Genomic DNA, 57,671 nt, shown 5'->3' with positions numbered 1-57,671 from the left:
GTACGTGAATGCACGCTATGCGTAAGCATAGCATAAGCATCACGCAATCGTCTCCGTAGTTCCAATTTACCAGATTTTCGCTTGAAACGCCTTGCGGTCTTATCCTATATGTTGGCGGCGAAAAGCTCCTGCCAATCGCCGTTTTTCTCAAATGTTATGCAAAGATAGCCAAATTCAGTGAATTACGGGCTATGATTGCTTGAATTTATATTTAAGTCCATACTCTTCAAGTTTGCTGTATAGTGTTGTCCTGCCTATGCCGAGCAGTTCTGCGGCGACACTCCGGTTGCCGTTTGCCTGTTTCAACGCACGCAATATCCGCTCCTTATCCTCCGCGTCATTGCGCAAGGCGAAGCTGACAGTAGAGGTCGGTTTCGTCACGGCAAGTTCCAGATGCTCTTTCATGACAACACCTTCCTGCGCCTGCAATACAGCACCCATAACTTTCTGCCGAAGTTCCCGCACGTTGCCCGGCCATGCGTGTGTCAGCAACGCTTTACGTGCTTCGGAACTGAACCCGCTCACGCTACACTCCAGCTCTCTGTTTGCCATATCACGGAAGAACTCTGCCAGCGGCATAATGTCTTCTTGACAGTCACGCAACGGAGGAACGGTTATCCCGAAGTCGTGCAGGCGGTACAGAAGATCCTGCCGAAAACGCTTTTCATTCACCGATACCTCCAAATCTTCATTGGTAGCAGCGATGATGCGGACATTGAAATTCCGGTCTGCCTTGTCTCCGACCGGGCGATACCGCCTCTCCTGTATGGCACGGAGCAACATCTGTTGGGTTTCCAACGCGAGGTTTCCTACCTCGTCCAGAAACAACGTGCCGCCTTCCGCCTCATGGAAATATCCTTTCTTGGCATTGTCCGCACCTGTAAATGCACCTTTGACGTGTCCGAAGAAAGCCGACGGTGCAAGCTCTTTGGAGAGTGAACCGCAGTCCACCGCCACAAATGGCTTGCCTGCACGTTTGCTCTTGTCATGCAACAGGTGGGCAATATGCTCCTTGCCCGTGCCGTTCTCACCAAATATCATCACGCTCATATCGGTGGCGGCTACCAGCCTTATGCGGTGCATGATTTTCTGAAAGGCGGAACCTTCACGGGCGAATATAGGCATACGGCGTTGTCCTGCCTGACGTTCTTTCAGTATGGAACGGATCAGGGGGACAAGTTTATCCTCCACAAGCTGTTTGGGAATATAGTCTATCGAGCCGAGTTTCATGCTTTCCACGGCGGTATTAACTTCGGCGTAGTCGGTCATAATGATGAAGGGCTGCATCTTTCCCTCCTTTCGCATCCAGCACAAAAGGTCTATGCCACTGCCGTCAGGCAGACGCAGGTCGGCAACCACGATATCATTATCTGTTGCCTGTTGCAGATGTTTCTTCGCGGTTGAGAGGTGGTAAGCCTTCATATTGCGGTAGCCCTCCCGTGACAGCATATTGCAGACATATTCGCAATACACGATGTTGTCTTCCACCACAATTATTTTTGTCTTATTCATCTTCGTATTTTCTCCTTTCCTCTTCTGCCAACCGTATTATTTCCACTCCCTTATCCAGCACGGCAGTCACGGCATGGCTTAACGCTTCACCATCCGGGAGAGCATCGCCACGAAGCAATCCGTAAAGTACATTCAGCGGTTGGTCGGCACGGAGCACCTCCCACGAACTGCGCAGGTGGTGGATCAGGGAATCCAGCTTTTGCAGGTCTTTTTCTTTTGCTGCATCCCGTACCGCCTGCATTTCCTTTTCTGTTTCAGTTATCAACTTTTCCAGCATGACGGCTTCATTGCCATAGGACAATAAGGCGGAAAAGTCCGGTTTCCCGTCCGGTGTCGCTTTTATGGCACACCTGTCGGAAACCTCCATCAGTTCCGATATGGAGAACGGTTTGAACAGGCATCCGGCAAAGCCTTTTGCCAATAGTTCCCCTTTGTTACAACTGCCCGAAGCGGTTGCCACAACCACCGGGATTGTTGGTGAATTGCCCACGTTGGACGAACGCAACAGTTCCAGCAATTCGAAACCGTTTATATCGGGCATATTCAAGTCTGTCAGCAACAGGCTGTATTCTTTCTGGCGTATCATTTCCATCAGTGCCGCAGCATCGGTGCAAGTGTCGCAGTGTATTCCTTCTTGGGAATACATCTCTTTCAGCATCAGAAGTAATACCTCATCATTGTCAATGGCGACAACATCATGGAATTTATTGTTATGATAAACAGGTGTATTGCTTGTATATCCAAGCTGTTCTTCAGCTTCCTGCATAGAAATTTCAACTGTGAAACGACTGCCTTTCCCTTTCTTGCTGTCTAAACGGATTGTTCCGCCAAGCATCGACACAATATTACGCATTATGGCAAGCCCAAGCCCGAAACCCTCCTTTGCGGCGGCATTTGATAGACGTTCAAACGCACCGAACGCTTGTTTCTGTTCCTCTTCTGTCATGCCTGTACCTGTATCTTCAACGACCAGTGTCAGAACTCCATTATCATATTCAGTAATCAAAGAAACACCGCCTTCTTCTGTGAACTTGACAGCGTTTGACAGCAGGTTATTCCCGATTTGTATTATTCGCTCTTTGTCGGTCAATACAATGGCATCGTGTCCAGTCTTCACGGACAAGGACAGCCCTTTGTTCACGGCAACAGGCATGAACTCCGTTTCAAGTGTGTGCGTGATTGCTGAAATCCGGCAGGGTGACAGACGGGGCTGTTCCTTGCCGTTGTCCAGGCGGAAGAAGTCAAGCAAAGTGTTAAGCATATCCCGCATACGGTCGGAGGATTGCAGTATGTTTTGGATATACTGCCCGGACTTATCCTCACACTGTTCTTTCCGTATCAGTCCGGCATAGCCTGTTATTGCTGTCAGCGGTGTGCGCAGTTCATGGGTGATAGTATGTACCGCCTTCTTCCTTGACGTTATCAGTGCCTCGTTCCGTTGTACGGATTGTTCCAGTTGCCTTATCAAATCAGTTGTCTTGTGCTTGTATTGTTTAATGCTTTTTGCATCACGATGTATGATGATGTAGGAAATTAACAACAATAGAAGAACGAATCCCATTAAACCGCCTACTTGCATAAATGACTTTTCACGCATGGCAACTATTTCGTTTTCCCGGCTTTGCAGTTCGGTTTGTACCTTTTCTTCTATTTGGCAAATCAATTCTTGCAGTTGTCTGTTAAGTTCTGCATTACGAGCTGCAAGGCTGTCGGCTTGTTCCGACAATTGGCGATCCTGCACTTTCTGTTCGCTGATTACGTTTCTATTGACCGAATGAAGGATAGTGGTTGATACTGCTGGAGTTACTTCCTTTTTTTTGCCGAATATGCCTAAGAAACCTTTTCGTTTTGGCTTTTTGGACTGTTCCTGCACACTTTTCTGTACAATAACCGGAATTTGATTGGCTATCTTCTTGTTAATAGATTGTTGTTCATCCATTAACCGGACTATCTGGAACATCTGTCGTTCCTTATCCTCTAAAAGACTGCGCACACTATCGATGCGCTCTGCTGGATAGGTGGCCTTGAAACGGCAGAGCATACTGTCCATTGCCATACGCCGTGCATGGTAATGCTCGATATCTTTATCGTTCCATTCCAGTATTGTTTCACCCAATAGAGAAAATTTTATCATTTGAATATTGATATTGTTTATTTCTTTTCGGAGCTCGTCTATTTTTTTATTGCCAAGTTCTAATGCTTCTATCTCCTGCCATTCATAGAGGCTATTATATGCCATACATCCGATAAGAATGGAGATAAGTATATATCCCAACCGTATTGCCTTATAGAAATTTCCTGACCGCTCCATTATTTTAATGACATTGATTTTTGGAACATGAATAAAAGTTTATCTTTTTCGTTCATGCGGATATTATCAGAATAACCGTCTTTTGTTATTTGATACCCACATGGCTTAACCATAAAAATGCCTAAGCCCTTAGTGTACGAACTTACTTCTGAGGCATAGTCTTTACTTGTATTTAATGGAACTTTCCCTTTAATATGACACCACTCATTATTACAACTGATGTCTTCAATCTCAGACATCAGTTTTTGCAAATCTGTAATAGCTTTGGAACTCGCTACTTGGGGTATCTGCAACTCAAAACAGAGCATCGGTTCGAGAATGTCCACACCTGACTGTTGCAAAGCCAGCCTGAAGACATAAGGGGTCAGCTGTCTGAAATCAGCAGGTGTACTTACCGGGCTATAATACTCGGCTTGAGTAAAAGTTACTTTCAGATCTGTCACTTCCCATCCATGTAAACCAGATTGGCAAGACATACGAATCCCTTCAAAAACGGCATTTTGAAAAGAATGGTTCAGATAACCATAGGAGATGTCACTTTCGATTTGCAACCCTGCCCCTAACGGTAAGGGTTCAAGAGTCAGCCCTATTGTGGCCCAGTAAGGGTTGGGTGGTACTTCGATCTGAATAATCTTATTGACCTTTTTTATAGGTCGTTCTTTGTAGATAGTCTTGATCTCATCAAAATGGACCTTTACGGAAAATCGTTCTTCCAGCAATGTCTGTATGATTTCCTTTTGGGTCAAACCATATAACGAGATTTCCAATTCATCACTATATGAGTTTATGGAAAAGGACAAAGACGGGTCTTCAATCCACAATGTATTCAGAGCGGATATCACCTTGCTTCTCTCTTCGGGCTTATTTGGCCGGACGGAGGATTTGAGAGCGGGATGCTGATGAGATAATCCTTGAATCAAACAAGGTTTAGCACCTAAATAATCTCCGATTCGAAAATCTTCTATATCTTCTACAATCGCGATATCATTGGCACCCACTTCATCAACATTTATCTCTCTGCCCTGATAAATAGTCTTTAGATTTTTAATCTTGATGAATTTTTCCGAATCGTTGATTCTTACAACGTCTCGAAGTCTCAGACTTCCGTCAATTATTTTAAGAAAACTTCTTTTATGCCCTTTGGGGTCATGCTCTATCTTATAGAGATAAGCTGAAAGTCTGTTTGAGACTGATGCCGGAGGAAGTATAAAAGAAGAAATGGCGTCCAACAACTCATTGATACCGATATTGAACATTGCTGATCCATGTAGCACCGGATAGACTTTGGCTTTTGCCACAAGAGCGATTATCGTATTCCAATAATCAGCCGGTGAAATTTCGCTATCCGCCAAATATCGTTCTAATATATCGTCGTCATGGTTGCATACAAATTCTTTGTATTCTTCCTTTATATATGTTTGGGAGCAAACCGGATAAACCGATCCATCGACAACAGTTTGCATAAACAGGACATCTTGCGACAGATTTGTTTTTATATCCATATACAAACGCTCCAAATTCACACCGGCACGGTCAATCTTATTGATAAATATAATTGTCGGGATTTGCAGCTTTTGTAAAGTACTGAACAGCAACTTTGTCTGCGCTTGTATGCCTTCCTTTGCGGATAAGATGAGGACTGCTCCATCAAGCATTTTGAATGTCCGCTCCACTTCCGCAATAAAATCCATGTGTCCCGGAGTGTCAATGATATTGCATTTCACTCCATTCCAGATAATAGATGTCGTAGAAGCCCGGACAGTAATTCCTCTACGTTTCTCTATATCCATAGAGTCCGTTATGGTGTCACCATTATCCACACGGCCGCACTTTTCCGTTGCTCCACTGGCAAACAGCAGATTCTCGGTTACGGAAGTTTTTCCTGCATCAATGTGAGCAAGAATTCCTAAATTTATAATATTCATTTGGATTAAGCAATAATATACTACAGTAGATGCATTGTCGAAACGCACCTTTTAATACCTCCTCGTAGCATATGAGAACTACAGGATTACTAACTCGTATTAATATGTATATTATTACTGCCGCATAACGATTACAAAATTACACAAAAAAATATATCTAACAAAAGTGGGAGGATTTTTTAACTTTTTACCATAGACATTTTATTAGGGAAGCGTAGGTTCAACTGGCAAGTACAAATAAGTAGAAATGTTTGAACAACACCGTTTTAGGAAGTTGAAAAATCAAGTTTCTCTCTCGGTATAGCGTTTATTTTGGCCAATATCTTCTTTAGTTTAGCATTTGTGTATTTCCCATTCGTGTTCTATTTAGCTCCTTATTATGAGTATGTAGCAAGTTACTTATCAAATTCAGCCTCTTTGAGGGTCAAATATGGTTTTGCAAATGGTGACTGACAAGACATAAACAAGGTCAGCAGGAATTTTTTACATAAATGGACATGAATGTATATAACCTAAAATAAGAATAAATTTTAATAAGGGCTGCCCAAAAAGAAAAAAATGCAGTTGCCATCCTATAGATACTTGCAGAAAGGATAAAATTTACTTTTAGACCTTTTGGGATAGCCCTTATTAATACTTCAGATAAAATTCCTTAGGTTATATTTTCAATCCTTTGGACCGGGTTTCCTCCTTGGCATACAGTCCCGGACGCCCGATTATGACATGGTTGGCAACGATACTATCCGCCGGACTGCGTATCTGCGGCGGTGCATTTTCGGGATATTGCGCCTGCCTGTTCCTCACATCTTCCGCTTCCGGCTTGAGCTGTTGCCCTTCATTCTCCTTTTCTGCGACTTCGGGCGTGGGTGGCGCAAGCTCCAGCTGAATTTTTCGGTCAAGGGCGGCAAGTTCGGACTTCAACTGCTTCAGCTCGTCCTCCTTCTTCCACACCTTACCCGCTATCTCCTGTAACTGCGGTATCTCCATCTCCAGCACCTCGTTCTTCGCCTTGTACTGGTCGATGATGGAGGGTATCCTCTCCATCGCGTTGAGGAAGTTGCGGGCGGCGGCCAACGGGTCAGCCATCGCCAGATGCCCGTTGTTGTAGGTGTACTTGTAGTTCCCCTCGACCACGAAGCGGTTGTCGGTGAACTCCAATCCCTCTTTGAGTATCCTTTCGCTCACCACCTTTATCGGAAAACCGTAAAGTTCACCGACCTGCGTGTACAACCCTCCGGTCGTGGCATTCTTGGCTATCTCCTGCAAACGCTTTCCGATGACCTTCTCATCGGCGGAATCCACTCCGTCCACCTTTATTATATTAAGGCGGTTGCCCTCCTTGTCGGTCTGCACCACCGACAGGAAGCGGTTCCAGTCCTCCGTCATGGCATCTATGAAAGCCGTGTTGTTGCGCAACTCGCCGGTCTTTGACTCCAGCTTGAACTCCGAATCACGCTTGCCCTTGTTGAACGACTTGCGTTCCCCTTCGAGCGATGCGATCCGCTTTTCCAGTTTCGCCTTGTCCAACAGGTCGGTATTGCCGGAGAGCAACGCCATGTATTCCGAGAAATTCATGCCCGATTTTTCGTCCATTGCCCCCTCGTCGATGGTACGCGCACCCATCGCACCGCTTTTGAGCTGGCTTATGAAAGTCTGCTTGCAGTGCAGGAGGTTGAACTTGTAGCTGTCCAGTGACTTCTCCACCGCGTAGATGATTACATCCACGTTGTTCCCGGCGAAATGTTTGGCAATCTCATTACCTGCCCTAACTCCGCGTCCGTCACGCTGTTGCAAGTCGGACGGTCGCCACGGCGTATCGAGATGATGGATAGCCACACACCGTTTCTGGGCGTTCACACCCGTTCCGAGCATAGAGGTAGAGCCGAACAGCACACGCACCGTCCCGGCGTTCATGGCGTCTATCACCGCCTTCCGCGCCTTGTCGGTCTTGCACTCCTGAATGAAGCGCACCTCGCTTGGCGGTATACCGTAGTCCTCCGTCAGTTTGCGCTTGATTTCCGAATAGACGTTCCACCCGTCGCCCGGCTGGTATGTCCCCAAATCAGAGAAAACGAACTGCGTGCCTTTCTGGGCGTCGTATTTTTGATAATACTCCGCGATCATCTTGGCACAGTGACTCGCTTTGTTGTCGGGATGATCTTCGTAATTCGGGTCTATCATGCGCATGTCGAGTGCCATTTTCCGGGCATAGTCCGTGGCGATGAGCATCTTCGCCTTTTCTTCCGTTTCCGAAAGCGGCAGCCTGCCCAACAAGGTGGCATCGCCCGTCTTGGCGAACTGCATCAGTTTCTGTATGAAGTCCTCCTGTTCCGGCGTGGGCGGTATATGGTGCAGTATCTCGTTCTTGGCAGGACGGTCAACGCCCACATCCTCCGCCGTGCGGTAGTCCGTGATTTCATTATAGAAGGCGGCAAGCTCCGGCACTTTGATGAAGTAGCGGAAACGCTCCTTCTGGACCACATTGTTCGTCACGTTAAATTCAAAATCCGTCGTCTTCTTGGCAAATATCGCCGCCCAAGCGTCGAAACACCTTATGTCCTGCCGTTCCAGCTCCTTCGGGCGCAGGTACTTGAACAGCAGGTACAATTCAGTCAGTGAGTTGCTGATAGTCGTGCCGGAGAGGAAGGTCGCACCCAAGTCTTTTCCTGTGCGCTCCTGTATGGTGCGTATGGCAAAGAGCATGTTAAGTGCCTTCTGGCTTCCCTCGCTGTTTCCCAATCCCGCCACACGGTCGTGGCGCGTGTTGAAAGTCAGATTCTTGAACTGGTGGCTCTCATCTATGAAGATGTGGTCGATGCCCATCTGCTTGAAATCCACCACGTCGTCCGTGCGTGACTTTATGGCGTGTTCCACCTTCTCCAGCTTCGCTTCAAGGTTGTGCTTGCGCTTCTCCAATCCTTTCAGCATCGCCCGCGACACGTTCTTTCCCTGCTGCCGTAGCACTTCGAGGTTTTCCTCCACCGTGTCAAGCTCTGCTTGCAGGATGCGCTGCTGCAATTCCGGCGACTGCGGTATCTTGCCGAACTGGTCGTGCGACATGATGACGCAATCGTAGTCGTTGTTCTTTATATTATTGAAGAAGCGCACACGGTTGGCGGTCGAAAAGTCCTTCTCCGAAGCGTACAGAATACGTGCGTTGGGATATGCCGCCTGATAGGTGGCTGCAATCTCCGCAACGTTGGCTTTCAGCCCGATAATCATCGGCTTGTGTGCCAAATTCAGACGCTTCATCTCATGCGCGGCGATGCACATTATCAGCGTCTTACCGGTTCCCACCTCGTGGTCGCAAATTCCGCCGCCGTTCTGTTTCAACATCCAGACGCAATCCATCTGTGAGGGATAGACGCTCTTGATACCCCGGCTTGCCAGCCCTTTCAGGTTGAGGTCGGGAAAGGTCTGATGGGAGCCGTCGTAGCGCGGGCGCACGAAACAGTTGAACTTGCGGTTATACATCGTCACAAGCCGCTCCTTGAACTGCGGCGACTGCTCTTCGAGCCATTCGGAGAAGCCGTTTCGTATCTCGTCAATCTTGGCGTTGGCGAGTTGTATTCCCTCGCTGTCGCGCATCTTGATGTCGTTGCCATGCTCGTCCTTGCCGATGGACTTCATCATGTCAGGGCAGGTGTTGTGCAGGGCGTGTTTTAGGAGGTGCATACCGTCATAGTTCCGGTAATACCCCTTCACCAGAAACTCGTCCGTGATTTTCATGGTGCGGTAGCCGCACACCACCGAAAACTCGTCCATGCTTGCGGAATAGGCGATTTTCACCTCCGTGTCGAACAGCCGGCTCATGTAGGCGGCATAGACACCCGTCGGAATCCAGCGTTCCCCGAAATTGAAGTCCAGATCCTCGAAGGCGATGCGCTGCGGCTCGGCATCTTTCAGAGCCTCCAACGCCTGCTTCACCTCCGGCATACGCTCATTTTCGGGATTGTCACCCATCCATGCCTCTATGCGTTCCGCTTTCTCTATGACATTTCCGGCGATGAAACGGTCTTTGATTTCGTAACCGGTCACGAGCGGATTGTAGTAGATGCGCCCTTGCAGGGCAGTGAGCAAATCCTCCGCCGTGCTGTCGGTTATCTCCCGCATATAGTCGAGATTGACCGTACCATATTTGTTGAGCGACGCAGACAGGGCTTCTTCGGGAGAGCCTACGTTGGCATGGCTCTCCACCGCGAAGGAAACAGGATGCTCGAAGATGTCCGCCTTGACGAACTTTCCGTTTTCCATCCGTTCCAGCGAAAGGATGTCGCGCCCGCCCGCATCCATCATCACTAACTTCACGTTCTGCTTGGCGTTGAGGTTGCCGTAGCGCATGACAAACTCATCGTAACAGGTATTCAGATGCTCTCGCCACGGAACATTTGCCTCGCGCCGGAGCGATTCATAACGGTACAGACGCTCGTAGGCGTCACGCAGCGACACATACAACAACGCCTTTTCCTTCTGGTATCCTTTCAGGTCGAGCGGCTGGAATGTCGCCCCGTATGGCGTGATGTCTTTCAGGTAGCCGATGTTATGACGCCCCCGGTCAGCCACCAGCGACCCTTCGCGCAGGTGCATCTCCGGCGTGCGGTGGTAGGCACGCGGAGAAAGGTCCACGACTTCCTCCTTCGGCTTTTCCGCTTCGATGTCGGGGAAAAGGAAAGTCCCCACCGCTTCCGATGGGGTATCTGTAACGGCAGGTGCGGCGACTGCCTCCGGCTGTGTTTCCTCCTGTCGTGGCTGCTCACGGGAAGTTTCCGGCACGGCTTTCACTTCCGTCTTTTCCGCCACTTGTTTCTCGTTATGCTGCCTTGCCAGTTCCCGAAGTTCTTTCCTACGCTCCGGCGTCAAACCCATCATCATTTCATAGAAACCGTTGATGGGAGGATTGGTATCCCAGTCCAGTGTGGCATAGATGTCGTCCGGGTCGGCAGGCTTGGCGGTGTTCTCCGCTTTCACCTCCTTATTCTCCATTGCGGGTTTTGCAGTTGGAGCTGTCGGTGTAACCGTGACTTTCGGTTTGGGCGGAGTGGACTTTGCCGTAACTGCCTTTTTCACCGTCTTTTTCTTTTTGGAGGTTTTCGGTTGGCTGACCTCTTCCGTCATCCCCCAGAGGTCAAGCAGGGTGAGCTGCACGCCTGCGGAATATTGCGGGCGCGGTTCTATCTCCGGCTTTTCATCTGCGGGTTGCGGCTTTTCTGTCGGAGTTTCCACCGTCTGCGCCGAGGATACTGTTTCCAATTTTATGGCAGGACGCTCTACTTTATTTTGAACGGCAACTTTTTCTTCCGTTCCTGCCTGCCGGATTGAACCCGAATACAAGCGCATGGCAAGCCTGTAATGGAAATCCTCGTCGAGCATACGGCGCAAATCCCCGGCGATGCCTGCTGCCTTGCCCTCGTGCAGATAAACCATAGCGGGCTTCCCGTAGGGGTCTGTGTCAAGTTTCGCCATCGTATGCACGATGCGTTCCGGGTGGTGGATGAAATAGGCGTTGTCGGTCAGGGCGGTTTTCGTGTCCGTCTGTATCACGGTCATCAGCCGCTCGTCCTGCGACATTTCCTTCTTGCTGAGGTTCTTTTGCAGGACAATCAGGTCACTGCCCACCTCCGTGCCCGCGTTGTCCGTGAACAGGTTGTTGGGCAGGCGTATCGCGGATACCAGATTGGCCTGACTGAACAGCTCGTTACGCACGGAGGTCTTGGTGCTATTCAATACCCCTTGCGAGGTGATGAACGCCACGATACCGCCGTCACGCACGGCATCCAGTCCTTTGAGAAAGAAATAGTTGTGGATGGTTTTCTGGGCGGAGCGTCTGCCGAAAGAGTCGCTCCGCTGAAACTCCGCGTCGAACACGGCAATGTCACCGAACGGAATGTTGGACACCGCCAAGTCGAAATAATTGTTGAACGGTCTTTCGATTTTCTCAAAACCGCAGGTGCGCATTTTCTGGTCGGGATAGAGATGCCTCAAGATTGTACCCGTGAGCAGATCCTTCTCGAAAGCCATCACATCCGCATTGGGGCTGTGCCGCAGCATGGAATCCACGAACACGCCGACACCTGCCGACGGTTCGAGCATACGGGCGGGGCGGACGCTGTAATCTGCCAGCACGTCCGCGATGGTGTCGGTTATCTCTTTGGGGGTGTAGAAAGCGGTCAGCACGGACGCTTTCAGCGAATCCACAAACCGCTTGTACTCTGTTTCGTCCTTGCTGTTCTCACGGATAAGCCTGTGCAGCTCCACCGTCGGGGCGAACAGTTCGAGGTCGGATTTCGCCCACCGGACGGCATCCGTCAGTTCCTTTGCAGGGTTGAGGATACATTTCAGACCGCCGAAACCGCAGTACCTTTGAAGTATGGCACGCTCTTCGGTTGTCGCTGTCCTATTTTCCCTGTCAAGGATGAATGCCGTCCGTATCGCCTCGATGTTGTCCCGCAGTTTCTGTTTGCGGTTAAACGCCATATTCGTCTAAGTAAAGGACGGTTGCTCCCGTCAGCTCCGTGTAGAGCAGGTCGTAATCGGAAGACAGGGCGAAATTGTCATCCGAGAGGTCATAGACGGAGAACACGTTGCCGACAAGCGGCAGCAGTTTCAGGACAAAGGCTTCACGCTTCTCTTCCGGCACTTCATCGGCAAACTCGTTTTCCACGACTTCGCGGAGGATGGCGTAACGGGAATAATGCAGCCCGCGCAGCAGCGTGTCCATCGCCAGTTCCTGCGCACCATCGGCGGGATAGCCTTCAAGCCGTGCCCTCTCATACGTTTCGGCGGCACGGTCGGCCCGTTCCCGTATGAAAGCGGTGTCGTCAGCCTGTTCAAACTTGTTCGTGCGGAGATAGTCCAGCAGGTACAGACCGTAATAGGAAAAGTCGGTCTGACCCTCGTTTTTCTTCTTGTTGTTCATTACTTTGGATTTAGCGGATTGATAATTAACGGGATAATCGGTTGGAAAAAGGAAGAAAAAGGCACTCGGTATCCCTCCGAGTGCCACCACTAAATCCAAAGTATGAGTGTAATCCGGTATCGAAGAACAATTCATTACTCTGAACAAGTGGCAAAGTTAATACTATTTCTTCCGTCCTGAAAATTTCTTGTCCTTTTTAGCCTCCGGGAACACAAAAGTCGTGTTATATTCCCCGTCAAAGGCGACAACAGCATCGAAACTCTTGCCCTGTTTGCTCTTGAACCCTTTGAGCAGCTTGGTATGCCCTTCGGTGAGCAGGTCTTTGATTTCATCGTCGGACAGGGTGCGTCCCGCTTTCAGCCGGAACACGGGCAGTCCGCACTCCGTGTTGTCGCAGCGTACCACCTTGCCGTAGAACCGCATCCTGCCCGTGCCACACTTGGGACACGCGCAGCCGGAGTCACGGCTGCCGAAGAGCTTGTCGCACGAGATCAGTTCGGAGGTTATCTCACGTGTGTACGCCTCTATCTCCTTGCGGAAGGTGTCGTCGGACAGTTCCCCGCGCTCGATACGCGCCAGCTCCTTTTCCCATTCGCCCGTCATGGCAACATCGGCGATGCGCATCGTCTTGACGACGGAATTGAGGGCAAGTCCTTTTTCGGTGGGAACAAGCGACTTCTTGCAGCGTTCCATGTAACCGCGCTTGAAAAGCGTTTCGATGATGGAGGCGCGTGTGGCGGGAGTACCGATGCCACAGTCCTTCATCGCCTGCCGCAGTGCGTCGTCCTCAATTTCCTTGCCCGCCGTTTCCATTGCCGAGAGCAGGGTGGCTTCGGTATGCAGCGGCTTGGGTTTGGTCTTTCCTTCGGTAATGGACGAGCCTTTCGGTGTCAGCGTGTCGCCTTCCTGCCAGCCGGGGATGGTAATTTCCTCTTTTTCCTCGCCATAGACGGCACGCCATCCGGTTTGCTTCACGACGCTGCCTTTTACGGTAAACTCCACTCCGGCACATTCCGCCGTGACAGTGGTCACATCCTTGACGCATTTCTCAGAGAATGCCTCGACCATGCGCCCGGCAATCATCTGATAGATGGTATTGTCCTCTTTGGAGAGGAAGAGCGGTTTCTCACCCGTGACGAGCAGGGCATGGTGGTCTGTCACCTTGCCGTCGTCCACGCTGCGGCGTGTCGGGGCGGCTTTTGCCCGCACCTTGTCTTTCCATTCGGGCTGTGTGCCGATGAAAGCGAGCAGTTTGGGAATTTCGGCAAACACGTCTTCGGGGATGTAGCGGCTTCCCGTTCTCGGATAGGTTATCAACTTCTTTTCGTAGAGTTTCTGCGCGATTTCAAGCGTCTGTTCCGCCGTGAAGCCGTGCTTGGCGTTGGCTTCTTTCTGGAGCGTGGTCAGGTCGTAGAGCAAGGGAGTTTCCTCCGTCTTCTCCTTGCGCTCGGCTTTCGTGACAGTGGCGCAACCTGCCGCCTTTACCTTATTATATAGTTCCATCGCCGGTTCTTTCTCTTTCCATTTCTCGGAGGATGAGAATTTCACGACTTCGCCGTCGCAACCGTCCGTTGCGATATGGAGCTGCCAGAATGCTTCGGACGTAAAGCGGCGGTTCTCCCAGTAGCGTTCACATACCATAGCCAACGTTGGTGTCTGCACCCGCCCCACGGAATACGTGCCGTGTCCGGCGGCGATGGATAACGCCTGTGTGCCGTTGATGCCCACGAGCCAGTCGGATTCGCTCCGCGCTTTGGCGGCGAGGTAGAGGTTGTCGTATTTGCTGCCGTCTTCGAGTTTCCGCAGTCCCTCGCGGATAGCTTTGTCGGTGAGAGAGCTGATCCACAGGCGCACGAAAGGAGTGGTGCAACCCGTATAGTGGTAGAGGTAGCGGAAGATAAGCTCTCCCTCGCGTCCGGCATCGGTCGCCACGATGATATGTTCGCTTGTGTCGAACAGTCTTTTGATGACTTTTATCTGCGACACCACGCCGCTGTCGGGCTTGTAACCTTTCTCCGTCCTGACCTGACGGGGGACGAGCGTGAATGTGTCGGGAATAATCGGGAGGTTGTCACGGACAAATCCGCGCACGCCGTAGCCGTCGGGCATGGCAAGCTGAACGAGGTGTCCGAATGCCCATGTCACGGCATAACCGCCTCCCTCGAAATATCCTTCCTCTCTCTTTGTCGCGCCCACGATGCGGGCGATTTCACGTGCCACGGAGGGCTTTTCTGCAATGATTGTCTTCATGTCTTCTTCTTTTTTGTTGATACTTTGGATTTTATTTTGGATTCAGTGGCGGACACGGGATTACATTTTCATGCCCTTGCCCGTTTTCTTCTGCGGCTTCTCCTGCTGCTGTTGCTGGCGGGCGTCCTTCGGGTTGGTCTGACCTTTCTGCAACGGCTCTCTCAGATTCTTTGTAGCCTCGTTGGTCTTGCCATCGTTGTTCACCGCCACCTGCGTGCGGCTCTCGTTGGACGGAGCAACCTGCTGTGCATTGTCAGGGTTCGTGTCGTAGCGGTACGGGCGTCCCTTCTCCGGGTTGAACTTGATATACATCGTGGCATGGAAGCCCTGCTTGTCGGTCACGTTCTCCAGCTTCACGGCTTTACCCGCCACATAGTCGGCTTTCTGCTGGTCGGTGAAGCTCACGCCGCTCCATTTGCTGATGGGGCGGATGCTGCCGTCCTCGTTCGTCCACGTGTTGCGGCGTTGCTCCTTCTTGGTCTGTGCGGCATTTTCCCCGCCCTGCGCCTGACTTTTCGATGTGTCGCCTTTGGTTTCCTGTGTCTGTGCGGTACGGGGCGACTTGCCGGTTCCCGGCACGAACTCCACGCCGCGCTGCTCCACGTTCACTTGCAGGGTGGTGACGAACTTTCTGCCGTCGTTGCGCTCGATGAGCTTGTCGCGTACGGGCAGTCCGGCGCGGAGCATGTCCCGCTCCTGCGTGGTGATTTCCGTCTTGCCGATGCGCTCCGGGATGCGCACCCTGCTTGCCGGAATGTCCGTGATTTCATTCGTCTTGCGGTCGATGCTGATGTAGGAGGGGATGATCTCGCCCGTTTCCCTGTCCACAATGTCCACGACCCTACCGAGATTGCCCGTTTCGCGGAGGTTCTTCCGGTCATTGTCGGAGAATTTGTGTTCCTTGTACTCATCCAGCTTCTGCTCCTTGCGGATGAAGTGCGGCACGAGGCTGATGTTTCCCTCACCGTCCTTCTTGAAGGAGAGGCGGGCGTCCAGCTCGAATGATTCGCCGCCGAAGGTCGGTTTGACCTTTACCAAGTCGGACTTGCCATAGTTGAGCATCTTCGTAAGGTCGCCGGACTTTTCAAGGTTGTCCCGCTTTACGCCCCATCTGTCCTCCAGCTCCTGCCAGTTGATTTTACTCTCGTCGATGGGCTGGTAGCCACGTTTGCCCTGCATCTGTTCGGATTTGTCCTGTTGCTGTTCTTTCCGTTGTTCCATGTTCTCCTGTTTTTGAGGTTCTTGTTTCTCTGTCTGTTGTGCTGCCATCTCTTCCTGCACCTTCTTCTCATAGTCGGAGGTGTCCACCTTGTGAGGGGCGAGCAGCTCCTTGTTCGCTTCGGGGTCTTTCAGCAGTTGCTTCATCACCTCTAAGAGATTTTCAGCTTGGTCTGCCGCAATGCGGTAGAAACCGAAGCGGCTGGGTTCCTTGCACTGCCGGAAGAAGTTCTTGAAGAAGTTGTCCAGCACGTCGCCATGTCGGTCGAATTGCAGGAAACTCTGCGCGTTCTCCGCTTTTGCGGGGGTGCGCTTGGGTGTGCCGTCCGCGTTCAGCCCGGCTACCACGCTGATCTCGCCTGTCTTCTCGTCACGGACTACCAGCACGTCCTTTTCGTCTTTTTTCTTTGCCATCTGAAAAATGTTTTAATGGGTTATTTATGAAAGAAATTATGGATACGAGCCTTGTAGAAGGCTATATCTTCCTTTTTGAAGTCCTTGATATGGTTGGAAAGGAATGTCAGCACGTCCTCCTCGCTGTAATAGGTCTTCTTGCCCAGCGTCTTGTAGGGCAATGCGCCTACGCTGCGGTAGCGTTGGAGGGTGCGTTTGCTTATCTGGAGCAACATGCACAAATCCTGATTGTCGAAAAGGCGGATGCTTTCCGTGATAGTGGGCTGTTTCCCCTCAGCCTTCATCGCCAGCAGCAGTTCGTCCTGACGGTCGAGCCGTTCCATCAGCTTCTGCATCCAGCCCTCGAAGTTGTTTCGTGTGAGCAGTTCCATGACCTATGTCCTCCTTCCTTTTGGTTTGCCGCCCGTGCGCAGCGTGTGGTTGTGGAACAGGGTGTCTATTGTCCCTTCCTCGTTCCTTACTGTGTTGTCCTCCAATAGCCGCAGTATCTCGGAAAGGCGGTAGCGGCAGCTTCCGCGTACCACCACATACTCGATACGGTGGTCGGTGCGCATACGCTGCATGGTGCGCTTGCTCACGTTGAGCATCTTCGCCGCCTGTGCCGTGTCAAGCAGCTTGTCTTCGGTTTCCCGCTTCCGTTTCTTCTCGTCCCTTGCCTCGCGGATGTACCCTGCGATGTTCGCAATCTGCGCCATCATCTCCTTGTAGGCGGAACTTTCCATTGTTATCACTTTCATGTTCAGTCCTTTCTTTTTGTTTCTGCGACAAAATTCGGCAATAAACAAAAGGGGCTTTAACAACTCACTACGTGACTCACGTAAGATTTTTGCGGAAGATGGCTCCGTAACCCGGTCAAACGGCGCAACAGGCAGCCTTTCAGCGGAAAACGATACGTCTTGTATGCCGTTTCGTTACCTTTGCGGCAAACTCTAAATGACATGAATATGGAAATAGTATCTATCGAGAAAAAGACTTTCGAGATGATGGTGGCGGCATTCGGCGCACTCTCGGAGAAGGTCGCCGCCCTGAGGCGCAAAAGCGACACGGGGCGCATGGAAAGATGGCTCACGGGCGAGGAGGTCTGCGGGCAGTTGAGAATAAGCCCGCGCACGTTGCAGACGCTGCGTGACAGGCGGCTTATCGGCTACTCGCAGATAAACCGCAGGTTCTATTACAAGCCAGAGGAGGTGAAGCGGCTGATACCGCTTGTCGGCACGCTCTATCCGCACGGCAGATGATTTGATTTATTCACCCACTGAATCCGAAGTTATGATGAACGAGAACAACGATGTTTTTACGATGGAAGACGAGCCGATAGCCTCTGTGGTGCAGGATATGCGCAAAGGCTCGAAATGGCTGTCCGCATTTCTGGAAAGCTACCGTCCTCCGCTGGACGGGGAACGTTACCTGACGGACGGCGAGGTGTCGGAACTGCTCCGTGTGAGCCGGCGCACCTTGCAGGAATACCGCAACAACCGCGTGTTGCCCTTCATACTTTTGGGAGGGAAGGTGCTTTACCCGGAAACGGGGCTGCGCGGGGTACTGGAAGCGAACTACCGCAAGCCGCTGGAGTGAGGCGGTTTCATGAAAAAGTAAACGGGTGACACCTTTTGTGGTGCTACCCGTTTACTTGTCTTATGGGGTATGTGCAATCAGCAATACCCGGCTTTTCCGTTCTGTATGAACATCACGTATGTCTGCCGTTTCTCTTGTGAGAGTGCCTTTCCCACCAGCCATGTGCGGAACAGGTGGGTGTTGTAGGTATTCACCCTGAAAGCGACCGGGATGATGATTTCAAGGGCGTACACGTCCGCGTGCAGCCCGTTTTCAAGCTGCATGTAGCGGCACACCTCGTAGTCGTTCAGCACGTCCGACTTGCGGACGGCTCTGATGGCGGCGTTCACTGCCGGGACGGTCGTATGGAACAATCCGGCTATTTCGGTGGCGGTCATCCACACGTCGTTACCGGTTACGCTGACTGCCTTGTCCTCGATGATGATTGTGTCACGTTTCATGGCTTTTCTTTTTAGATGGTGCAACCTGCAAATTCCTCGACGCCGTTCAATCTTGCGGCAAGGTTCTCCATGTCCTGATTGAGCTTCTCTTTGGTTATCTTTGCGTAAATCTGCGTCGTCTTTATGCTCTTGTGTCCGAGCATGGAGCTGACCGTTTCGATGGGAACACCGTTGGAGAGGAATATCGTCGTGGCTGCCGTGTGGCGGCTCTGATGCCACGTGATATGCTTGGTGATGCCGCAACGCTTGGCGACGGCACGGATACCGGCAAGGCACGTGTTATAATGCGGAACGGGAAATATCCTGCCGTCCCCGCACAGTCCCCGGTATTTGCCGATTATGCGGTTGGCGATGTCGAGCAGGCGGATGTTGGACACCACGCCCGTTTTCTGGCGGTTGATGTTTATCCACTCGTGTTCGTCGAAGTAGGTGCGGATATTCTCTTCCGTAAGGTTGCGCATATCCGCGAACGACAGCCCCGTGAAGGCGCAGAACAGGTAGAGGTCGCGGTACAATTCCTGTTTGGCGTTTTTCAGTTTCCCCTCCATCAGCAGGCGGATCTCATCTTTGGTCAGGAAACTGCGTGTTGTTTCCTCCTTCTTGATTTCATACTCGCGGAACGGGTCGCGCGTCAGCCACTCGTTGTTGATGGCGATGAATACCATCGTCCGTAACGGGCAGACGTACAGCCACACGGTATTGGTGCAGCAGTGCTTGTCCGTGCGCAGGAACATCTCGAAGTCGGAGATGAAAGCCGGGGTAAGCTCTTTTAGGGCGATGTCCTTCACATGGTAGCGGATGTCGAGGAACTCTTGCATGTGCTTGTAAACGGTGCGGTACTTCAGCAGCGTGCCTTTGGCTTTCATGCCTGCCTCCACCTGCTTCTCGTAGTCCTCGTTGTGCTGGCGGAACACCTGCATCAGCGTGTGGTAGCGGTGTTCCAGTCCGAGAAAGGCGTTCTTCACCTTCTCCGCCGTGACGAAGTTGTCACGCTCCATGATTTCCTGATAATGCCTGTTGATGCGTACCCGCATCTTGTCAAGCATACGGTTCGTTTCGAGTGCCGCCGTGCTTCTGCCCGTGACACGTCCACCTTTGGTGTCCCACAGTTTCGGATCGACAGTCAGTTTGCAGCTGAACTGTGTCTGGCTGCCGTCCACCGTGATGCGTCCCATGACGGGAACTGTCCCGTCCTTTTTCACTACCTGACGCTTGAGGTAGTAGATTACTGAAAATGTACTCTTCATTGTCCTTAATTTTTGGGTTTCAAAATTAGTTGGTGAAGAGTCCGGTGTTGGTACGCAAAACGGGGAGGAACGGCGCAATCTTTTTCCGTAACCTGATTTTTCGCATGAGTTATGGATAACTCACTATTCCTTAGAGCCTTGTTTCGCTATTCGTACCCGTTTGTCGCATTTTCGGGTATGGTTACGAACAAGTAACGTAGCGGCGTCAGGATTTGGCTTCGGCAGGGATTGTAATGGCTTCACGGATTATCGCCACTTCAACCAAAACCCTTGTAACTCAATTCTATCACTATATCTTTCCGCATTTCACTTTTTTGTAGTAACTTTGCCAAATAAATTTACTAAAAAAGCAAAAATGGACGGTTCAGCTTTATACCGCGAATTCAAATTCTAACATCCAGCACCAACGGCAGATGGTCGCTGTAGCCCTTGTTGTAGCGCATACCGTTGTAGAACCTTCGGGGCTTCACACCGCCGTACTTCTCATCTTGTTCGATGAGAAAGTCTGCATCGTTGATACGGCAACGCAACACCTTTTTCAACAAGTTTTCGCTCAATAATATTTGGTCCAGACTCCCCCACTCTCCCCGATAGCGGTAAGTGGCTTTGGCCCCGTTTCGTCCTTTCGCCATAGCGGAGACATTGAACAGTCCGTGCGCATAGATTTTCCTCAAGGAAGCATCGTCGGCATAATCGTTGAAATCGCCCATCACGATGATTTTCGCCATCGGACAGCATTGGCGAAGAGAGTCGATAGAAGTGCATAATCGCTCGGCAACATGCATTCTGAAAGGGCGTGATGCCATTTCACCACCCGAACGGCTCGGCGCATGCACAAGGAAGATATGCAGCGTGTCACCGTTCATCACTTCACCAGCCACATGGAGGATATCTCTCGTGGGCTTCATTTCCTTGATTGGTATTACCTTGATGGTGTCGGCATGGATAAAACGGAAGGAAAAAGGCGAATAGAGCAAGGCCACATCTATTCCGCGCTCATCTGACGAGCTTGTCATAACATATTGATAGCGTACTTTGCGTAGCAGCGAACGTTCCGTCAGATATATCATCGTGCTGTCGTTCTCCACCTCGCACAATCCAATCAGGTCAGGAAGATGCCATCTGTCAGTATCCTCGCCACAGGAAATCAGTCCCTGCCCCACTTTATTCAGTTTTTCCCAATACTTCGTGCGTGTCCAATGGCGTGGAGAGTCAGGCAAGAATTCCCCGTCGTTCTTCAACGAATCGTGCCGAGCATCAAAGAGATTCTCCACGTTCCACTCCACAATTCGCAACTGTTCCTGAGCGCAAAGGCCGAGAGGCAGAAAGATGAGAAAAAGAAGAAGTAGGTCTTTCATTATTATTTAATTACAAGGACAGATTGTTGAAGGTGGAAGTCACTCAGTTTGATTCAAATTTTGGACACAGAACACTTTTTCCTGGCTACTTCTTTCTCCACAAACAAATAAACAAAAGAAGTGCAACAAGAAAGTTTACCAGAATGATTATCCCCAGTTCGTCAATTCTCTCCAAAGCATATTGGCGCATATTACTAACCGTGAGTCGATAACCTTTTATCGTCGCTACTCCAATCCTCGCCCATGTCAAGACAAAATAATCATACAGGGCCAATGCCATAAGCACGAGAGCGCCAATAATTTTCTGCCATCTTTTCATGTTTCTGTTTCCTTTTTTTATTAAACTTTGATGAATAATAGCTTGCCTCTCATGAATGTTAAAGCACCGTCCTCCCAAACCCTACTGATTAACTATAATCAGCTGTTGGCGAATACTTTCCTCGTGGATTATCTCAAAGAGATGGGCTGTGAAATCCGGATCCATGCCACAAAGGCTGGCCTGTGTTCCGAATTTCTTCAAAATTTCATTATAGCGGGCCGACTGGAGCACTGTCATGTTATGGTCTTTCTTGTAACGCCCTATTTCCCGACATAGTAGAAACCGTTGGGCTAACATATCAATAATACTGTTGTCCATTTCGTCAATCTGCGAACGCAGCTGGTGTAGTTCTTCGCTCGTTGTATGCTTGTCGCGAATCACAAGCAACGATAGAATCTCATCGAGAAAGTCAGGTGTCACCTGTTGACGGGCATCGCTCCAAGCCTCATCAGGCTTGCAATGGCTCTCAACTATCAGACCATCGAAGCCCAAATCCAATCCCTGCTGGCAAAGGGGAGCTATCAAATCGCGGCGTCCTCCTATATGACTGGGGTCACAGATGATGGGCAAATCTGGGATTCTACGGCGCAATTCTATGGGTATCTGCCACATGGGGAGATTGCGATAAATCTTCTTTTCGTAGCTCGAAAATCCTCGATGAATGGCTCCCAGCCGCTTGATGCCAGCTTGATTGAGACGCTGCAAGGCTCCTATCCACAGTTCCAAGTCGGGATTAACGGGATTTTTGACAAGTACAGGTAAATCAAGACCTTTCAAGGAGTCGGCCAACGCCTGCATGGCAAACGGGTTTGCTGAGGTTCTCGCACCCACCCAAAGGATATCCATCCCATATTTCAAAGCCAGCTTTACATGTTCGGGAGTCGCTACCTCAGTGGAGATGAGCATGCCTGTCTCCACTTTGACTCGGTTCATCCACGGCAGTGCTTTCTCTCCGTGACCTTCAAAACCTCCAGGCTTAGTGCGCGGTTTCCAAACTCCGGCACGGAACATACGGCATCCCTTTGCTGCCAGTTGTCGGGCAGTATCCATCACCTGCGATTCGCTTTCTGCAGAACAAGGTCCCGCAATAATCAGTGGATGATTCTCCTCACAAGGAAGTCCTAAAGGCTGTAAGTCTAATTTCATATCCATAGCATCAGTCGGGAAAGGCAGCGATTCGCTTCTGCCAACAGAGCGCTGTCGAAGCCTAACTCCCAACAACAAAGTCAACTATCAAAATCCATACGGGTTCATATCCTTATACTTATCGTTGATTTTCTGCTCAATATCCTCCGATGGATTGCCACCTTCGGCTTCTTTTACAGGAGACAACTCAGCTGCCTTGGCCACATCTTCTTCGGCCTTTCCAGCCTCCCCCATCTCCGCATACACCTCGCCACGTTCCTTATAGGCAACGGCCGAGAACGGATCGGCTTCTATCACCTTAGTGAAGTACTCCAAGGCCTTTTCGTTCGTCTTGCGGGCACGTTCGATACGAGCCTTCAGCAGCAACACATCCTCGTTGTTATCAGTGTGTTCGATGAGCCACAAAGCATCCTCATCAGCCTCATCGAGTTTTTCCATACGGAGAAGCGTTTCGCCTCGCAGCAGATAGGCGTCACCATACTTGTCGTTCAGCGAGATAGCCTTTGTCGTCAGAGCAACCGTATTCACATCGTCACCCTGTCCTTTGCTAGCCTGCGCATAGAGATAGTTCACCTCGGCATTGTCTTTATCAATCATCAACGCCTTCTCACATGCCAAACCCATCATGCCATAGTTCTCCATCATATAGGCAATGTTGGCCATACGAATAAGCACCTTGATATTGTCGGGCTGAGCCTCGTTGAGCAACAGCAGTTCCTCATAGGCATCGTTGAGTTGGTTTGTTGTGGCATAGGTGATGGAAAGATGATCGTGGATTTCCAAATCGTCCTGTATCTCTAACGCATGCTTGAAACATCTGATGGCATAATCATACTGTCCGGTTTTCATCGCACGGACTCCATCATACTTCAACACCTCAAAATCCTTTGCGTCGTTCTGTACTTTCGCCTCTTCTTTTGTCTCTTCCTTGCCCCCGAAGAGTTTCTGAAAAAAGTTCATGTGCTTAATTATTAATATTAAACGAAGGGATGAATGAAAAACTTCAACTCATTCCTAATTTACAATATGCAAACTTACATATTTTTTTCGATATATCAATCGATTTTCAGCACTTTCAACGTGTATTTATACTGACATACTGCGACAGTGCGATACAAGGCAAGATTACCCAAAGCATGAGTTCTGAATTGTAAATCTGCGAATTCGTACTATAAAGTATGTAACGATGCGACAACATCCACCAATAAGTATTGGCTGTTATACTTGCAGGGTATTGAAAACCCCTGTCCGAAGGTGATAATCCTCTTGCGGACAAGGGTGGTGATTCAGCCTTTGTATTCTTCTCCTTTTAGGAAGATGCGGCGGATAATGGGGGTGGTATAGGCGTAGGGTATGAAGTCGATGGAGGGGATTGGATCGGTGATGTAGAAGTTGGCGACTTTGCCCTTTGTTATCGATCCATAGTCTTCGCTTATTCCCATTGCACAGGCGGAATTCAATGTTGTTGCATTAATAGCCTCTGCTGGCATGAGACGCATCTTGATACAAGCCAATGAAACGGCAAACTTCATATCGCCCGATGGCGTAGAACCGGGATTGTAGTCGGAAGCTATCGCCAATGGCAATCCGGCTTCTATCATTTTTCTGCCAGGTGCGAATGGCATGTTCAGGAAGAACGAAGTGCCGGGCAATGCCGTGGGAATGGTTTCTGAATTCTTGAGCAACTCAATGTCGCGGTTGTCCATGGCTTCGAGATGATCCACTGACAAGGCATTACAATCCACAGCAACTTCCACTCCGCCCGAGACGGCAAGTTCCTCGCCATGAATTTTTCCTCGCAGCCCATACTTCGCTCCTGCCTGTAGCAGTCGGCGCGTCTCATCGGGAGTAAAGAAGCCCTCATCGCAGAAGACGTCAATGAAGTCGGCAAGATGTTCCTTTGCCACTGCCGGCAACATATCGCTGATGATGTGATCTACATATTCTGATTGGCGTCCGGTATAGGCTCTTCCCACAGCATGTGCACCAAGGAAGTTAGCCACTACTTTTATCGGAGCAGTCTGTTTGATGTGGCGGATTACGCGCAACATCTTCAATTCATCTTCCAGCGTCAGTCCATAGCCACTTTTAATTTCCATGGCTCCAGTGCCTTTCTTAATCACCTCGTCCACACGCTGCATTGCCTGCTTGTAAAGCTCTTCTTCGGAAAGCTCATGCAACCGGTCGGCAGAATTGAGAATACCGCCCCCACGTTTGGCAATTTCAGCATAGCTAAGTCCGCGGATCTTATCCACGAACTCACCCTCGCGACTGCCTGCGTAAACCACATGAGTATGGGAATCGCAGAACGATGGCAACACGGCGCCACCTTCTGCATCGACCACCAACACGTCGCGTCCTATCTGAGGTATATCCACACGTGGACCGTAATCAACAATACGTCCGTTTTCCACATATAGAAAAGCATGCTCGATGGTATTGAGTTTCAACATTTCCTCACCTTTCAGACAGCGTTTTCCCTCGTGTCCCACGCCGGCAAGAATACCTATGTTCGTTACTAATACTTTCATAATCCGGTAATTCAATAAAAAAGCCTTATTCCCATTTTCCCTCACAAGAGAGGAAAAGAAGGGAATGAGGCTTAGAGATTAATATAAGTTGTTTACTTTCTCAAGAAATCCACTGATTTGGCAATGTGAGGAGCCATAAACTGGTCGTTCTCAACGAAAGGCACTTCCTTGCGATAAGCCTCGAAGATGGCTTCTATAGCAGGTGATGACTTCAGCGGACGACGGAACTCAAGTGCTTGTGCTGCGTTGAAAAGCTCGATGGCGAGTACACGTTCAGTGTTCAATACGACTTGATAGAGTTTCGTGGCTGCATTGGCGCCCATGCTGACATGGTCTTCTTGACCTTGTGAGGATGGAATGCTGTCGGCGGAAGCCGGAGTACAATACATCTTGCTCTGACTCACGATGGAAGCTGCTGTGTACTGTGGAATCATGAAACCACTGTTTACACCCGGTTTGGCAACCAAGAAGCTCGGAAGGTCGCGCGTTCCGGAAACAAGTTTGTAAATTCTTCGTTCCGAGATATTGCTCAATTCGCAAAGGGCAATGGCTAAGAAGTCCATCGGCTGTGCGATAGGTTCGCCATGGAAGTTGCCTGCGGAGATGACCAAATCTTCATCCGGGCATACGGTGGGATTATCGGTAGCTGCATTCACTTCGATGTCGATGACCGACTTCACATAGCGGATGGTGTCTTTGGACGCACCGTGAACTTGTGGCATACAACGGAAAGAATATGGATCTTGCACGTTTACTTTCGGTTGCTTGATGAGTTCGCTTCCCTCGAGCAACTCGCGAATGTGCTTGGCTGTCTCTATCTGTCCCTGATGTGGGCGAACGGCATGAACAGCGTGTGTGAACGGTTCGATACGTCCGTCGTAAGCTTCGAGCGACATTGTTCCAATCTTGTCAGCCCAGTCACTCAGACGTTGTGCCTGAAGCAGACACCAAACGGCAAAGGCATTCATATTCTGCGTTCCGTTGAGCAGTGCCAAGCCTTCTTTAGATACGAGCTGGATGGGTTTCCAATTCAGTTTCTCCAACATTTCCTCACCGGTGATGACTTCACCCTTGTATTCTACTTTTCCAATACCAAGCAATGGTAGGCAGAGGTGTGCCAATGGAACGAGGTCGCCGGAAGCGCCGAGTGAGCCCTGCATGTAAACCACCGGATAGATGTCGTTGTTGAAGAAGTCGATAAGGCGCTCAACAGTCTCTACCTGACAGCCGGAATAACCATAGCTGAGCGATTGAACTTTAAGCAGCAACATGATCTTCACGATGTCATTGGGCACACGTTCGCCCACACCGCAAGCGTGCGACATCATCAGGTTCTTCTGCAAATCAGCCAAACGTTGTTTGTCGATGGATATCTTGCACAATGAACCAAAACCGGTTGTTACACCGTAAATAGGTTTGTCGGATGTTTCTATTTTCTTGTCAAGGTATTCGCGACAACGAATGATGCGCTGACGAGCGTCAGCTGACAATTCCAGTTTGATGCCTTTTTCTATTATCTCACCTATTCTCTCAACAGAGAGGTGTTCCGCACTTATTTTATGTGTCATTTTCTTTTGTTTTTATTGTTCTTCGCAAGGGATAAGAAAGCAATAACCGAGCCTGTACTTTTGCCTGTCGAGTCGTTCTATTTAATCGACCGTTGCCGTTCTACTTAATCGACCTTAGTCGTTCTATTTAATCGACCTTGGTCGTTCTATTTAATCGACTGTAGGGGTTATATTTAACGACTATTCGAGGTATCGGCATTGCTTTCTTGTCTGCGTGTTTATAATCTATTAAAAAGCTTTATCTATCACGTCGTCGTCCACAAAGTTCGGAAGCGTAACGTTCAAGCCCGGCGTGCGTTCCATCTCGCGTTTGATGGCATCGATGGAACCCTTGTTGCGAGCCCAGCTGCGACGTGTGATACCGTTGTTTACGTCCCAAAGGAGCATTTCGCGGATGTGGCGTTCTGAATCCTCGCCACCATCGATGACCATACCGAAGCCACCGTTCATCACTTCACCCCAACCTACGCCGCCACCGTTGTGGATGGATACCCATGTGGCACCACGGAAAGCATCGCCAATAACGTTCTGCACTGCCATATCGGCACAGAACTGTGAGCCATCATAGATATTGGAGGTCTCGCGGAAAGGAGAGTCGGTACCGGAAACATCGTGGTGGTCGCGACCCAATACAACGGGACGACTGATTTCACCCTTCTTTATGGCTTCGTTGAATGCCAAGGCTATCTTCGTTCTGCCCTCGCAGTCAGCGTAAAGAATACGAGCTTGTGAGCCGACAACAAGTTTGTTCTTCCCTGCCTCCTTTATCCAGTGGATGTTATCATCCAATTGACCAATGATGTCGGGAGTGACAGTCTTGCGCATTTCCTCCAACACTTCTGTGGCAATGCGGTCGGTAACTTCCAAATCCTTCGGGTCGCCAGACGAACAAACCCAGCGGAAAGGTCCAAAGCCATAATCGAAGAACATCGGACCCATGATATCCTGAACGTATGAAGGGTAACGGAACTTACCATCCTTGTCCATGATATCTGCGCCGGCGCGACTCGACTCCAAGAGGAAAGCGTTGCCGTAATCAAAGAAGTACATGCCGTTGGCAGTTAGTTTATTGATAGCTGCCACCTGACGACGCAACGACTCCTGCACCTTCTCTTTGAATTTTTCAGGTTCTTCTGCCATCATGCGTTTGCTTTCCTCAAAAGATATACCCACTGGATAGTAACCGCCTGCCCAAGGATTGTGGAGCGATGTCTGGTCGGAACCGAGATCCACACGGATGTTCTCTTCTGCCAAACGCTCCCAAAGGTCAACCACGTTACCAACGTATGCCAAAGAAACGACGCGTTTTTCCTCTACCGCCTTTCGGATTGCCGGTATCAACTCGTCAAGGTTCTCGTGCAGCTCGTCCACCCAACCTTGTTCATAACGTTTACGAGCTGCCAACGGATTGATTTCCGCCGTTACGCTCACCACACCGGCAATGTTGCCTGCCTTCGGCTGAGCTCCCGACATTCCACCCAATCCGGCGGTAACAAAGAGCTTCATGTTGTCGCCACCCACTTTGCGAGCGGCATTCAGCACGGTGATGGTAGTACCGTGAACGATGCCTTGCGGACCGATATACATATACGAGCCGGCTGTCATCTGACCATATTGGCTAACACCCAAAGCATTGTCGCGTTCCCAGTCGTCTTGTTTTGAATAATTGGGAATTACCATACCATTGGTAACCACTACGCGAGGTGCATTCTTATGTGATGGGAAAAGTCCGAGAGGATGTCCGGAGTACATTACAAGTGTCTGCTCATCGGTCATCTCACTCAAATATTTCATGACGAGACGATACTGTGCCCAGTTCTGGAACACTGCTCCATTGCCACCGTATGTGATCAATTCGTGTGGATGTTGAGCCACAGCCTTGTCGAGGTTGTTCTGAATCATCATCATGATGGCAGCAGCCTGCTCCGATTTGTGAGGATACTCATCAATAGGACGAGCATACATGTCGTAAGTCGGACGGAAACGATACATATAAATTCGTCCGTATTTATGCAATTCTTCAGCAAATTCAGGCGCCAACGTAGCATGGAACTTCTTCGGAAAATAACGCAAAGCATTGCGAAGAGCAAGTTTCTTTTCCTCAGAAGTAAGAATGTCCTTACGCTTCGGAGCGTGATTTATCGTTGTGTCGTAAGCCTGTGGTTCCGGTAGTGTGTCGGGAATACCAGCACGGATATCAGCAATAAACTGTTCTTTTGTCATTGTTCTATAGTCTTTATGTTAATTACAATTTTTCTTCTACAATCTTCATGATTTCAGCCTCTTGTTCGTTGGCTTTCTTAATCAGTTCGTTGGCCTCCCCAACGAGTTTGTCCGCAGTGGCACGATCTTTCAATCCGGCAGCATTGATCTTAACGTTCAATCCTGCACCCAAGACAGCTGCACGAGCTGCTAAAACACCCACACCGGCATCAGAGACACTGTTGGGATTGCCTTCTTCGGCCATGGCTTTGCATATCTCGAACACCTTATAAGAAGCCTTCATGGTGTGCAAAGGAACTTCCGTGGCGAACAACGTGGCAGCCTGAATGGCAGCAGAGCGAGCCGCTTTCTCTTCATCGGTTCCCTTTGGCAGTCCGAATGCCTCCATGATGCGATTAAATGCTTCTGTATCTTCATCAACAAGCATCATCAGTTCGGCTTGAACCATCTGCCCTTTATCTGCCCAATTACTGAACTCTTCCCAACGTGCATCCCAACCTGCCTTGTGGCTGGAAAGGTTTGCCACCATTGTACCGAGAGCGGCGCCAAGCGCACCCATGTAAGCAGAGATGGTACCTCCACCGGGAGCGGGAGACTCGCGCGATGTCTCATCGGCAAAGCCTTTAACGGTCAGGTCGATCAGCTTCTCCGACTTTTGTGCGTCTTCCAAAAGGAATTCTATCACTTTCTCACGAGGATTAAACTCTTTCAAATCGTCCAACCCCATAGACTTGATGGCAATCTTAATAATATCGTTTTCGGGAATACCCGTAGAGCGTTGCTGCTTCTTCAAGAAATATTTACCGGCATCGATGAGTGTGCGTTTCGGTATCAAGCCCACAATTTCCGTACCCGTAACTCGAACGCCACGATTCTGCGCACAACGACTCACCTCGTCGAATGCCACATGGAGCGGAGTAACGTTGATATCGGTAATATTCATCGATACCTGTGCGATTTCATATTCATCAATATACCAGCCAATGGCTTTGGTTCCTTTCAACGTTCCGGGAATCATAATAGTCTTGCCATTGGCATCTTTCATGGGCTTACCTACCGGTGAACCGCCTTCTCGCTGTGGACGTCCTTTTTCCCTGACATCAAAGGCTATGGCATTTGCACGACGAGTGGAAGTGGTGTTAAGATTGAAATTGGTGGCAATCAGGAAATCGCGCGCACCCACAGCCGTACAACCGCTACGAGCAACTCCTTCATCCCAAGGCCGTGCGCCAAAATCGGGCGCTTCCTTCTCAACGGTCATTCTTTCTTGCAAGCCTTCATACTCTCCCTTACGACAAATCGCGAGATTCTTGCGTTCCGGTGTTCTTGCGGCAGCCTCATAGCAATAGCAAGGAACTTTCAGCTCAGTGGCAATGCGCTCTGCCAATTTGCGCGCCAATTCTGCACATTCCTCAAGTGTAATGCCGGAAACCGGTATCAATGGGCAAACATCTGTAGCACCCATACGAGGGTGTGCACCGTGATGCTGACGCATATCAATAAGCTGAGCGGCTTTCTGAACACAACGGAAAGCAGCCTCCATCACTACATCAGGGGTACCGACGAAAGTAATAACTGTGCGGTTAGTAGCTTCACCCGGATCAACATCCAAGAGTTTCACGCCTTTCACGCGTTCTATTTCGTCCGTAACTTGTTTGATAACTTCTTTGTTGCGTCCTTCGCTAATATTTGGAACGCACTCAACAATTTGTTTTTCTTGTACCATTTTTATAATTAATAATAAATTTAGGCAATAGCTAATTCGGGGTGTAAAAATAGCAAGAAGTAATTACATGGCAAAATATTTAATATTAAACTATTTAAAAAAGCCATTTTCTTTTATCTTCACTCTTATTTTCTACTATGAATGCATAATTGGTACAGCCCTTACCACTTGCCGTAGATGGCAGTTCGACACAATCGTTTGGGGAATTCCATTGAAATAAGACATAGATTATGAAGTGACTAACAAGTCCTTGGAAGGTAAAGACACACGCTACAAACCATAAATCATTAATCTTGTGCAAATACTATCAATCAAAATTGGAAAATTACAAGATTTTTTATATATTCGCAACATATTTAACCTGAACGTTAATGCTATTGATGCAAATGACACACCAGTAGGTTCGACCTCTAAATATAAAAGGTGGAAACAACAATGGTGTTTATCTCATAATAGAAATATAATAAAAAAGCATAAACAATGAAATACATCGGTATAAATCTCATAGCCAGTTTGCTCGTAATGGCAGCGCAAGCACAAGAGATAAAGACATACCGTCTCGTCAACAATACGGGAATGGAGGCTATCTTGAGCAACTACGGAGCACGGTTGATGTCGCTAACGGCATCAAACTGGAACGGACGCTTACAGCCGGTTGTCAAAGGCTATAAGGACATCAAGGCCTATCTGCGCGAGCCTGCTCTTGGTGCAACTCTTATCTGCAATGATGGTGCGTTGAAAACAACCTTGGCCGAAAAGACATGGGATGTCGTCAGTGCCGATGAGCAATCGGTCACTTTCCGATACAGTAGTTTTGAGGATGAGAAGGGATTTGAAGGCAAGATGAATTTCTCCGTCACTTATACTCTCTCGGACCAAAACGCATTGGATATACATTACCAGGTGACTTCGACCGTTGCCACGCACTACACGCTCACCAACGGTATCGTGTTCAATATTGGCGGGAATCCTGCCCGGTCAATACTGAAACAACACCTTTGGATTGACTCATACAAGACGAATCTCTTCAATGAAGATATGCAATTGACTGGCGAACAGAATTACATTCGCCGAACGCCCCTCAACTTCATTCAGCCAAGGGAGATTGGCGAACGAATCAACGGCCTGAAATCGGGCTACAGACACGCTTTTCAACTCCGTCATCCAGGCAACGTCCAAAAACCCGCTGCAATCATTTTCGATGCACAAAGCGGCAGGGCTATGACTGTTTACACGTATGAACCGACGTTGAAGATTGACACCTACGGAAAGAAAAGCAAAGGGATATCGTTCCAGCCACTGCACAAAGGATATGATGAGGACAAGGAAGAAATCAATGCTACGGTTGAACCTGGACAGGTTTTCCACACCGTCACAGTATTCATCTTTACCACCGAAGTGCCAGTAATGATGGAACAGGGCACAGCCGTGAAATAAAGCCTAATAAGTTTTAAAATTTTTGGTGGTTCATTACCTATCAATTAAATTTGCAGCAGATGAGAAAGATTTTTATCATAGCAGCAATCATAGTACTCGGCATGCCTTTGCATGCTCAGGATGTCTATGATGGGGATAACCAAGGACAGCCTTCGGTTGAGCCAATTGAATCTTCACGCCTGCAAGGACCAAGGGAGGCTACCGAAGCCGAGAAGGAATATGCTCGCAGGCTGGCCGAGGATCGTGCGCAACAGCAACAAATCGACCAGAACCTGCCGATGATCGATGAGAACGGACAGGCCATCACCAACAATGACCTATATTATCCCTATTGGGACTATGGGTGGGGGTGGAACTCATGGCGACTGCACAAGGGCCTGAATGTCAATATCGGCGCATCGGTTTTCGCCAATTTTGGTGATGGGTTCGGACATGGTGCTGGCTTCACTCAGGATATTTCTGTCATGTATGTAACCAACCTTTCCAAGAAAGCAACGTTGGCCGTAGGCGGTTACTTCAACAACATGATTTACGGCAGCAACAATTACACATCGGCTGGAGTCAATGCCGTCTTGGGGTATCGCTTCAACGAACATTGGAGCGCATACGCCTTTATTCAGAAAGCTTTCACATCCGACAACTTCGACCCCTGGGTCATGGGCTACGGCACATTCGGCAACGGATGGGGCAGATACGGCATGGCTTATAGTCCTATTTATGCAGGATGGGCATACAATCCTTACATGGGATATGGCTATGGACAGGCTGCTAACCGGTTTATGGACAGAATCGGTGGAGGTGTGACATATCAATGGGGCGAGCATAATCAAAATTCAATCTCCATTAATGTTGAGGTTGATCGCATGCCGCAACCCAAAAACCATTTCTACAACACCCAGAGGTTCGACTACCCAGTTAGATAACAATAAATAGCAATCCCTATAAGCTCCAACTTATAGGGATTTTCTTTTACTTCCAAGCGACAGGCATCCAACAACAAGGATGGTTTGACCGATTGACAGCACTTGAGCATTGACTGTCATGAGTTCGATTTGTAAATAGAATTTACCAAAAAGATGACATGTTCCACTCTCGGTTTTAGGAAAGCAATATGCGAAAAACCATCTTTTGACAGGCAAAGACTAACCCAAAACAGACTAAGACGACGTTAAAACTCACTCGTTGGTCATCTTTCATACAACAACACATGACCTATCGCTCGTCGAAAGGGCATCTATCACCATGCAAAAGCTATAGCTATCAATCGTCATATTCACGTTTTTTTACCATCGGTACGAACCTATAGAAATGCCAATCATCATAACACATTGAACAACAACTGAATACCTATTACCTCAAAATTCGTTTATTTGAAATCGAAAGTGTAGAGCACCCAAAATAATGGCTCTTTTTTCAGACGATCGTCAAAGATTTTCGCAATGCTAATCGATGAAGCGACGTACTATATCACCATAGTTTTCAATCCGGCGGTCACGAAGGAAGGGCCACCAGCGACGCACTTCCTCGCTATGATCCAAGTCGATACTGACAATGAGACTTTCCTCATCATCGTCACAAGCCTGATAGTGGAGCTCTCCTTGTGGACCGGCAACGAAGCTGCTGCCCCAGAACTGAATGCCATTGGTCTGCCCACTTGGGTCAGACTCGTGCCCTACTCTGTTCACAGCCACCACCGGCAAGCCATTGGCAACGGCATGACCACGCATGACGGTAGTCCATGCTTCACGCTGACGCTGCTGCTCTTCATCGGAGTCACTGCTTTCGTAGCCGATTGCCGTAGGATAGATGAGAATTTCAGCTCCCTGCAGTGCCATCATACGCGCAGCCTCAGGATACCATTGGTCCCAGCAGACAAGCACTCCCAAACGGCCTAAGCTGGTATCGATGGGCGTGAAGCCCAAGTCGCCTGGCGTAAAGTAGAATTTCTCGTAATAGGCCGGATCATCAGGAATGTGCATCTTGCGGTATTTTCCCGCTATCGTACCATCCTTTTCAAACACCACTGCAGTATTGTGGTAAAGTCCTGCGGCACGTTTCTCAAAAAGCGAGGTCACGAGCACTACCCCACACTCCCTTGCCAATGAGCCATAGATTTCTGTTGACGGACCGGGGATGGGCTCAGCCATGTCGAAATTGCCGACGTCCTCTACTTGACAGAAATAAAGTGAGTTATGAAGTTCTTGAAGAACAATGAGTTCTGCACCACGACTGGCAAGATCTCTGATGCCCTCAGTGATATTCTCTATATTCTTTTGAGTGTCAGCTGTATTGTGAAGCTGGAGCATTCCGATATTGATTTCTCGCATTTTTTTGAAATTAAAGAGATTTGTAAATCTGTCGATAACGTACTATGACAGGGCAAGACAGCCTTCAGGGAACTGCATCGTTAGGCAATGGAGTGAACCATGCTGACGAACCACCGTCGAGGCATCAATACCGATGATGTCGTAGCCGGGGAAGGCCTCGCCAATTATTCTCATCGCCTGTTCGTCTTTAGATGGCTGGTTGTATGTCGGGACTATGACCGCTCCGTTCAAGATAACGAAATTAGCATAGGTTGCTGGCAAACGCTCCCCTTCATCATAGACAGGGGTGGGCAACGGAAGTTGAAACAGACGATAGGGCTGGCCTTCCACTGTGCGCAAGCTCCTCGTCTGCTCGTCCAACGCTTTCAAGTCATTATAATGTGGATCAGCGATATCGTCACAACTGATGTTCAACAAGGCATTGTTAGGGCCACAACGCAAAATTGTATCGATATGCCCGTCCGTATCATCGCCCATCAATTCGCCGTGATCAATCCAGACAACTCGCTCAATACTTGGGAAAAGCAAGAGCAGACGTTGTTCGATGTCATCCTTTGAGAGCGGCTGATTTCGATGCGGAGCTGTCAGACAGGCCGTAGTTGTGAAAAGAGTCTGCTTGCCATCGGTCTCAATCGATCCACCTTCAAGCACAAAATCCTTATGGTTTTCCAATGCACCGTTGAACGTGCCTGCGAAATAAAGCTCTCGATTAATACAGTTGTCTTTGTCAGCACGGAACTTCTCTCCCCACCCATTGAAGCAAAAGTCGTATAAATGGTGATGGACAGACAAACCGTAGGTCGGGCCAGATGGAACAAGCGTCAAGGGGGCGACATCGCGCGCCCATGTATCATTGTTGTCGCACTGACGAAAGACAACCTTTTTGATTTGGTTTGAAGTGAGGCGGCTGCCCAACAATGTCCTAACATCTTCAACATGGCGCGCCACTATCAACAGATTCTCGTAACGTGTGATAGTCTCCGCAAGCTGCAAGTAGGTCTCTGTAATCTCCTTCAGACAGGGGTTCCAATCCGTTTCCTCATGTGGCCAAATCAGCATGATGCCACTTTGTCGCTCCCACTCGGCCGGTAGCCGAAAGGTTAATTGCTTTTTACTCTTATCCACCTTAGCAATTACATTGTTATTTGTTGCAAAGTTAGGAAAAAAGATTGAACATAGACCTTACCGTATGTTATTTTTCCTGAAAGCAACAGTCAGCTATGGCCAGCAAAACCACATCAAAAGCCCGATTTTTCCTGCTTGATAAACATCAATTTGGTTGACCGATATCAAAATATGACTAGCTTTTAACGAGTTTCAAGTCTTTTTTGTGGTATTGTTATCTAAATTGAGGCTAACTTTGCAACCAGGAAATAAAGAATCTTCAATAAGTACACTGTTTTACTAAACACACTTTGCATTGTTTTTCAACTGAAGAATAGACAAGCAAACATACAAGAGAAAGGAAATGATTATGATAAAGAAAATAATAAATATGTTAAGTATCAAGCGAATTGCACAGTATTACATCACTTCATTACACATGTATAATATCGGCCGTATCAATTGTCCGGCATAAGAAAACAGCACAAAAGCAAAGCGACTCCTCACCTCAGACAAGAGGAACAAACAGAAGTAGATTATAACAACCACACAAATCTTTTAAAAAGAATTATGAATTGATATATTGCTATTTAAGTTTAAATTCGTAACTTTGCACTCTAAACTTATGCGTAGCGTGAAAATAAAGGAAGTAATTGATGCCCTTGAACGATTCGCGCCTCTGCCCTTGCAAGAAGACTATGACAATGCCGGCTTGCAAGTTGGATTAACAGAGACGGAAGTATCAGGGGCTTTATTGTGTCTTGACGTGACAGAGCAGGTGATTGACGAGGCAATAAGCCTCGGCTGCAATCTTATCGTGGCCCATCATCCACTGATTTTCCGAAAATTGGCCCAAATATCCGATGCGAACTTTGTTCAACGTATCGTGATGAGGGCGATCAAGAACGACATTACCATTGTTTCCATGCACACGAACATTGACGCCGCAGCTGGTGGGGTGAACTTCAAGATTGCCGAAAAGCTCGGATTGAACGACGTCAGGTTCTTTGGCAAGAAGCAGTCGGTGATGGTTGAGAACACGGAGGTGAAAGGAGGCGAGGGAGTCATCGGAACTTTTGCCCAGCCGATAGCTGCCGACGACCTGATACTGATGCTCAAACGGATTTTCGCCGTTGAGTGCATACAGGCCAATCAGTTGCTACGTCGTGAGATAAAGACCATAGCTCTCTGTGGCGGAGCGGGCTCATTCCTGCTTGAAAATGCAATTTCCGAAGGCGCTGATGCCTTTATCACAGGCGAAATGCACTACCACCACTACTTCGGTCATGACCAAGAGATTCAGATTTGCGCCATTGGGCACTATCAGAGCGAACAATTCACCAATGAGGTATTCAAGGAAATCATAGAGTCTCATTGTCCAAATGTCACCTGTTTCATGACAAAGGTGAATACAAATCCCATCATCTACCTATGATATTAAAATCATTCATTATAATATAAGAAAACTATGGCTAAGAAAGATCCCAAAGATTTTCCTGTTGAAGACAAGCTGAAGAACCTTTTTCAGTTGCAAAGCACACTGTCGGCAATCGACGAAAAGCGCGCATTACGTGGCGAATTGCCACTTGAAGTACGCGATCTTGAGGACGAGATTGCTGGTCTGAACACACGCATCGAGAAGATTAAATCCGAGATTGATGACTTTCAGCGTGCTGTCACACAAAAAAAAGCTGACATCCAGGAAGCTCAGGTAAGTTTAGAGCGCTACAACAAACAGCTCGACTCTGTTGCCAACAATCGTGAATACGACACACTGACGAAGGAAATCGAGTTCCAAACTCTTGAGATTGAGTTGTGCAAGAAGAAGATTGATGAGGCGCAGACAAGAGTTCAGGAGCGTCAAGAGGACTTGGCAAACAATGAAGCCATCCTTGACGACAGACAGAAAGCCTTGGAAGAGAAACGCAACGAGTTAGAGGAAATCATGCAAGAGACTCGTGAGGAAGAAGATAACCTGAAGGAAAAAGCAAGCGAAATCGAAACAAAGATTGAGCCAGGACTTCTCCGCAGTTTCAAACGAATCCGTAAAGGTGCTCGCAACGGATTAGGTATTGTCTATGTACAACGTGATACATGTGGCGGTTGCTTCAACAAGATTCCACCTCAGCGACAGCTTGACATAAAGATGCACAAGAAAATCATCGTCTGTGAATATTGCGGACGTATCCTTATCGACCCTGAATTGGCAGGTGTCAAGCTCGAAAGTGCAGAAGAGAAACCCAAGAAGAGAAGAACTTCGCGCAAGAAGAAGGTAAATACAGAGGATTAACTCTCAACTATCTGAAGTTAATCAGCCTCAATACAACCATAAAAGAGAGTATGTCGGTATCAGACAACTCTCTTTTTTTATCCTGCAGTCTGCCCCTAAGTTCAACAGTGCATCACCAGATTCCCACCTATTGCTACTGTCACGCAACACATTCCACAGCTTTCGAGTTGCTAGCCAACAGCTATCATATCACGAACTATCTATTATCAGCGATTATCATTCATGGCAACAGAAGGGCGAAATTCATCTGTCCTAAAGACATTCCGAATCTCCCGGAGGACAAAAGCTTAGCTATCATAATACAAAAGGTCACCCTTCACACAACGATAGGTGACCTATTGCGCTGTAAAAGCTGACCTTTTGAAATCCTTTCACAATATTGCTGACAATCAATGGGTTACAGAACTACTCAAAATAGCGTTCTTTCTACTTGTGAAAACCGACGCAACGTTTTGCTATTCAGAGGTAAAAGATATTCGAATCGCCACGGGAGCTCAATAATCAGTTCAGTAGCCAATGTGAAAAAGGGGCACGATATTTATCCAAGTTCTATGATTTGCAATTGTCACATATATTTCAGTCGCAAACTGTTGAGCACCACACTCACACTGGAAAATGCCATCAATGCACTCGCCCATGAAGGAGTTATCTGCCAATCGATGCCGAAAGCATAGAGCAAGCCTGCTGCAAGTGGAATGCAAATCAGGTTATAGATGAAGGCCCAAAATAGGTTTTGCCATATCATCCTTACGGTGTGCCTGCTAAGTTTTACGGCATCGGGAAGCATTTGCAGATCATCCCCCATGAGAGTCACCTGTGCTACGTCCATGGCTACATCCGTTCCCTTGCCAATTGCAATGCTGGCATTGGCCAAGGCAAGCGCCTGCATGTCGTTAACTCCGTCGCCAACCATTGCCACACACTTGCCATCGGCTTGCAGCTCCTTCACGAGCTTTTCCTTATCCTGTGGCATGACCTGGCTTTTATAATGCTTTATACCAGCCTTCGTTGCCCAGTAGCCGACGGCCTCTTCCTTATCGCCACTCATCATATAGACTTCTATTCCACTTTGCTGCAGTTCCTCCATGGCTTTCCTCGCATTGGGTTTCAACGTCTCACGGGCATCAAAGGCCAGACTGTCAGCCTTCGTGAAGTCAACATTCTTGTTGGGAATCGTCAGAGTTCCAGTTTTGTCCGTTACAAGCACATCTATCTTGCGCAACACCTCCAAAGCGCTGGCATCCTTGATGAGGATTCCCTTATCGGCGGCTTTGCCTATTCCCACCATCAGTGCGGTAGGTGTGGCCAATCCCATTGCACAAGGGCACGCTATAACAAGCACCGACACAGCCGAGACTATCGCTTGTGGCAGATAGGCATAGCCACCAATAAGCCACCACAAAAGAAAAGTAGCCAGGGCAAGACCCGTCACAACGGGAACAAACACCAATGCAGCCTTGTCAACAATGCGCTGAACCGGCGCTTTTGACCCTTGCGCTTCCTGAACCATACGAATGATATGCGCAAGGGCAGTGTCCTCGCCTATTTGCCTTGCCTTCATTCGGAATTTTCCTTGACTTGGTATCGTCCCTGCCATCACACGGTCGCCCTTGCGCTTGTCCACTGGAGTCGGTTCGCCTGTCAACATACTCTCATCGACATATGCCACACCTGCCGTCATGAAGCTTTCAGCAGAAAGAACCTCGCCATCGACAGGCACTTTCTCACCAGGGCGAACCTCAAGGATATCTCCAACTTCAATGGTAGATAATGGAACTTCCTCCACTTGATCACCGTTGACGATGTGGGCGGTCTTGGGGGCCAGTCCCATCATCTTCCTAATGGAGGAAGCTGTGCCGTCCTTTGCCTTTTCTTCCAGCAGCCTACCCGTGAGAACGAAAGTGATTATCATCACCGAAGCATCGAAATAGGTATGCCATACTATACCGCGGGTGGTCCAAACCTCATCGCCCCAGAACGTATTGAAAGCACTGAAAAGGAAAGCGATGCACGTTGAGAGGGCGACAAGTGTGTCCATGTTCGCCGTTCGGTGCCTGAGTTGCCTGAAAGCACTCACGTAAAACTGTTTTCCGCAGTACAGAAGGTTTGCCAAAGCTATCAGCATGGCGGTCTGATTGGTCATCCTCGCTGAGCCAAGGTCTATCCAACGCATTGAGATAGCCATGCCAATAATGGCAAACAGCCAGGATATGATGGTCTTACGCCTCAACAAAACGTACTCCCTTTTTTCTATCTCCTCGACCGACTGGCCATCATCGATAATTAGATTGTAGCCGATTCCGTTGATTTCTGCTTTCATATCCATGAGCGAAATCTGCTCAGGGTCGTAGTCAACCAGTGCCGACCGCCCCGGCAAGGAGACGGTTGCGCTCGTTATTCCCGGCAAACTGTTAAGTTTTCGTTCAACGTTGGCAGAGCAAGAAGCACATGCCATGCCAACAACAGGTATAGTTCTCTTCATAAAACATCAATTAAAAATTACGATTGAAACCATTACGTCGTTACTTCGCTGCTGACAGGCAACAGCTTGCCAGCTATAATGTCAGCTCATACCTGCCGCAACTATCTACAACCTCTTTAATTTGTTGTGGGGTTACGTCATTCTCTTCAAACTCAATCGTAACATTGGCATCGACGAGGCTTACCTTTGCGTCCTGAATACCTGACAAAGACTTTAATGATTGTTCAACGTTTGCCTTGCAGTGCTCACATTTCATTCCGCTAACTGAATATATTTTCCTTACCATAACTTTAATATTTAATTGTGAATAATAATTTATCTGCTACAAAGATAAGCATTAAATCACCTCAGTCTGTTATAATTTTATGGGTAAGACTTATAAGATTTCGCATCGTTTATACCTTGTCAATGCTCGTTCGGTTATTCTCTTTCAAAGCTTTGAATTGTGATGGAGTCATGCCCGTCACGCTTTTGAACTGCGTTGAGAGATAAGCCGCTGATGAATAATTCATCTGTAAGGCGATCTGCGATAGTGAAAGTTCGTCGTAACGGATAAGTTCCTTGACCCGTTCGATGCGCAACTCTATGTAATAGCGTTCTATTGTCTTTCCCTCCACTTCAGAAAAGAGTTTAGAAAGCGTATTGTAGTTCTGGTGAAGCTCGTCCGAAAGATATTCGCTAATGTTCAAAGGAGAATTAATGTCTCTGTGATGAACCTGCCGAATCAGAGCGTTTTTTACCAATTCGATGGTCTTCTGCCGTCTGTCACTGAGCAATTCGAAGCCCAATGCTGCCAGTTTTTCCATCAGCTCAACACGCTTCTCCGTTCCCAGCTCCCCCTCAATCAGCACTTCGCCCAAGTCTATGCGTTGCGGAGACAAGCCCAATTCTTGCAATAGCTTATCGACCACCATCTTACAACGATCGCAAACCATATTTTTGATGTACAGTCTTGTCATAATTCCTCCTGTTTTGTATGTTGATTCACCGTCGTTCCTCGAACAACTTCTTCTCTTGCGAATTCTTTGAAGGTATATATCATGATGGGAATCGTCACAGCAAACGACAGCACATCACTGACAGCCTGACACATTTCGACTCCCAACAACCCGAAAAACATGGGCAAAGTAAAAATCAGAGGTATGAAAAACAACCCTTGCCGGCTAGCTGCAAGGATATTGGCACGTACTGGTTTCCTACACGTCTGTGCCAGCATGTTGCTGCCAATGATAAAAGGACAGAGCGCATAGGTGCAGAGTTGCCAGCGGAATGCCACAACACCGATGGCTATCACCTCTGGGTCGTTGCGGAAAAGCCCTATCAGCGAACTGCTAACCAGCCACCCAACAACAGTAACACACAACAGAAAAATGGTTCCTAACTTCAGCGTGAACCTAAAGGCCTCGCGCAAACGGGAATAAAGTCCTGCTCCATAGCAAAACCCACAAATAGGTTGGAACCCCTGACACAGCCCTATTACTGCCGCCAACACAAGCATTGAAATACGGTTGACAATGCTCATGGCTGCAATAGTCGAGTCGCCATAAGCACCCGCTGCAATATTGAGCGACATCGTGGCAACACAGGCTAATCCCTGACGCATGAGCGACGGGCTGCCACCAAAGAAAATCTCCTTGATAGAATGCCACGAGGGAGCGAAGTTCTTGATGTGTATACCGATGTTCTTTCTATGCCGAGTCATAAAGAACAAGATGAGAAACGAGGAGAACTGCCCTATGATGGTGGCGAGAGCTGCCCCTCTTATGCCGAGATTGAAGGTAAAGATGAATAGTGGGTCAAGGCTGATATTCAGAATGGCACCTGCGACAATCCCATACATGGCATAGTTGGCATTACCTTGGAAGCGCAACTGGTTGTTCAGTGTGAGAGAGGAGGTAAGAAAAGGCGCACCCAGTAGAACGATACCCATGTATTGTTCGGTGTAAGGCAAGATTGTCGGCGTGCTACCAAGCAGCAGCGAGAGTGGCTGCAGAAAGATGAGACCGCCGATAAGGATCGCCGTACCCATCAAAAACGAATAAAAGAATCCGTTAGAGGCCATCTTCACTGCATTATCGCGCCTTCGCGCCCCCAACTCACGGGAAATATAGTTGCCAGAGCCATGACCAAAGAAAAAGCCACACGCCTGAATAAAGAACATGATGGAGAAAACAACACCAACGGCAGCAGTCGATTGGGTATTGAGCTGACCGACGAAATAGGTATCGGCAATATTGTAAAGGCTCGTCACCATCATCGAAATAATGGTTGGAACCGACATTTTTATGACCACGTGGCGGACAGGCCCTTGGGTCAGAAGTTGGTAATTATCTTGTTCTTTCTGCATCTTAACTACAAAGGTACAAAAAAGGAGACAGATAGACCAAAGAGAAGTTTTAATTTGAGCTAAAACAAATCTCACAACCTGACGACTGTTCATACTTTGGTTTGATAGCAGAGGTCTTAGTACTTTGCAAAAATTGTAGTGAATTCAGTGGCCGTTCTTTTCCGCCTTATTAAATAAGGTATTACGACGACAAAAGATTCGGGTGCCGTTGCGCTGTCATTTTTCGTAAAATAATTTTACTTTCTCTTCTCAATTACTAAGCCTTCATGTGGCAAAAGATGAGCTATCGCACCACAAAAGGTCAGCTATTGCAAGACGATAGGTGAGCTTTCATAAGCAAAAAACTAATCAGCTAATATCCAAACAGTTGAAGGCTCGGAAGTGAAAGACTTTTTGTAAAAATTCTTTACTAACTGGAGACATACGAAACGATTGCTTGGCAAGGGCTTTCCGGCATGCTAAACAGCGGTTCTGTCTTAGCGTCTGTTCGATGATTGTAAAAACAATTGGGGCTGAAAAGATGTAACGAACTTATGATTGTATGACAAAAAATAATGCGAGATTAGCCATTGTCGGCCCATCTCGCACCACTTCCATCTACAGGTGTGTTTATTCAAAAAATATTCGCTCGATGGTCTTATTCCATCAACCCAATGAGCGTCTGCACAATCCGCTCTGCCGAACGGCCATCCCAGCGATCTGGGATATTGGCTGGCTTCCATGCATCATTGGTCATATCAGCCACGGCCTTGCCCAACTTGTCGGCATCCTCGCCTACCAGGACATTTGTACCCTGTTTCACTGTCTCAATGTGCTCCGTATAGCTGTTCAGCGTAGCGCAAGGCACATTGTTGAAGGTCGCTTCTTCGGCGACATTACCCGAATCGGTGATAATGCCGCGGGTATTGGCCAACAAATAGGCAAAGTCAAGGTAGCCCAATGGCTCAACTATGTGTAAATCGGGATGCTTTGTCACAGCCATTGTCGAGATTGCCTCTATGGCTGATGCTCGAAGCGGAGCGATTACCGGCATATTGCCCACATTTTGTATCATGGCGTCGAGCATTTTCTCTAAATTCTCTTTGTCGCTCATCAGCGCCTTGCGGTTGAGCGTGAACACATAGTATTGTTTCGCCTTTAGATTGAGACCCTTCAAGGCGGAAATGCACTCGAACGACATGCCGCCCATTCGCTCACGGTTATAACGAATGTTATCAATGAGGATATTTCCCACCATATAGACCTTCGACAACTCGGCGCCTTCTTTGTTGGCTATGCTATTGTTGCTCAAACCAGCCGTGAAAAGTACGTCGGAAAGCCCATCTATCACGAGCCGGTTGATTTCCTTTGGCATCGTGATATCGAACGAGCGCGTTCCAGCCGCTATGTGGGCCAAGGTGATGGCTTGCTTCTTGGTAACGATCGCTGCAGCCATTGTTGAGGCGAGGTCATCGACCACAATCACAACGTCGGCCGGATGTTCCTGCAAATACAACTCAAACTTCGACATCACTTGTCCGGTAAGGTCATTTAGGTTCTCACAAACAACGCCTAAGCAAACAGCGGGACGTGAGATCTGAAGATTGTCAAACAAACTATCTTCCAATGTAATATCGTCCGACTTGCCTGCATAAACCATTGAGTAAGACACCTGACAGGCGGAACTTCCCTCTGCCTGCATCTTTTCAAGCAAACGGACAATCGGTGCTACCTTAATGAAGTTCGGTCGTGCACCACAAAAAATACAGAATCTAAGATTTCTACTCTTATTGCTCATTGGGCTGATTTTAAATTGGAATACAAGTGGACGAGTTTTCTCCTCTGCGGTCTATTCAACACATCAACGCTGGAGCACGCAAGTCCATCTGTCTTCTTGTCAACTAAATTGATTATTCTCCTTTAAACATTTCCTTGATACCACCAATGGAGCCCATCATGCCTGTGGCCTCATAAGGTAAGTAAACCGTCTTTTGGTTCTCATTCTTAGCTAAATCAGCCATCATCTGAATATACTTCTGCGCAATGAGATAGTTGGCGGGATTTGTACTCTTGCCCACTGCATCGGTGATTCGCTGTATCGCAACAGCCTCAGCCTCAGCCACACGAATGCGGGCCTGAGCCTGACCTTCGGCAATGAGGATGGCCTGTTCCTTGTCAGCCTCAGCACGGTTGATGGTTGATGTTTTCTCACCTTCAGACTGAAGAATGGCCGCCTGCTTCTCACCTTCACTCGTAAGAATGGTTGCTCGTTTATTGCGCTCTGCTTGCATCTGCTTTTCCATCGCCTGAAGTACGCTCTCAGGTGGTGTGATGTCCTGTAACTCAACACGGTTCACCTTGATACCCCACTTGTTGGTTGCATCATCAAGCACCGAGCGAAGCTTAGTGTTGATAGTGTCGCGAGAGGTCAAAGTCTGGTCAAGTTCCATCTCGCCAATGATATTACGCAAAGTTGTCTGCGTGAGTTTCTCTATTGCATTTGGCAAGTTGTTGATTTCATAGACAGCCTTAAACGGATCAACAATCTGGAAATAGAGCAATGCGTTGATTTGCATTTGAATGTTATCCTTGGTAATTACGTTCTGTCGGTCGAAATCATACACCTGCTCGCGCAAGTCGATGACGGTTGTGTACGTGTATCTGCCGCTTCGCAAGGCAACAATTTCCTTGGCACGGTCGATGAAAGGTATAATGATGTTGATACCAGGCTGCAATGTCGCATAGTATCTACCAAGTCGCTCGATAATACGAGTTTCACTTTGTGGGATAATCACAACGGCCATCTTGGCAAAAAGTATCACCAACAGGATAATGGCAATTAAAACAATGTATTCAATAGACATAATTATTAAAATATTTGGTTTGTTCTATTAATGTTAATACTAAGCTATCTCAACAGTGACGATGATGGAATTGAGCATAAGGACTCTGACTGTCTTTCCCTCTTGTATTTCTAAATTATTGACAGACTGGGCCTTCCAGTAATCACCATCAATCTTTACCCTGCCATATCCACCAGCTTCAATCTTCTCAGTAACCTTTCCAACGCGCCCAATCAATGCCTCAGCATTGCTCAAACGTGATTCACCACCCTTGTGAAAGTACTTCAGGGCCAACGGACGCACAAAGAAGATGCTCAAAACCGTAGCAACAGCAAAGACTATGGTCTGTACTGCGATGCTATCAGTCAACGCTGCGACTATGGCAGCTATGGCAGCACCGATGGAAAAACAGAGAATGAAGAAATCATCATTGATCAGTTCCAACACAAGGCAAAGGAGACTACCAAGCACCCATGCCATCCAAAGGTTTTGAACGAAGTAATCTATCATAATCTTTACAGTTTATTTCGATTGTAAAGATAATAAAAGATATTGGAATGGACAATCTTTTTATAAGAAAAATACCACCGATATTCAGAATTTCAAGCACTATAGCGAGTGAAAATCCTGAATATCAGTGGAAAGTATTTCCTATTTCCAAGTGGGACTGTTCAGCCTTCGTTGTAATAATCAGCGACGACGGGTTGTTGATTTCTTTTTCCTGGTCGAGGGCTTGCTGACCTTTGATGGCTCAGGTGTCGAAGCTCCGCTTGCCGTATAATACTTCATGGCCTCAGGCATCCAGCCCTGAATTCGTTCGATTCGTTTGGCATCAGACGGATGATCGCTAAGAAACAGCTGCAATCCCGTAGCCTTGCTTTGCGAAGAGGCAGCCATCCTCTGCCAGAAGCTCACCGCATTCTGAGGATCGTAGCCCGCCATGGCTGCAAAAATTAAGCCCATGTGGTCGGCTTCAAACTCATGGTCGCGACTATACTTAATATTTCTGAAAGTAAAGGCGCCCGAAGCAATCTGTGAAGCTATGTCTCCGACTCCTGATCCGACAGCGGAGTTCAGCACAGTGCCCAATATGGCTGTACCAACTTGTTGGTTTTGCTGTTTTGTAATTTGCTCAGCACTATGCTTTGCGACAGCATGTGCAATCTCATGTCCCAGCACTACGGCCAAACTTGCTTCGTTCTGAGTGTAAGGAAGCAAACCTTCGTAAACGACAATCTTGCCACCTGGCATACAGAAAGCATTCACTTGCTTGTCAGCAACAAGATTAAACTCCCAATCGAAGTTATTGATTTCATTAGCAAAACCATTATTCCGCAAATATGTTTCTACAGCATTCGCCAGTTTTCTCCCCACTCTATTCACCATCTGTGTGTTGGAGACATTGGTCGATTTCTTAGCAGAAGCCATGAATTTGGCATACTCCTTATTGCTAAGGCTTAACAATTCTGCGTCGCTTACGTTGATTTTATGCTTACGTCCTGTTAATGGCACGGTAGAAGTTGTGCCACAAGCTGCGAGTGTTGCAACTATCACAACCATTAAAATAAACTTAACCTTTTTCATTATCTAATTATTTTATCATGTTGGTTTACTTTTCTCTAATGTTCAAAGAGCAGCTCACTTGTGATTGAAGCGCAACTCACCTGTGATTGAACATCAGTTTATTTGCGAAGATACTACTTTTATGGCATATTTTATCTAATACATCCATTTTTTACTGACGTATCACTATTTATTTAATCACGAGTTTGTCGCTACCAGCTGCCTTAAAACTCATGTCAAGTCCCTTAACGCTGTGCGTGAGTGCACCGAATGAAATAAAATCGACACCAGCTTTGGCATATGGAATCATTGTTTCGAATGTAATACCTCCACTCGATTCAGTTTCACAACGACCTCCGACAAGCTCAACGGCCTTGCGAGTATCCTCCGGAGTGAAGTTATCGAACATGATTCGGTCGCACCCTTCAGTCAGCGCCTCATCCAACTCCTGAAAGTTCCTCACCTCGCATTCGATTTTCAGGTTCTTTCCGTGTTCCTTGCAGTATTGTTTGGCACGAGATATAGCATTATGAACCCCGCCACAGAAGTCAATATGGTTGTCCTTGAGCAGAATCATATCGAAAAGACCTATGCGATGATTCATCCCCCCTCCTATCTTGACAGCCTCTTTCTCAAGCATGCGCATACCAGGTGTTGTCTTTCGGGTGTCCAACACACGAGTTTTGGTGCCGGCATCAACGAGTGCCTGCTGATATTTGTGGGTCATTGTCGCGATGCCACTCATCCGCTGGAGGATGTTCAACATGAGCCGCTCTGTCTGCAACAGGCTCTGTTCACGTCCTTTCACACTCATCACGATGTCACCTGGATGAACATGCGCACCATCTTTCACATAAACCTCCACTTCCAATGACGAATCGAAGCGCCGGAACACTTCCTTCGCAATCTCCACACCAGCAAAAATCCCCTCTTGCTTAATGAGCAGCTTACTCTCGCCTATCGCATCGTCCGGAATACAACAGAGAGTCGTATGGTCTCCGTCACCAATATCCTCGCTAAAGGCAAGGTCTATAAGCCTGTCGTTCAGTTCTTCTATTGTCAACATTGTCGTATCTTTTACATTTCACGATTGCATCAACCGTTGTTACAATCCTAATTTTTTCGAAATTTCAAGCATTTTATTGATTGGTCTCACTGCTTTCTCCGCTATTTCCGGATCAACCTCAATCGTTGGCCATTCATATTTCAGACAGTTGTATAATTTATGCAATGTAATGAGCTTCATAAAGTTACACTCATTACAAGCACAAGTACTGTCGTCAGGTGGAGCAGGAATGAATGTTTTGTGAGGAGCCGACTTCTGCATCTCATGCAATATCCCGCTCTCCGTAGCCACGATGAACTCTTTGGCTGGGTCGCTAATGCTGAATTTCAGTAAAGCTGCCGTACTTCCCACCTTATCGGCGATTTTTGCCACAGGTCCTTTGCATTCGGGGTGAGCCAACACCTTTGCACCAGGATGCTCACGCTTGAGCCGGGCAATCTTCTCAACTGAGAATTTCTCATGAACATGGCAGGCACCGTTCCACAACAGCATGTTCCGGCCCGTTATACTGTTGATGTAGCCACCCAGATTCTGATCTGGACCGAAGATAATGGGCGTGTCTTTGGGGAACGACTCCACAATCTGACATGCGTTACTGCTCGTCACCACCACATCGGTGAGCGATTTAGTTGCAGCCGTGGTGTTCACGTAGCTGATGACAGTATGGTCGGGATGTGACTTGACAAACTTCTCAAACTCATCTGTCGGACAGCTCTCCGCCAGCGAGCATGAGGCATTCAGGTCGGGGACCAGCACCGTCTTGTCAGGACACAGAATTTTGTTGGTCTCACCCATGAAGTGCACTCCACACATGACGATGATGTCGGCATCAGTTGCCGCAGCTTTTTGGGCCAGGGCCAAGCTGTCGCCTACGAAGTCAGCGAGGTCCTGAACCTCACCCTCGGTATAGTAATGGGCCATTATCACGGCATTCTTCTCCTTGCACATGCGCCGTATTTCGGCCTTGATGTCAACGTTATCAGGGATAGGTTCGTCGATATATCCTTTATCAAGCCATTCTTTTTTAGTCATATTTCTATAATGTTTTTGTATTTGTGAATTAAACAGTAATGAGCGCGCGGCAGACATTCCCACGACAAAGACGAGTCATCGTGCATGATTGGGATAATCAATATTGTAGTGCAATCCGCGACTTTCCTTGCGCTCGATAGCCTGTCGCGTAATGAGATAGCCAACGTTTATCATGTTCCGTAGCTCACAGATATCCTTTGTGGCCTTCACTTGCTTGAAGAGCCGTTCGGTTTCCTCGTACAAAAGGTCCAGTCTGTCCCAAGCACGCTTCAGTCGAAGATTGCTTCTGACAATTCCGACATAATTGCTCATGATACCACCAACCTCCCTGACACTCTGGGTAATAAGCACTCGTTCCTCGTTGCTCATCGTACCATTGTCATCCCACTCTGGAATGTCGAGATTAACATTGTACTTATCAATACTGTTCAACGAATGCTTTGCGGCCGATTTGGCATAGACCACAGCCTCAATCAATGAGTTGCTTGCCAGACGGTTACCGCCATGCAATCCCGTACACGAGCATTCGCCAACGGCATAGAGACGATGGATGGAGCTTTCGCCGTTGAGATCTACTTTTATTCCTCCGCACATGTAATGCGCACTCGGACAAACGGGAATATAGTCTTTGGTTATATCAATGCCGATGCTCAGGCATTTTGCATAGATATGGGGGAAATGCTTCCTCGTCTCGTCGGCATCCTTGTGGGTGACATCAAGACAGACGTAGTCCAACCCGTGGATTTTCATCTCGTGGTCAATGGCTCGTGCCACAATATCGCGCGGAGCAAGCGACAGTCGCTCATCATATTTCTGCATGAACTCATCGCCGTTGGGCAAGCGGAGCACCCCTCCGTAACCACGCATGGCCTCTGTGATGAGGAATGCCGGACGGGTTTCCGAAGGATTGTAGAGCACCGTGGGATGAAACTGTACAAATTCCATGTCGGCAACTGTACCCTTGGCACGATAGACCATGGCTATGCCGTCGCCCGTGGCTATTCCTGGATTGGAGGTCGTCGCATAAACAGCCCCTATTCCGCCCGTCGCCATGAGTGTTACCTTACTGAGATATGTGTCAATCTTTTGGGTATTGGGGTTTAAGATATAGGCACCGTAACATTCTATATCAGGTGTTCTTCTCGTAACCTCAACACCCAGGTGGTGTTGAGTGATAATTTCGACGGCAAAGTGATTCTCAAGCACCGTGATATTCTTGTTACGGCGCACCGCCTCCATCAAACCGCGCTGAATTTCAAAACCTGTGTCGTCGGCATGGTGAAGAATCCTGAACTCGCTGTGTCCACCTTCACGATGGAGGTCGTACGTTCCATCCTCACGCTTATCCAAATTGACCCCCCAGTCGAGTAGGTCGCGAATAGCTTCAGGTGCGTTTCTGACAACGTGCTCTACGGCTTCCAGGTTCGATATGTTGTCACCGGCAATCATCGTGTCCTCAATGTGCTTCTCAAAATTGTCAACCTTGAGATTGGTCACTGATGCAATACCGCCTTGTGCCTTGGCCGTGTTTGCCTCATCGAGAGTGGTTTTGCATACGAGAATTACTTTCCCCTTTCCGCTATTGGCAACTTTAAGGGCAAAAGTCATTCCTGCAACTCCACCACCTATAACAAGAAAATCTGATTTGTATATCATAATAAAATACCAGTTCGTCTATATGGCTACAAAAGTAGTAAGATTTTCTGATAAATTTCATTAAATGTCTGCTATTTATCAATGAACACTCAGAAAAACAGCATTAACCACAAATTAGACATCAGACAGCAAGCTCCTCACCGAATATTACCAACGTCGTCCCCAGTCCTCTTTTACTTGTGAGCAAAAGTTTTAAGATGGAATCTTAAAAGCTGACCCGGCGCTTTTACAGTGCATTTGACTGAGCCCACCTAAAATAAGCAATGCAGCAACATTGATTATACGGCAGCATGCCGTTAACAAGCCGTCATCGCAGCAAGGAGGCTCAGCTTTGTAAAACTATTTCACAATCGGAGAGACAAAACCTAAACTTACGCATTGCAAAAGGTCAGCATTCGCCGTGCGATAGCTCATCTTTCGGGTGGCGGAAGCTAACCTTTTGATAGAGTAAAACTATTTCACTCATTTTCAAACATTTAGAAAACTTACAGAGGAACATAAACTGTCAATATTTTTTACCATTCTCCTTATCTGCCAAATATAGGCGACTCACGAAATAAGCCTTATCTGTTTCAACCTGATTTTTAAGTACAACGTGTATGCGAATGAGAGAACGAAACGAGCTGTTTGTTCAATCGCCTTGTCACTTTGAACTGAGAAGAACACAAAAGATGACAGACCACAACCCCTTATACGATGTATCACAATTCCGATGGAGGTTTATAGGATCCCGCATGGGCATTTGCCATTGACGGTTGCTTAGTAATTATAACTATCATCTTGTCTGACAAATAATTAGAAGAATAGCAGAGCACATAGCAAAAAAGGATTGTCTCACGACAACCCTTAATTTTTCCTATACAAAAACATTATGAAATAATTTCTATTTCGCGAACAAGATTCATTTAATAAATTATATGGTCACTACCATATTGAAGATAAATGCTTACTGTGCCCGATTGCAAGTGCGGCATTTGCGCTCGCAATACCGCTCGCACTGCACTCGAATATCATACCCCAACATAGCTCCGAGTATGAAATCTTCCTCAGGAGTTAGTTGGTTCAATGGCTTGGTGACGAATAGTCGGATGGCGTCCAGACACTCCTTGCGCCCAAAAAACAAATTCAAACGCCCGTTTCCTACCGGATGAACCAGATAAGGAATGTTCTGATGCTGAAGCCGTTCCTTGACAAGGGCTTCATACTTCATATTGAAAGTATATAGCACCATTTGTCGAATGCCTTTCTTGAACTCATAGATATGGTTCATCAACACCCTCATGTCTGTGTCCATCCTTTGCGTATTCATCTTGTCAAGCCTTGTTTTCAGAGAAATTTCCGTATCTTAGAGTGAGCCTTTGATAGCCTCCAGCCATGAATCGATGCGGGCTTCGGTCTGATCGTCCTCATTCACATCATCCAAAGCAAGCCCAACGAACTGACCGTCAATCACGGCCTCGCTGTCGTCAAAAGTGTATCCCTCTGTTGACACACCGGGAAGAATATTCGCCCCTTTAGCCGCATCGTAGATTTCCTTCATGGCACCGCAGAAAGTGTCGGAGTAAGACTCGCTGTCGCCACAACCAAAGAGTGCGACAGTCTTGCCCGAAAGATCTGCTTCCTTCAAGACATTCAGGCCATCGTACCAGTCGTCTTGCAATTCTCCTGCTCCCCATGTAGAAGTGCCGAGGATCAAATTATCGTAATTGGACACCGTATCGTTTGAAAAATCCGACACATTGATGACCTCTGCTCCTAATTTCTCGCCGATAATGTTTGCAATATTCTCGCATACGCCGGTTGATGAACCGTAAACCACAACTGTTTTTTTCATAATTTCTACCACTTTACATTGTTTTACGGATGCAAAGTTAGGAAGTTTCTAAATCCTGTGCAATACCTAAAAATAGTGGTTTTTCAATATACCGACAATTAGGTAGTGGTGATCGGAGAACCGGTGAAATTGATTCAAAAAGCGTTATTGAGGCATAAAATAGACCATTTCGCCATTTTTAATACCCACTTTACAGTAACCTTGACACAAAAACACTACCCACTTTTGTCACCATGCTCGCATAAAAGTTGTATCTTTGCAGTCTCAACGCAAATGATGCGATGAATATACAAGACTTACAACAACTCTACGCACTGTTGCCACAGGTAGGTGCGTTGCTCAAAGTACTGGAAGACAAATCGGCAAAGACGGTTTTCCTGCAAGGACTCGTGGCCTCAGCTACACCGATGTTTTTCGCCTCCGTTGCACAAAGATGGCAGAAAACGATACTTTTTGTGTTAAACGACAATGACGAGGCGGGATATTTCTACAACGATCTCAAGACGATTGCCATGCCAGAGGACGGCAAGGGGCAGACGGCAGAGGTACTATTCTTCCCGTCGTCTTATCGACGTGCTGTGAAATACGGACAGCGTGATGCCGGAAACGAAATTCTGCGCACCGAGGTACTTTCGAGGTTGTCGGCTTTGGAGGGGCAGAAAACATCAGAATCGGAGAGAGAAGAAGCAACCGCAACACCACTCTGCATCGTTACAGAACCATCGGCATTGGCAGAACTCGTGGTTGCCAAGAAGCATTTGGACGAGCGGACACTCAGCGTAGAAGTGGGGCAAACCGTCGATGTGATGGAAATGGAAAAGACCTTGCGGTCGTTTGGTTTCCAACAGGTGGATTATGTCTATGAGCCGGGACAGTTTGCAATGCGAGGGAGCATCCTCGATGTGTATTCGTTCGCAAGCGAACTGCCGTTCCGCATTGATTTCTTTGGCAATGACGTTGATACAATCCGTACGTTCGAGGTGGAGACGCAGCTCTCGAAGGACAAGAAAAACCGAGTGGAGATAGTGCCAGAACTCGCCACGTTATCGGAAGAGAAGGTGCCTTTTCTGCAATTCCTGCCACAGGACAGCTTGCTGGTCGTCAAAGACTTTCTGTATATCCACGATGCAATAGAGCATATATATAAGGAGGGATTTACCACTCAGGCTGTCATGGAGCAGATGGAGGGTAAGACGGAAGTGGAACAAATGGAACTGCGCACGGCACTACAAGGCTCATCGCAGCTCATTTCAGCCATGCAGTTTACGGACGACGCATTGAATTTCCGCCGAATAGAATTTGGTCCGAACCGAACGGCAGACACGACAATAACGGGCAGAACGATGGAAAACCAGTCAATCATCCGCTTCGACATCACCCCGCAGCCGCTCTTTCACAAGAACTTCGACTTGCTCACCAAGACTTTGCAGGACTATCTTCTGCAAGGCTACAAGCTCTACATCCTTGCCGACAGCGAGAAACAGACTGCCCGACTGCGCGACATCTTCGATAATATAGGAAACGAAACAGGCAGAGAACACATTCCCTTCACACCCGTCAGTCGCACGCTGCACGAGGGGTTTATCGACAACTCTTTGAAAGTTTGTTGCTTCACCGACCATCAGATATTCGACCGTTTCCACAAATACAACCTTAAATCAGACAAGGCAAGGCAAGGCAAGATGGCACTGACGATGAAGGAATTGCAGGAGATGGAGCCGGGCGACTTCCTCGTTCATGTGGATTTCGGCATCGGAAAGTTTGCTGGACTCGTCCGTGTGCCGGCAGTAGACTCCTATCAGGAGATGATAAGATTAGTCTATCAGCACAACGACATAGTGGATGTGTCCATCCACTCGCTCTACAAAATCAGCAAATACCGGCGCGCCGACAGCGGAGAACAGCCGCGCCTTTCCGTTCTTGGCTCAGGAGCTTGGGAGCGGCTCAAGGAAAAGACCAAGAAACGCATCAAGGATATTGCACGCGACCTTATCAAGCTCTACGCCAAACGCCGGCATGACAAGGGGTTTGCCTTCTCGTCCGACTCTTATATGCAGCACGAGCTGGAAGCATCTTTCCTCTACGAAGACACGCCCGACCAGCTGAAAGCAACGCAAGAGACGAAGCAAGACATGGAAAGCGCACGCCCGATGGACCGTCTCATCTGCGGAGATGTGGGCTTCGGAAAGACAGAAGTGGCAGTGCGGGCGGCCTTCAAAGCTGCCTGCGACGGCAAGCAGGTGGCAGTGCTCGTGCCGACAACAGTGCTTGCTTTTCAACATTTCCAGACGTTCAAGAAGCGGCTGAAAGATATGCCGGTAAGAGTGGATTATCTCTCGCGTGCCCGTTCGGCGAAGCAGACGAAAGAGGTTTTGGCAGACTTGGCAGAGGGGAAAATAGATATCCTCGTAGGCACACACAAGCTCATAGGCAAAAGCGTAAAGTGGAAAGACATCGGGCTACTCATCATCGACGAGGAACAGAAGTTCGGCGTATCGACCAAAGAGAAGCTGCGCCAACTGAAATCGAACATCGACACGCTCACCATGTCGGCGACACCCATCCCCCGAACGCTCCAATTCTCGCTGATGGGGGCAAGGGACATGAGCATCATGCGCACCCCTCCACCCAACCGCTACCCGATACAGACTGAGATACACACCTTCGGACATGAGGTCATCGCCGATGCCATCAACTTCGAGATGAGCCGCAATGGGCAAGTGTTCTTCGTAAACGACCGCATCGCCAATCTCCTGGAAATAGAGAAACTTATCAATAATTATGTACCAGATTGCAGAGTGGGGATAGGACATGGGCAGATGAGACCGGAAGCATTAGAAGAGATCGTCATGGGATTCATGAACCACGATTACGACGTGCTGCTCTCAACAACCATCGTCGAGAATGGCATCGACATCTCAAACGCCAACACCATCATCATCAACGACGCCCACCGCTTCGGCCTTTCCGACCTGCACCAAATGCGCGGACGTGTGGGACGCTCGAACAAAAAAGCCTTCTGCTATCTGCTCGCCCCACCCCTCTCGGCCATCAATCCCGAAGCGCGCCGCCGCTTGGAAGCTCTTGAGACTTTCTCCGACCTCGGAAGTGGCTTCAGCCTCGCCATGCAGGACCTCGACATACGCGGTGCGGGCAACCTGCTCGGCGCAGAACAAAGCGGATTTATGGAAGACCTGGGCTACGAAACCTATCAGAAAATCCTCTCGCAAGCTGTGACCGAATTGAGAAACGATGAGTTCCAAGACCTCTATGCCGAAGAGATGGCCGAAGGAAAAGAGATAACGGGCGACGACTTCGTGGACGACTGCGCCATAGAAAGCGACCTGGAAATGTATTTCCCCGACACCTACGTTCCCGGCAGCAGCGAGCGGATGCTCCTCTACCGGGAGCTGGACAATATTGAGCGCGACGAGGAACTCGATGCCTACCGCAAACGATTGGAAGACCGCTTCGGCCCCGTCCCCCGTCAAGGCGAGGAGCTGATGCAAGTCGTGGCCCTCCGTCGCATCGGCAGACGATTAGGCTGCGAGAAAATCATGCTCAAGCAAAGCACCCTCCAACTACAATTCGTCTCCAACCCCGACAGTGCCTACTACAAGAGCCGCGCCTTCGGCCGATGCCTCGACTACATCGGTCGCAACGCCCGCCGCTGCACGCTGAAAGAAAAGTACGGAAAGCGGTTCATGGTTGTCAGCGGTGTGAAATCGGTAGGCGAAGGCGTATTCGTCCTGCGCGAGATAGAGAAAGGACCATAAATATACAATACAGCCAATAGGGGGAAAGCTATGACATCCCCCTATTCTGACAGGTCTTAGGTTTATTTGTAACCATGACCATGTTTCGCTGCGTCTGTAGGAAATTCCCAATTCTATTGCTTGTCTGTTTCCAACAGCAAAGAAATTCTCAACACTGACTATCAGTCATAGAGTCTGGATTTATTTTGTATTGAAAATAATCCCTTCACTTAAAGTCCGAATATATTTCCTGTCACCCTTTCGTGTATTAATAGCATCCGTACATACAAATTTCACCTGCTGCCTCGCATTGTCATAATAAGTGAGATTACCTTTTATAATGACATCCTGATTCCTTCTTCTCAGATAAAAGGTTACAGGGCAGACAGCCTGTTTAGCATCATAGTAATAGGATATATTTTTTGTTGCAAAATCATGTTCAGGAACTGCACCCTTGCCAAGCTCTCCATACAATTCAGTTGCCAGCTCATTGACAGTCGCAGAAAGAGCCTTGTTTGCGTCAACATTGAATATTTCCCGCCAAGCAGCCTCTTCTCTCTTCTCCTGCTCCAGCTGATAAGACTTATTACGTTCTCTCATTCTGCTATAGGCAAGAGGGTCATAAGAGGTAAAACAAGAAGTCAAAAGCACAAGGCTCGCAAAAGGTGCTATTAGATTAATAATAGTCTTCATAATCTTAGGTCTTAATTATTTCATTGGGTCAAGAACAGTCTTCTCAAATCTGTAGCGGAAAAAATCACTTCCAGCCTGTACTTTTACTTCCAATTCCTTATCCGTTTTCTTCTTCAACTTGCATTGATAGTTGAGAAACGTGAACTTGTTACTGCTGGATAAGGTGACATTCCGTGAGCCTTGATTCGTCCAGCTCGTCCCATCATACTTGTACAAGACGATGAAATACTGATTGAACTTGTCTGTCTCTGATAAGTTAATCATCAGACAGCCAGCCTTAAGGTTGGTGACATCATAATTACGGGAGTTTTTGGTTGAATAAAGCTCATCATCAAGCGAGGTGGCATCAATCGCTTCAATCCGGTTTACAAACCAATTTCCGCCAAGCGTACTTGTGTTAATGGCTCAGTAGAAAATCAATGGGGGAATAATTTGTTATTTATCTTAATAATTCCGACCTTCGCATTATGGAAGAAAAAATGTTACGCACCTTGGCAACTCTTGTTTTGCCTTCTCAAATATTAGATTATTTTACTATCGTTTCTGTCTGCGAGGTTGGACCTGAGTTTCATATTAGTCTTGAC

At 48.0% G+C, this 57,671-nt stretch carries 43 protein-coding genes; 7 read left to right on the top strand and 36 right to left on the bottom strand.

Annotated elements, in window-relative coordinates; genetic code table 11:
- Positions 1-189: 189 nt before the first annotated feature.
- The 9 genes from H515_RS0102930 to H515_RS0102890 all read right to left on the bottom strand — a co-directional run bounded on the left by H515_RS0102930 (position 190) and on the right by H515_RS0102890 (position 17,346).
- On the bottom strand, positions 190-1,512 hold the full coding sequence (locus tag H515_RS0102930; protein ID WP_004291471.1) for a sigma-54-dependent transcriptional regulator: 1,323 nt from the start codon (positions 1,510-1,512) through the stop codon (positions 190-192).
- Positions 1,505-3,823: a hybrid sensor histidine kinase/response regulator gene (locus tag H515_RS0102925; RefSeq protein ID WP_004291467.1), complete on the bottom strand. Its 2,319-nt coding sequence runs from the start codon at positions 3,821-3,823 to the stop codon at positions 1,505-1,507. Before H515_RS0102925 ends, H515_RS0102930 begins: the two co-directional genes overlap by 8 nt.
- Complete coding sequence (gene tet(Q) / locus H515_RS0102920) at positions 3,823-5,748, bottom strand: tetracycline resistance ribosomal protection protein Tet(Q) (RefSeq protein ID WP_004291466.1); 1,926 nt, start codon at positions 5,746-5,748, stop codon at positions 3,823-3,825. Before tet(Q) ends, H515_RS0102925 begins: the two co-directional genes overlap by 1 nt.
- Before the next feature lie 657 nt (positions 5,749-6,405).
- Entirely contained in the window at positions 6,406-12,222 is a 5,817-nt protein-coding gene (locus tag H515_RS0102915; protein ID WP_004291462.1) for an N-6 DNA methylase, read from the bottom strand.
- Positions 12,212-12,799 carry a DUF1896 domain-containing protein gene (locus H515_RS0102910; RefSeq protein ID WP_004291461.1) on the bottom strand — a complete coding sequence of 196 codons (588 nt, stop codon included), beginning with the start codon at positions 12,797-12,799 and terminating at the stop codon, positions 12,212-12,214. The genes H515_RS0102915 and H515_RS0102910 overlap by 11 nt, the downstream gene beginning before the upstream one ends.
- A 27-nt stretch (positions 12,800-12,826) precedes the next feature.
- The gene (gene topB / locus H515_RS0102905) at positions 12,827-14,914 is read right to left on the bottom strand and encodes a type IA DNA topoisomerase (RefSeq protein ID WP_004291456.1); all 2,088 of its coding nucleotides are present in this window, start codon (positions 14,912-14,914) and stop codon (positions 12,827-12,829) included.
- Between the two features lie 60 nt (positions 14,915-14,974).
- Positions 14,975-16,546: a DUF3945 domain-containing protein gene (locus tag H515_RS0102900; RefSeq protein WP_004291455.1), complete on the bottom strand. Its 1,572-nt coding sequence runs from the start codon at positions 16,544-16,546 to the stop codon at positions 14,975-14,977.
- Between the two features lie 20 nt (positions 16,547-16,566).
- On the bottom strand, positions 16,567-16,917 hold the full coding sequence (locus tag H515_RS0102895; RefSeq protein WP_004291454.1) for a helix-turn-helix domain-containing protein: 351 nt from the start codon (positions 16,915-16,917) through the stop codon (positions 16,567-16,569).
- Positions 16,918-16,920: 3 nt separating this feature from the next.
- Positions 16,921-17,346 (bottom strand): helix-turn-helix domain-containing protein, encoded by a 426-nt coding sequence (locus H515_RS0102890; RefSeq protein WP_004291432.1) that lies wholly within the window; start codon positions 17,344-17,346, stop codon positions 16,921-16,923.
- Between the two features lie 138 nt (positions 17,347-17,484).
- Between H515_RS0102890 and H515_RS0102885 the strand changes: the two genes are divergently transcribed.
- On the top strand, positions 17,485-17,784 hold the full coding sequence (locus H515_RS0102885) for a helix-turn-helix domain-containing protein (protein ID WP_004291426.1): 300 nt from the start codon (positions 17,485-17,487) through the stop codon (positions 17,782-17,784).
- 31 nt (positions 17,785-17,815) lie between these two features.
- Positions 17,816-18,121, top strand: coding sequence for a helix-turn-helix domain-containing protein (locus H515_RS0102880; RefSeq protein ID WP_004291424.1), 306 nt, complete (start codon positions 17,816-17,818; stop codon positions 18,119-18,121).
- Positions 18,122-18,198: 77 nt separating this feature from the next.
- On the opposite strand, the gene H515_RS0102875 is transcribed toward H515_RS0102880, so the two are convergent.
- The 10 genes from H515_RS0102875 to ftcD form a co-directional block, all read right to left on the bottom strand.
- Positions 18,199-18,561, bottom strand: coding sequence for a hypothetical protein (locus tag H515_RS0102875; RefSeq protein WP_004291423.1), 363 nt, complete (start codon positions 18,559-18,561; stop codon positions 18,199-18,201).
- An 11-nt stretch (positions 18,562-18,572) separates the two neighbouring features.
- On the bottom strand, positions 18,573-19,808 hold the full coding sequence (locus tag H515_RS0102870) for a site-specific integrase (RefSeq protein ID WP_004291422.1): 1,236 nt from the start codon (positions 19,806-19,808) through the stop codon (positions 18,573-18,575).
- Between the two features lie 383 nt (positions 19,809-20,191).
- Entirely contained in the window at positions 20,192-21,166 is a 975-nt protein-coding gene (locus H515_RS0102865) for an endonuclease/exonuclease/phosphatase family protein (RefSeq protein ID WP_025875371.1), read from the bottom strand.
- Between the two features lie 85 nt (positions 21,167-21,251).
- Positions 21,252-21,485 (bottom strand): hypothetical protein, encoded by a 234-nt coding sequence (locus H515_RS0102860; protein WP_028901569.1) that lies wholly within the window; start codon positions 21,483-21,485, stop codon positions 21,252-21,254.
- A gap of 81 nt (positions 21,486-21,566) precedes the next feature.
- A complete protein-coding gene (locus H515_RS0102855) occupies positions 21,567-22,631 on the bottom strand; it encodes a bifunctional 3-deoxy-7-phosphoheptulonate synthase/chorismate mutase type II (protein ID WP_025875375.1) in 1,065 nt (354 codons plus the stop codon).
- 87 nt (positions 22,632-22,718) lie between these two features.
- Positions 22,719-23,591 carry a tetratricopeptide repeat protein gene (locus H515_RS0102850; RefSeq protein WP_025875377.1) on the bottom strand — a complete coding sequence of 291 codons (873 nt, stop codon included), beginning with the start codon at positions 23,589-23,591 and terminating at the stop codon, positions 22,719-22,721.
- Between the two features lie 326 nt (positions 23,592-23,917).
- Positions 23,918-25,162, bottom strand: a complete 1,245-nt coding sequence (gene hutI / locus H515_RS0102845; protein ID WP_028901568.1) for an imidazolonepropionase — start codon at positions 25,160-25,162, stop codon at positions 23,918-23,920.
- 92 nt (positions 25,163-25,254) lie between these two features.
- Positions 25,255-26,730, bottom strand: a complete 1,476-nt coding sequence (hutH, locus tag H515_RS0102840) for a histidine ammonia-lyase (protein WP_025875379.1) — start codon at positions 26,728-26,730, stop codon at positions 25,255-25,257.
- A gap of 228 nt (positions 26,731-26,958) precedes the next feature.
- Positions 26,959-28,953 carry a urocanate hydratase gene (locus H515_RS0102835; protein WP_025875382.1) on the bottom strand — a complete coding sequence of 665 codons (1,995 nt, stop codon included), beginning with the start codon at positions 28,951-28,953 and terminating at the stop codon, positions 26,959-26,961.
- 22 nt (positions 28,954-28,975) lie between these two features.
- Complete coding sequence (gene ftcD / locus H515_RS0102830) at positions 28,976-30,679, bottom strand: glutamate formimidoyltransferase (protein ID WP_028901567.1); 1,704 nt, start codon at positions 30,677-30,679, stop codon at positions 28,976-28,978.
- Positions 30,680-31,159: 480 nt separating this feature from the next.
- Here ftcD and H515_RS0102825 point away from each other — a divergent pair, with 480 nt between their 5' ends.
- Both H515_RS0102825 and H515_RS0102820 read left to right on the top strand, forming a co-directional pair.
- Positions 31,160-32,116 carry an aldose epimerase family protein gene (locus H515_RS0102825; protein WP_025875383.1) on the top strand — a complete coding sequence of 319 codons (957 nt, stop codon included), beginning with the start codon at positions 31,160-31,162 and terminating at the stop codon, positions 32,114-32,116.
- 59 nt (positions 32,117-32,175) lie between these two features.
- Complete coding sequence (locus H515_RS0102820) at positions 32,176-33,039, top strand: hypothetical protein (protein ID WP_025875385.1); 864 nt, start codon at positions 32,176-32,178, stop codon at positions 33,037-33,039.
- Positions 33,040-33,558: 519 nt separating this feature from the next.
- Here the strand turns inward: H515_RS0102820 and H515_RS0102815 are convergent.
- Both H515_RS0102815 and H515_RS0102810 read right to left on the bottom strand, forming a co-directional pair.
- Positions 33,559-34,443: a carbon-nitrogen hydrolase gene (locus tag H515_RS0102815; protein WP_025875387.1), complete on the bottom strand. Its 885-nt coding sequence runs from the start codon at positions 34,441-34,443 to the stop codon at positions 33,559-33,561.
- 42 nt (positions 34,444-34,485) lie between these two features.
- Positions 34,486-35,568 (bottom strand): agmatine deiminase family protein, encoded by a 1,083-nt coding sequence (locus H515_RS0102810; RefSeq protein WP_025875389.1) that lies wholly within the window; start codon positions 35,566-35,568, stop codon positions 34,486-34,488.
- Between the two features lie 604 nt (positions 35,569-36,172).
- On the opposite strand from H515_RS0102810, the gene H515_RS0102805 reads away from it, so the two are divergent.
- Together H515_RS0102805 and H515_RS0102800 are read left to right on the top strand one after the other, a co-directional pair.
- Positions 36,173-36,982, top strand: a complete 810-nt coding sequence (locus H515_RS0102805; RefSeq protein WP_025875391.1) for a Nif3-like dinuclear metal center hexameric protein — start codon at positions 36,173-36,175, stop codon at positions 36,980-36,982.
- Between the two features lie 33 nt (positions 36,983-37,015).
- Positions 37,016-37,837, top strand: a complete 822-nt coding sequence (locus H515_RS0102800; RefSeq protein ID WP_028901565.1) for a zinc ribbon domain-containing protein — start codon at positions 37,016-37,018, stop codon at positions 37,835-37,837.
- A gap of 565 nt (positions 37,838-38,402) precedes the next feature.
- Here the strand turns inward: H515_RS0102800 and H515_RS0102795 are convergent.
- The 13 genes from H515_RS0102795 to fldA form a co-directional block, all read right to left on the bottom strand.
- Positions 38,403-40,319, bottom strand: a complete 1,917-nt coding sequence (locus H515_RS0102795; protein ID WP_025875394.1) for a heavy metal translocating P-type ATPase — start codon at positions 40,317-40,319, stop codon at positions 38,403-38,405.
- Positions 40,320-40,392: 73 nt separating this feature from the next.
- The gene (locus tag H515_RS0102790) at positions 40,393-40,605 is read right to left on the bottom strand and encodes a heavy-metal-associated domain-containing protein (protein ID WP_025875396.1); all 213 of its coding nucleotides are present in this window, start codon (positions 40,603-40,605) and stop codon (positions 40,393-40,395) included.
- 109 nt (positions 40,606-40,714) lie between these two features.
- The gene (locus H515_RS0102785; RefSeq protein ID WP_025875398.1) at positions 40,715-41,278 is read right to left on the bottom strand and encodes an AraC family transcriptional regulator; all 564 of its coding nucleotides are present in this window, start codon (positions 41,276-41,278) and stop codon (positions 40,715-40,717) included.
- Positions 41,275-42,666 carry an MATE family efflux transporter gene (locus tag H515_RS0102780; protein WP_025875400.1) on the bottom strand — a complete coding sequence of 464 codons (1,392 nt, stop codon included), beginning with the start codon at positions 42,664-42,666 and terminating at the stop codon, positions 41,275-41,277. Before H515_RS0102780 ends, H515_RS0102785 begins: the two co-directional genes overlap by 4 nt.
- Before the next feature lie 637 nt (positions 42,667-43,303).
- A complete protein-coding gene (locus tag H515_RS0102775) occupies positions 43,304-44,443 on the bottom strand; it encodes a UDP-N-acetyl glucosamine 2-epimerase (RefSeq protein ID WP_025875402.1) in 1,140 nt (379 codons plus the stop codon).
- Positions 44,444-44,555: 112 nt separating this feature from the next.
- Positions 44,556-45,509, bottom strand: coding sequence for an SPFH domain-containing protein (locus H515_RS0102770; RefSeq protein ID WP_025875404.1), 954 nt, complete (start codon positions 45,507-45,509; stop codon positions 44,556-44,558).
- A 39-nt stretch (positions 45,510-45,548) separates the two neighbouring features.
- Entirely contained in the window at positions 45,549-45,998 is a 450-nt protein-coding gene (locus H515_RS0102765) for an NfeD family protein (protein WP_025875406.1), read from the bottom strand.
- A gap of 180 nt (positions 45,999-46,178) precedes the next feature.
- Complete coding sequence (locus H515_RS12865) at positions 46,179-47,072, bottom strand: M48 family metallopeptidase (RefSeq protein ID WP_081410111.1); 894 nt, start codon at positions 47,070-47,072, stop codon at positions 46,179-46,181.
- 169 nt (positions 47,073-47,241) lie between these two features.
- Complete coding sequence (gene nadC / locus H515_RS0102755; RefSeq protein WP_028901564.1) at positions 47,242-48,117, bottom strand: carboxylating nicotinate-nucleotide diphosphorylase; 876 nt, start codon at positions 48,115-48,117, stop codon at positions 47,242-47,244.
- A 39-nt stretch (positions 48,118-48,156) separates the two neighbouring features.
- Positions 48,157-49,149, bottom strand: a complete 993-nt coding sequence (gene nadA / locus H515_RS0102750; protein WP_025875408.1) for a quinolinate synthase NadA — start codon at positions 49,147-49,149, stop codon at positions 48,157-48,159.
- A gap of 75 nt (positions 49,150-49,224) precedes the next feature.
- A complete protein-coding gene (nadB, locus tag H515_RS0102745) occupies positions 49,225-50,805 on the bottom strand; it encodes an L-aspartate oxidase (protein WP_025875410.1) in 1,581 nt (526 codons plus the stop codon).
- 946 nt (positions 50,806-51,751) lie between these two features.
- Positions 51,752-52,099: a DUF2023 family protein gene (locus tag H515_RS0102740; protein ID WP_028901563.1), complete on the bottom strand. Its 348-nt coding sequence runs from the start codon at positions 52,097-52,099 to the stop codon at positions 51,752-51,754.
- Between the two features lie 51 nt (positions 52,100-52,150).
- Positions 52,151-52,639, bottom strand: a complete 489-nt coding sequence (gene fldA, locus H515_RS0102735) for a flavodoxin FldA (RefSeq protein ID WP_025875413.1) — start codon at positions 52,637-52,639, stop codon at positions 52,151-52,153.
- Between the two features lie 281 nt (positions 52,640-52,920).
- Here fldA and mfd point away from each other — a divergent pair, with 281 nt between their 5' ends.
- Positions 52,921-56,415 (top strand): transcription-repair coupling factor, encoded by a 3,495-nt coding sequence (mfd, locus tag H515_RS0102730; RefSeq protein ID WP_025875414.1) that lies wholly within the window; start codon positions 52,921-52,923, stop codon positions 56,413-56,415.
- Positions 56,416-56,595: 180 nt separating this feature from the next.
- Here mfd and H515_RS0102725 read toward each other — a convergent pair whose 3' ends face one another.
- Together H515_RS0102725 and H515_RS0102720 are read right to left on the bottom strand one after the other, a co-directional pair.
- On the bottom strand, positions 56,596-57,087 hold the full coding sequence (locus tag H515_RS0102725) for a hypothetical protein (protein ID WP_154653626.1): 492 nt from the start codon (positions 57,085-57,087) through the stop codon (positions 56,596-56,598).
- A gap of 15 nt (positions 57,088-57,102) precedes the next feature.
- Positions 57,103-57,351 (bottom strand): hypothetical protein, encoded by a 249-nt coding sequence (locus tag H515_RS0102720; protein ID WP_028901562.1) that lies wholly within the window; start codon positions 57,349-57,351, stop codon positions 57,103-57,105.
- Between the last annotated feature and the right edge of the window lie 320 nt (positions 57,352-57,671).

Source organism: Prevotella corporis DSM 18810 = JCM 8529, from assembly GCF_000430525.1.
In the GTDB taxonomy this organism is placed as follows: domain Bacteria; phylum Bacteroidota; class Bacteroidia; order Bacteroidales; family Bacteroidaceae; genus Prevotella; species Prevotella corporis.
The sequence above is the reverse complement of the archived record's forward strand: the minus strand, read 5'-3'. Positions and strand labels throughout refer to the sequence as shown.

Excerpts from the sequence above, each read along its gene's own strand:
- H515_RS0102795 (WP_025875394.1), bottom strand. The coding sequence starts at position 40,319 with ATGAAGAGAACTATACCTGTTGTTGGCATGGCATGTGCTTCTTGCTCT.
- H515_RS0102825 (WP_025875383.1), top strand. The coding sequence starts at position 31,160 with ATGAAATACATCGGTATAAATCTCATAGCCAGTTTGCTCGTAATGGCA.
- nadC (WP_028901564.1), bottom strand. The coding sequence starts at position 48,117 with ATGTTGACAATAGAAGAACTGAACGACAGGCTTATAGACCTTGCCTTT.
- H515_RS0102860 (WP_028901569.1), bottom strand. The coding sequence starts at position 21,485 with ATGAAAAGATGGCAGAAAATTATTGGCGCTCTCGTGCTTATGGCATTG.
- hutI (WP_028901568.1), bottom strand. The coding sequence starts at position 25,162 with ATGAAAGTATTAGTAACGAACATAGGTATTCTTGCCGGCGTGGGACAC.
- H515_RS0102835 (WP_025875382.1), bottom strand. The coding sequence starts at position 28,953 with ATGACAAAAGAACAGTTTATTGCTGATATCCGTGCTGGTATTCCCGAC.
- H515_RS0102790 (WP_025875396.1), bottom strand. The coding sequence starts at position 40,605 with ATGGTAAGGAAAATATATTCAGTTAGCGGAATGAAATGTGAGCACTGC.
- nadB (WP_025875410.1), bottom strand. The coding sequence starts at position 50,805 with ATGATATACAAATCAGATTTTCTTGTTATAGGTGGTGGAGTTGCAGGA.
- H515_RS0102850 (WP_025875377.1), bottom strand. The coding sequence starts at position 23,591 with ATGAACTTTTTTCAGAAACTCTTCGGGGGCAAGGAAGAGACAAAAGAA.
- H515_RS0102875 (WP_004291423.1), bottom strand. The coding sequence starts at position 18,561 with ATGAAACGTGACACAATCATCATCGAGGACAAGGCAGTCAGCGTAACC.
- ftcD (WP_028901567.1), bottom strand. The coding sequence starts at position 30,679 with ATGGTACAAGAAAAACAAATTGTTGAGTGCGTTCCAAATATTAGCGAA.
- H515_RS0102865 (WP_025875371.1), bottom strand. The coding sequence starts at position 21,166 with ATGAAAGACCTACTTCTTCTTTTTCTCATCTTTCTGCCTCTCGGCCTT.
- H515_RS0102870 (WP_004291422.1), bottom strand. The coding sequence starts at position 19,808 with ATGAAGAGTACATTTTCAGTAATCTACTACCTCAAGCGTCAGGTAGTG.
- hutH (WP_025875379.1), bottom strand. The coding sequence starts at position 26,730 with ATGACACATAAAATAAGTGCGGAACACCTCTCTGTTGAGAGAATAGGT.
- H515_RS0102780 (WP_025875400.1), bottom strand. The coding sequence starts at position 42,666 with ATGCAGAAAGAACAAGATAATTACCAACTTCTGACCCAAGGGCCTGTC.
- topB (WP_004291456.1), bottom strand. The coding sequence starts at position 14,914 with ATGAAGACAATCATTGCAGAAAAGCCCTCCGTGGCACGTGAAATCGCC.
- H515_RS0102800 (WP_028901565.1), top strand. The coding sequence starts at position 37,016 with ATGGCTAAGAAAGATCCCAAAGATTTTCCTGTTGAAGACAAGCTGAAG.
- H515_RS0102855 (WP_025875375.1), bottom strand. The coding sequence starts at position 22,631 with ATGAAATTAGACTTACAGCCTTTAGGACTTCCTTGTGAGGAGAATCAT.
- H515_RS0102925 (WP_004291467.1), bottom strand. The coding sequence starts at position 3,823 with ATGGAGCGGTCAGGAAATTTCTATAAGGCAATACGGTTGGGATATATA.
- mfd (WP_025875414.1), top strand. The coding sequence starts at position 52,921 with ATGAATATACAAGACTTACAACAACTCTACGCACTGTTGCCACAGGTA.
- H515_RS12865 (WP_081410111.1), bottom strand. The coding sequence starts at position 47,072 with ATGAAAAAGGTTAAGTTTATTTTAATGGTTGTGATAGTTGCAACACTC.
- H515_RS0102740 (WP_028901563.1), bottom strand. The coding sequence starts at position 52,099 with ATGGACACAGACATGAGGGTGTTGATGAACCATATCTATGAGTTCAAG.
- H515_RS0102895 (WP_004291454.1), bottom strand. The coding sequence starts at position 16,917 with ATGGAACTGCTCACACGAAACAACTTCGAGGGCTGGATGCAGAAGCTG.
- fldA (WP_025875413.1), bottom strand. The coding sequence starts at position 52,639 with ATGAAAAAAACAGTTGTGGTTTACGGTTCATCAACCGGCGTATGCGAG.
- H515_RS0102785 (WP_025875398.1), bottom strand. The coding sequence starts at position 41,278 with ATGACAAGACTGTACATCAAAAATATGGTTTGCGATCGTTGTAAGATG.
- H515_RS0102910 (WP_004291461.1), bottom strand. The coding sequence starts at position 12,799 with ATGAATTGTTCTTCGATACCGGATTACACTCATACTTTGGATTTAGTG.
- H515_RS0102820 (WP_025875385.1), top strand. The coding sequence starts at position 32,176 with ATGAGAAAGATTTTTATCATAGCAGCAATCATAGTACTCGGCATGCCT.
- H515_RS0102815 (WP_025875387.1), bottom strand. The coding sequence starts at position 34,443 with ATGCGAGAAATCAATATCGGAATGCTCCAGCTTCACAATACAGCTGAC.
- H515_RS0102885 (WP_004291426.1), top strand. The coding sequence starts at position 17,485 with ATGAATATGGAAATAGTATCTATCGAGAAAAAGACTTTCGAGATGATG.
- H515_RS0102720 (WP_028901562.1), bottom strand. The coding sequence starts at position 57,351 with ATGATTAACTTATCAGAGACAGACAAGTTCAATCAGTATTTCATCGTC.
- H515_RS0102880 (WP_004291424.1), top strand. The coding sequence starts at position 17,816 with ATGATGAACGAGAACAACGATGTTTTTACGATGGAAGACGAGCCGATA.
- nadA (WP_025875408.1), bottom strand. The coding sequence starts at position 49,149 with ATGACTAAAAAAGAATGGCTTGATAAAGGATATATCGACGAACCTATC.
- H515_RS0102915 (WP_004291462.1), bottom strand. The coding sequence starts at position 12,222 with ATGGCGTTTAACCGCAAACAGAAACTGCGGGACAACATCGAGGCGATA.
- H515_RS0102770 (WP_025875404.1), bottom strand. The coding sequence starts at position 45,509 with ATGTCTATTGAATACATTGTTTTAATTGCCATTATCCTGTTGGTGATA.
- H515_RS0102900 (WP_004291455.1), bottom strand. The coding sequence starts at position 16,546 with ATGGCAAAGAAAAAAGACGAAAAGGACGTGCTGGTAGTCCGTGACGAG.
- H515_RS0102805 (WP_025875391.1), top strand. The coding sequence starts at position 36,173 with ATGCGTAGCGTGAAAATAAAGGAAGTAATTGATGCCCTTGAACGATTC.
- H515_RS0102725 (WP_154653626.1), bottom strand. The coding sequence starts at position 57,087 with ATGAAGACTATTATTAATCTAATAGCACCTTTTGCGAGCCTTGTGCTT.
- H515_RS0102775 (WP_025875402.1), bottom strand. The coding sequence starts at position 44,443 with ATGAGCAATAAGAGTAGAAATCTTAGATTCTGTATTTTTTGTGGTGCA.
- H515_RS0102765 (WP_025875406.1), bottom strand. The coding sequence starts at position 45,998 with ATGATAGATTACTTCGTTCAAAACCTTTGGATGGCATGGGTGCTTGGT.
- H515_RS0102930 (WP_004291471.1), bottom strand. The coding sequence starts at position 1,512 with ATGAATAAGACAAAAATAATTGTGGTGGAAGACAACATCGTGTATTGC.